This is a genomic window from Rhodococcus sp. AW25M09 (assembly GCF_000333955.1).
In the GTDB taxonomy this organism is placed as follows: domain Bacteria; phylum Actinomycetota; class Actinomycetes; order Mycobacteriales; family Mycobacteriaceae; genus Rhodococcoides.
Genome location: NZ_CAPS01000030.1, coordinates 1 through 49,213, shown reverse-complemented (window position 1 = coordinate 49,213; position 49,213 = coordinate 1). Strand labels below are relative to the sequence as shown.

General features: G+C 64.6%; 33 protein-coding genes and 2 pseudogenes. 17 read left to right on the top strand and 18 right to left on the bottom strand.

What is annotated here, in order from left to right; genetic code table 11:
• Positions 1-8 precede the first annotated feature (8 nt).
• Positions 9-526: pseudogene (locus RHODMAR_RS05440) on the bottom strand (GtrA family protein).
• Between the two features lie 139 nt (positions 527-665).
• Between RHODMAR_RS05440 and RHODMAR_RS05435 the strand changes: the two are divergent.
• The 9 genes from RHODMAR_RS05435 (at position 666) to RHODMAR_RS05395 (ending at position 15,763) form a co-directional block, all read left to right on the top strand.
• Entirely contained in the window at positions 666-1,142 is a 477-nt protein-coding gene (locus RHODMAR_RS05435; RefSeq protein ID WP_008712134.1) for a hypothetical protein, read from the top strand.
• Positions 1,133-1,843: a hypothetical protein gene (locus tag RHODMAR_RS05430; RefSeq protein WP_008712131.1), complete on the top strand. Its 711-nt coding sequence runs from the start codon at positions 1,133-1,135 to the stop codon at positions 1,841-1,843. Before RHODMAR_RS05435 ends, RHODMAR_RS05430 begins: the two co-directional genes overlap by 10 nt.
• Positions 1,844-1,883: 40 nt before the next feature.
• Positions 1,884-3,335 carry an FAD-binding oxidoreductase gene (locus RHODMAR_RS05425; RefSeq protein ID WP_008712129.1) on the top strand — a complete coding sequence of 484 codons (1,452 nt, stop codon included), beginning with the start codon at positions 1,884-1,886 and terminating at the stop codon, positions 3,333-3,335.
• Positions 3,332-4,096, top strand: coding sequence for a decaprenylphospho-beta-D-erythro-pentofuranosid-2-ulose 2-reductase (locus RHODMAR_RS05420; protein WP_008712128.1), 765 nt, complete (start codon positions 3,332-3,334; stop codon positions 4,094-4,096). Before RHODMAR_RS05425 ends, RHODMAR_RS05420 begins: the two co-directional genes overlap by 4 nt.
• Positions 4,097-4,100: 4 nt before the next feature.
• Positions 4,101-6,095, top strand: coding sequence for a galactan 5-O-arabinofuranosyltransferase (locus RHODMAR_RS05415; protein WP_008712125.1), 1,995 nt, complete (start codon positions 4,101-4,103; stop codon positions 6,093-6,095).
• 59 nt (positions 6,096-6,154) lie between these two features.
• Entirely contained in the window at positions 6,155-7,924 is a 1,770-nt protein-coding gene (locus tag RHODMAR_RS05410) for a hypothetical protein (RefSeq protein ID WP_008712123.1), read from the top strand.
• A gap of 1 nt (position 7,925) precedes the next feature.
• Complete coding sequence (locus tag RHODMAR_RS05405) at positions 7,926-11,147, top strand: arabinosyltransferase domain-containing protein (RefSeq protein WP_008712121.1); 3,222 nt, start codon at positions 7,926-7,928, stop codon at positions 11,145-11,147.
• An 87-nt stretch (positions 11,148-11,234) separates the two neighbouring features.
• Positions 11,235-14,552 carry an arabinosyltransferase domain-containing protein gene (locus RHODMAR_RS05400; protein ID WP_042938104.1) on the top strand — a complete coding sequence of 1,106 codons (3,318 nt, stop codon included), beginning with the start codon at positions 11,235-11,237 and terminating at the stop codon, positions 14,550-14,552.
• A gap of 260 nt (positions 14,553-14,812) precedes the next feature.
• Complete coding sequence (locus RHODMAR_RS05395) at positions 14,813-15,763, top strand: hypothetical protein (RefSeq protein ID WP_008712118.1); 951 nt, start codon at positions 14,813-14,815, stop codon at positions 15,761-15,763.
• A gap of 193 nt (positions 15,764-15,956) precedes the next feature.
• On the opposite strand, the gene RHODMAR_RS05390 is transcribed toward RHODMAR_RS05395, so the two are convergent.
• The 8 genes from RHODMAR_RS05390 to RHODMAR_RS05355 form a co-directional block, all read right to left on the bottom strand.
• Positions 15,957-17,501 (bottom strand): acyl-CoA carboxylase subunit beta, encoded by a 1,545-nt coding sequence (locus RHODMAR_RS05390; protein ID WP_008712116.1) that lies wholly within the window; start codon positions 17,499-17,501, stop codon positions 15,957-15,959.
• A gap of 3 nt (positions 17,502-17,504) precedes the next feature.
• Positions 17,505-22,520, bottom strand: coding sequence for a polyketide synthase Pks13 (gene pks13, locus RHODMAR_RS05385; RefSeq protein WP_008712114.1), 5,016 nt, complete (start codon positions 22,518-22,520; stop codon positions 17,505-17,507).
• Between the two features lie 44 nt (positions 22,521-22,564).
• The gene (gene fadD32 / locus RHODMAR_RS05380) at positions 22,565-24,463 is read right to left on the bottom strand and encodes a long-chain-fatty-acid--AMP ligase FadD32 (protein WP_008712113.1); all 1,899 of its coding nucleotides are present in this window, start codon (positions 24,461-24,463) and stop codon (positions 22,565-22,567) included.
• Positions 24,464-24,643: 180 nt separating this feature from the next.
• Positions 24,644-25,642 (bottom strand): LLM class F420-dependent oxidoreductase, encoded by a 999-nt coding sequence (locus tag RHODMAR_RS05375; RefSeq protein WP_008712112.1) that lies wholly within the window; start codon positions 25,640-25,642, stop codon positions 24,644-24,646.
• A 238-nt stretch (positions 25,643-25,880) separates the two neighbouring features.
• On the bottom strand, positions 25,881-26,831 hold the full coding sequence (locus RHODMAR_RS05370; protein ID WP_008712110.1) for a cutinase family protein: 951 nt from the start codon (positions 26,829-26,831) through the stop codon (positions 25,881-25,883).
• Positions 26,832-26,841: 10 nt separating this feature from the next.
• The gene (locus tag RHODMAR_RS05365) at positions 26,842-27,396 is read right to left on the bottom strand and encodes a DUF732 domain-containing protein (protein WP_042938121.1); all 555 of its coding nucleotides are present in this window, start codon (positions 27,394-27,396) and stop codon (positions 26,842-26,844) included.
• A 93-nt stretch (positions 27,397-27,489) separates the two neighbouring features.
• Positions 27,490-29,373, bottom strand: coding sequence for an alpha/beta hydrolase-fold protein (locus RHODMAR_RS05360; RefSeq protein WP_081605908.1), 1,884 nt, complete (start codon positions 29,371-29,373; stop codon positions 27,490-27,492).
• A 221-nt stretch (positions 29,374-29,594) separates the two neighbouring features.
• Positions 29,595-30,608: an alpha/beta hydrolase gene (locus RHODMAR_RS05355; protein ID WP_008712104.1), complete on the bottom strand. Its 1,014-nt coding sequence runs from the start codon at positions 30,606-30,608 to the stop codon at positions 29,595-29,597.
• A gap of 90 nt (positions 30,609-30,698) precedes the next feature.
• Here RHODMAR_RS05355 and RHODMAR_RS05350 point away from each other — a divergent pair, with 90 nt between their 5' ends.
• The gene (locus RHODMAR_RS05350; protein WP_157225994.1) at positions 30,699-30,884 is read left to right on the top strand and encodes a hypothetical protein; all 186 of its coding nucleotides are present in this window, start codon (positions 30,699-30,701) and stop codon (positions 30,882-30,884) included.
• Between the two features lie 55 nt (positions 30,885-30,939).
• Here the strand turns inward: RHODMAR_RS05350 and RHODMAR_RS05345 are convergent, their stop codons facing one another.
• The 8 genes from RHODMAR_RS05345 to cobM form a co-directional block, all read right to left on the bottom strand.
• Entirely contained in the window at positions 30,940-31,965 is a 1,026-nt protein-coding gene (locus RHODMAR_RS05345) for an alpha/beta hydrolase (protein WP_008712102.1), read from the bottom strand.
• A 219-nt stretch (positions 31,966-32,184) separates the two neighbouring features.
• Positions 32,185-34,050, bottom strand: coding sequence for a flagellar motor control protein ZomB (gene zomB, locus RHODMAR_RS05335; RefSeq protein ID WP_042938097.1), 1,866 nt, complete (start codon positions 34,048-34,050; stop codon positions 32,185-32,187).
• Positions 34,028-34,933, bottom strand: a complete 906-nt coding sequence (locus RHODMAR_RS05330) for a decaprenyl-phosphate phosphoribosyltransferase (protein WP_008712098.1) — start codon at positions 34,931-34,933, stop codon at positions 34,028-34,030. The genes zomB and RHODMAR_RS05330 overlap by 23 nt, the downstream gene beginning before the upstream one ends.
• A complete protein-coding gene (locus tag RHODMAR_RS05325; protein WP_008712096.1) occupies positions 34,930-35,466 on the bottom strand; it encodes a phosphatase PAP2 family protein in 537 nt (178 codons plus the stop codon). The genes RHODMAR_RS05330 and RHODMAR_RS05325 overlap by 4 nt, the downstream gene beginning before the upstream one ends.
• Entirely contained in the window at positions 35,444-37,351 is a 1,908-nt protein-coding gene (locus RHODMAR_RS05320; RefSeq protein ID WP_008712093.1) for a glycosyltransferase, read from the bottom strand. The genes RHODMAR_RS05325 and RHODMAR_RS05320 overlap by 23 nt, the downstream gene beginning before the upstream one ends.
• A complete protein-coding gene (gene glf / locus RHODMAR_RS05315) occupies positions 37,348-38,577 on the bottom strand; it encodes a UDP-galactopyranose mutase (RefSeq protein ID WP_008712091.1) in 1,230 nt (409 codons plus the stop codon). Before glf ends, RHODMAR_RS05320 begins: the two co-directional genes overlap by 4 nt.
• A 48-nt stretch (positions 38,578-38,625) precedes the next feature.
• The gene (cobF, locus tag RHODMAR_RS05310) at positions 38,626-39,375 is read right to left on the bottom strand and encodes a precorrin-6A synthase (deacetylating) (protein WP_042938111.1); all 750 of its coding nucleotides are present in this window, start codon (positions 39,373-39,375) and stop codon (positions 38,626-38,628) included.
• Positions 39,372-40,115: a precorrin-4 C(11)-methyltransferase gene (gene cobM / locus RHODMAR_RS05305; protein ID WP_008712087.1), complete on the bottom strand. Its 744-nt coding sequence runs from the start codon at positions 40,113-40,115 to the stop codon at positions 39,372-39,374. The genes cobF and cobM overlap by 4 nt, the downstream gene beginning before the upstream one ends.
• A 279-nt stretch (positions 40,116-40,394) precedes the next feature.
• Between cobM and RHODMAR_RS05300 the strand changes: the two genes are divergently transcribed.
• Positions 40,395-42,614 carry an N-acetylmuramoyl-L-alanine amidase gene (locus tag RHODMAR_RS05300; protein WP_008712084.1) on the top strand — a complete coding sequence of 740 codons (2,220 nt, stop codon included), beginning with the start codon at positions 40,395-40,397 and terminating at the stop codon, positions 42,612-42,614.
• 74 nt (positions 42,615-42,688) lie between these two features.
• Here RHODMAR_RS05300 and RHODMAR_RS05295 read toward each other — a convergent pair whose 3' ends face one another.
• Positions 42,689-43,525 (bottom strand): Cof-type HAD-IIB family hydrolase, encoded by an 837-nt coding sequence (locus tag RHODMAR_RS05295; protein WP_008712081.1) that lies wholly within the window; start codon positions 43,523-43,525, stop codon positions 42,689-42,691.
• Positions 43,526-43,600: 75 nt separating this feature from the next.
• Between RHODMAR_RS05295 and RHODMAR_RS05290 the strand changes: the two genes are divergently transcribed.
• From RHODMAR_RS05290 to RHODMAR_RS05265, 6 genes and pseudogenes are all read left to right on the top strand, one after another.
• A complete protein-coding gene (locus tag RHODMAR_RS05290) occupies positions 43,601-44,632 on the top strand; it encodes an NADP-dependent oxidoreductase (RefSeq protein WP_008712078.1) in 1,032 nt (343 codons plus the stop codon).
• 73 nt (positions 44,633-44,705) lie between these two features.
• Entirely contained in the window at positions 44,706-45,218 is a 513-nt protein-coding gene (gene msrA, locus RHODMAR_RS05285) for a peptide-methionine (S)-S-oxide reductase MsrA (RefSeq protein WP_008712077.1), read from the top strand.
• Between the two features lie 150 nt (positions 45,219-45,368).
• The gene (locus RHODMAR_RS05280) at positions 45,369-46,640 is read left to right on the top strand and encodes a YhgE/Pip domain-containing protein (RefSeq protein ID WP_008712075.1); all 1,272 of its coding nucleotides are present in this window, start codon (positions 45,369-45,371) and stop codon (positions 46,638-46,640) included.
• A gap of 19 nt (positions 46,641-46,659) precedes the next feature.
• Entirely contained in the window at positions 46,660-47,403 is a 744-nt protein-coding gene (locus tag RHODMAR_RS05275) for a CPBP family intramembrane glutamic endopeptidase (protein ID WP_008712072.1), read from the top strand.
• Between the two features lie 14 nt (positions 47,404-47,417).
• Positions 47,418-48,001, top strand: a pseudogene (locus RHODMAR_RS05270) (DinB family protein).
• A gap of 333 nt (positions 48,002-48,334) precedes the next feature.
• On the top strand, positions 48,335-49,213 hold an 879-nt coding region (locus RHODMAR_RS05265), incomplete at its 3' end, for a DUF222 domain-containing protein (RefSeq protein WP_008712067.1).

Sequence of the window (49,213 nt, the reverse complement as noted above, 5' to 3'; positions counted from 1 at the left end):
GACGGTAGCTAGCGGATCTTGAAGATCACGAACGCTGAACCAGGAAGTTGATGACCGTCGCCGTGCCCTGGGCAAAGACGAAGGCCACGTTGGCGTACCAGAAGCCGTCGGGAAGGGCCTGGTAGAGCCAGGTGTAGATCCCGACCTGGACGGCGAAGGTCACTCCGTACAGCGCGACGACAGCGATGAACCGGGCCCGCGACGGTGCAGCGTTGAACGTCCAACGCCGGTTGATCAGGTAGGCCGTGGTGGTGCCGAGCACGAAGCCGATGGCCTTCGCCAGCGTCACGCCGACGCCGAACACGAAATGCAGCAGTAGGTTGACGCCCTGGTCGACTATCGCCGACAACACACCCGTGGCCAGGAAGCGCAGCACCTGCGTCTTGAGGTCGAGCGCCTCGTCGGCGATGTTTTCGGTCAGCGGCAGCTCGACGGGCAGTGGGACGTGGTGCTGCAGCTCGTCGTCTTCGGGCGACCAGTCGTCGCCCGTGAAGCCGTCGTCTGTGGAGCGATCGGGGGTGGACACGAGGACTGACACTAGCGGCTCGCCGTCGACAGCGGCCTTTACTCGACACCGCCTCGTTGCAGAAAGTGCATGCAAGTAACTTGTCCGTGTGACGTCGGCGCAGGAAGTTTCGTCCAGTGCTCGAGCTCGGCGCGGACCAATGTTGTTCATCGCCGCTATCGCGGCCGCGCTGTTCGTGCTTCGAGGCCTGCCGCGGATGCGCTCTCCAGCACTGTTCGCCGAAGATGGCCAGATATTTCTCGCGGAGGCCCACAACGACGGTATCGCCGCCATAATCACGCCCTACGCAGGCTATCTGCATGTGATACCGCGCCTTGTCGCCGCACTTCTCGAGCCGCTTCCCGTTACATCTGCCCCGATTGCCTACCTGTGGGCAGCCGTTGTGGTGCACCTGTTGTTCTTGACGCCCGCTCTGTCGACGCGACTGGCGTGGCTCATTCCCTCGCCCGTCCTGCGCGGCGGCTTGTTTGCCTCGTTGTGCCTGATGGCACCGCTATGGGAGCCCTACGGAAATATCGCGAACCTGATCTTCGTGGCGGGTCTGACCCTGCTCTTGTTGATCCTGAGCACTGACCGGCACGGCGGATCGGGCGTGGAGCCGAGTTGGTGGCCGTAGGACTCATCGGACTGAGCGGACCGTTGATCGTGCTGTTTCTGCCATTTTTTGTGTGGCGATGGTGGCGCAACGGCAGAACACGGCACTCTCTTTACGTGGTCGCCGTCGCCGCGGTGGGAGCGGTCATCCAGCTCGCTACATACTTGTCGTCCGAGCGATCGACGCCCGGCGGAGGAACGCTTGTCCTATTGGCCAAAACCGCGGGTGAGAGAGTCGGCGGCAGCTGGCTTTTCGGCGACACCAACGTGCTGGCGGGTACACCACACCCCGCACTTACGGTCGCGGTCTATGCCTGGTTTGCCATCGTCGTCGCCCTCACCGTCGCGTGCTTGCCCAAAGTCGCCTTACCCCTGTGGCTGCTGTGCGTGATCCTGCTGTATTCCGCAGTCAACGCGTACGGACCGTCCATGGTCGCCTCATCCCAGGCATTTCAGCGCCACATACTGATTCCGGTTGCCATCTGCATCGTGCTGCTCTGGGCCGTCATCAGCTCGGGTGGCAAAACGATCCTCAGCGCGGTAGCGGCGACCTGCTTACTGGCTGGAAGTTGGGGGATCATCCATGATTTCAGTCCCGACCCTTACCCTCTCAAACCGGACCTGACTCCATTGCGACAGTGCGTGGAGGCAGGCACCGACAGCTGCCACCAAGACATATTCCTCCCGGGTTGGTCAGTAGATCTCGACGGTAGACAGTCCTAGTGGGCTGGTGACGAGAACTGAGCGGGTACCCTCTTGAGCGATGTCCACGACAGCCGACGACGCACTCTTCCCCCTGGAACCACAGGCCGGGAACACTGCGCCGCTACCCACGCAGACCCGCACACTGACCGGTTGGGGCCGCACCGCGCCCTCCACCGGCGAGGTGCTCTCGACCTCCGACCCCGAGCTCATCGCCAGCGCGGTCAAGCAGGTTGCCGAGCAGAGCGACTCCAAGCCGTCGTACCTACGACGCGGCGTCATCGCCCGTGGCCTCGGCCGCTCGTACGGTGACAACGCGCAGAACTCCGGCGGACTCGTCATCGACATGAATGCCCTCAACGGCATTCACAGCATCGACGCCTCGACGCGGATCGTCGACGTCGACGGTGGCGTCAACCTCGATCAGTTGATGCGCGCCGCGCTGCCGTTCGGACTGTGGGTTCCGGTGCTTCCGGGTACCCGTCAGGTCACCATCGGCGGAGCCATCGGCACGGACATCCACGGCAAGAACCATCACAGCGCGGGCAGCTTCGGCAACCACGTCCGCTCGATGGAACTGCTCACCGCGGACGGTCAGATCCGCCACCTGACGCCGTCGGGCAAGAACGCCAAGCTGTTCTGGGCGACGGTCGGCGGCAACGGCCTGACCGGCATCATCCTGCGCGCGACCATCGAAATGACGCCGACGGAAACGGCCTATTTCATCGCGGACGGCGATGTCACCAGCACGCTCGACGAGACTATCGCCCTGCACAGCGACGGCAGCGAGAACAACTACGACTACTCGAGCGCATGGTTCGACGCGGTTGCCCCGCCCCCCAAGCTCGGTCGCGCGGCCGTGTCACGTGGATCGTTGGCGCGCCTGGACCAGCTTCCGGAAAAGTTGCAGAAGGATCCGCTGCGCTTCAACGCGAAGCCTCTCGTGAAGTTTCCTGACATCTTCCCCAACGGTCTGGCGAACAAGTACACCTTCTCCGCCGTCGGCGAAGTCTGGTACCGCAAGTCGGGCAACTACCGCAACAAGGTGCAGAACCTCACGGCGTTCTACCACCCCCTCGATATGTTCAGCGAGTGGAACCGCGCCTACGGCTCCAAGGGATTTCTGCAGTACCAGTTCGTGGTGCCGCCGGAGGCTGTGGACGAGTTCAAGAAGATCATCGTCGACATCCAGCAGTCCGGGCACTACTCGTTCCTCAACGTGTTCAAGCTGTTCGGGCCCGGCAACAAAGCACCACTGAGCTTTCCGATTCCCGGTTGGAACATCTGCGTGGACTTCCCGATCAAACCCGGCCTCAACGAGTTCGTGCGCGAACTCGACAAGCGGGTGCTCGAATTCGGCGGTCGTCTCTACACCGCGAAGGATTCTCGCACCGACGCCGAAACCTTCCACTCGATGTACCCGCGAATCGACGAATGGATCAAGGTCCGTCGATCCGTTGACCCCACAGGCGTTTTCGCCTCCGATATGGCAAGAAGGTTGGAACTGCTGTGACGATAGATGCCGTCGGCAACCCCCAGACGATTCTGGTTCTGGGTGGCACAAGCGAGATCGGTCTCGCGATCACCGAGGAGTACCTGTCGAAGTCTCCGGCCCGCGTCATCCTCGCTGCGCTGCCGAACGACCCGCTGCGCGAGAGCGCAGTCGCACAGCTGACCGCCAAGGGCGCGAAGTCCGTCGAGATCATCGACTTCGACGCACTCGACACCGCGTCACACCCGAAGGTGATCGACGCGGCCTGGGCCAAGGGTGACGTCGACGTCGCCATCGTCGCCTTCGCCGTCGACTTCGATGCCGAGGAGCTCTGGCAGGACCAGCGCAAGGCCGTCCTCGCCGCGAACATCAACTACACCGCCTCCGTTTCGGTGGGCGTGCTGCTGGGCGAGAAGATGAAGGCGCAGGCCTCCGGCCGCATCATCGTCATGTCCTCGGTGGCAGGCGAGCGGGTACGACGCTCGAACTTCGTCTACGGCTCCACCAAGGCCGGACTCGACGGCTTCTACCTCGGACTCGGAGAAGCATTACGCGAGTTCGGACCTCGCGTCACCGTCGTCCGCCCGGGGATGGTGCGCACCAAGTTCAGCGCGCACGTCAAGGAAGCTCCGATGACTGTCGACAAGGAGGTCATCGCGAAGCTCGCGGTGAACGCGTCACGCAAGGGCACCCCGCTCATCTGGACTCCCGCTCCGTGGCGTCTGGTGATGATGGTGCTGCGGCACGTGCCGCGGCCGATCTTCCGCAAGCTGCCCATCTAACTACATGACAGTCGGGGTTGCACCGGTGCGCAGAACCGCCTCTGCCGTCGGCGAAACAGTTGTCGGTGTGATCGTCGCGGTCGTGGTCGCGACGGTCGGGTTGTATGCCTTCTCTCTGGTTCAGTGGCCGGCGTTCAATTCGTCCAACGTCACGCGGGCACTGACGACGCTCGGGCAGGTGGTCGCCGCAGTACTGTTCGCCGCGTCGATCTACCTGTACCGAATCCACAAGTGGCCGTGGGCGGCTCGACTGACAGCCTGGATCGGACTGTCCGGGTTCGTCACCGTCACCCTCGGGATGCCGCTGGCGGCAACCAAGCTCTATCTGTTCGGCATCTCCGTCGACCAGGAGTTTCGTACCGAATACCTGACGCGACTGACCGATTCCGCGTCGTTGCGCGACATGACCTATATCGACATCCCGCCCTTCTATCCGGCCGGCTGGTTCTGGCTCGGCGGTCGCGTCGGCAATGTTCTGGGCATGGACGGCTGGGAAGTGTTCAAGCCCTACGCAATCGGACTGCTTGCCGTCACCTCGGTGGTGGCATTCGTGTTGTGGAAGGCATTGATTCGCAGCGACTGGGCCGTCGCAGTCAGCGCCGTCACCACCGCGCTGGTCGTGGCTTACGCCTCCCCCGAGGCCTACAGCGCCGTCATCGTGCTGCTGTTCGCTCCGGCGCTGATCCTCGCCTGGGGAGCGCTGCACCGGCCTGCTACTCCTGCCCCGGAAGGGGTTGGAACGGCCACCCCCGACGGGATGAATGTGGCATCCAGTCAGTCAGAGTGCAAGAAAGGGACATTCATCCCGGATGGGGGACGAGCCGGCGGATGGGGCGCGGTGGTCGGCACCGGACTCTTCCTCGGCCTGGCCGCAACGTTCTACACCCTGTATCTCGGCCTGGCCGCGTTCACCGTCGTGCTCATGGCCCTGTTCGCAGCAGTCCTTGCGTATCGCGAACGGAAGTCCTGGCGTGCACTGGTTCCCATCGCCGTCAAAGTTGCCGCGATCGCAGTCATCTCCGGCGTCATCGCAGCTACCGTATGGCTGCCGTACCTGATCGACTTCCTGCGCGGCGCACCGTCCACATCGGGCACGGCCCTGCACTACCTGCCCGAAGCCGGTGCGACACTGCCGTTCCCGATGTTCGAGTTCTCCCTGTCAGGCATCCTCTGCCTGATCGGCACAGTGTGGGTCGCGGTGCGATTCTCCTCCTCGCGCCGGGCCCAGGCACTCGGCGTCGGCGTCGTCTCGATCTACCTGTGGACGCTGCTGTCCATGGCCGCAACAGCGGCGGGCACGACGCTGCTCTCGTTCCGACTCGAAGCGGTACTGATCGTATTACTCGGCAGCGCAGGTGTTTTCGGTTTCCTCGAAGGCAGCCATGCGATCTACCAGGCCATCAACGAGCCGCCGAAGTTCCGTATCGCTGCCGTCGTCGTGGCGACCATCGGTGCCATGGCCTTCGCGCAGAACATCCCGCAGGTACTGCAGACCGAGATCACCGTCGCGTACTCCGATACCGACGGCGACGGCAATCGAGCAGACATGCGTCCGCCGAGCGCAGTGTCGTACTACCGCGAGGTCGACGACACCCTCACCGAACAGACGGGCAGACCGCGCGACGAGACCGTCGTACTGACCGCCGACACCTCATTCCTCAGCTACTACCCGTACTTCGGCTTCCAAGGCCTGACCTCGCACTACGCCAACCCGTTGGCGCAATTCGATCAGCGAGCCGAGGCCATCGAGCGGTGGACCGAGCTCGAGACCCCAGATCAGCTGGTCGACGCGCTGAACAACAGCCAGTGGCGCGCCCCGGACGCCTTCCTGTTCCGACGCGGCGCGGACGGCTACACCCTGCGTCTGGCCGAGGACGTCTACCCCAACGACCCGAACGTGCGTCGCTACACCGTCACCTTCGACGAGTCGCTGTTCGAGGATCCGCGCTTCACCGTCACCGATATCGGCCCCTTCGCGCTGGTGGTGCGCACGTCATGAGATGTGACCCAAGTCCTTCAGGTTTTCGCCTCTTGTGATCCTTCTGTAACCTCGACGCGATGACCACCCACGACCAGAGCGTTCTCGAGCGGCAGCCCACCACGGCAACGCCTCGACACTCCGGCGTCGGACGTGGTGACGCTGTTGCGGCGGTCGGATTTCTCGTCGCCGCGATGTACGTCCTGCAGGGCCAGTGGCGCAATCTGAGTGGCGGCTACCTCTACAACAGCGGCCAGGACCAGACGATGTGGGAATGGTTCTTCTCCGTCGCCGCCCACGCCGTCGCGAATCTGGGCAACCCACTGTCGAGTGACCTGCAGAATTACCCGCTCGGGGTGAATCTGATGGCGAACACCGCGATGTTCGGCATCTCGATCCCGCTGGCCCCGATCACGCTGCTCTTCGGGCCCACCGTCACCTGGGCCATCGCACTCACTGCGGGCTTGGCCGGCACCGCCCTCGCTTGGTACTGGTTGTTCTCTCGTCAGCTCAACGCCTCCAAGGGCGCAGCCGCGGTGGGCGGCGCACTGTGCGGCTTCGCGCCCGGCGCGATCTCCCACGCCAACGGCCACCCCAACTTCGTGGTGCTGTTCCTGCTGCCGATCATCGCGATGCTGGTCATCCGCATCGCACACGGCGGCGGGACGACCAAGAACACCGTCGGGCTCGGCCTGATCATCGCGCTGCAGATCCTGCTCGGCGAAGAGCCGCTGCTGATCTTTGCGATGTCGTTCGCCATCTTCGCCGTCGTCTACTACCTGTCGAGACCGCATTCGCTGTGGCCCGCAATCCGTCTGTCCGTCCCGCGTCTCGCAGTGTCGGCCGGCATCGCGCTGACGCTCGTCGCGCTGCCGCTGTGGTGGCAGTTCTTCGGCCCACAGTCGTACTCGTTCCTCGAACACGGCCCGATGGGCAACGACGCGAAAGCGCTGTTCCAATTCCCTAAGCAATCGCTCGGTGGCGTCGCCGCACCGGGCCAGAACGTCCGCATCAACGCCACCGAGGAAAACGCGTACTTCGGTTGGCCGCTGCTGGTGTTGTGCCTGATCGCATCTGTCTGGATGTGGCGGGTCGCGTGCGCCCGCGCGGCCGCTGCGACGGCAATCGTCATGAGCGTGCTGTCGCTCGGTGCCACGCTGGTCATCGGCGAGGACGACACCGGCATCACGTTGCCGTGGTCGAAGCTGGCCGATTACCCCCTCGTCGAATCCGTCCTCGAGACCCGGTTCGCATTGGGCGCAGTGCCTGCATTGGCGCTGCTGCTCGTGCTGGCCACCGACCGCGCGTTCCGCAACGGACTGCGACCACTGCCTGCGTTCTGGATCGCCGGGCTGGCCCTCGCACTTGTGCCTCTGATCCCGACGCCGTTGGTCGCCGTCGACAAATCTCCGACGCCGCAGTTCTTTTCCGACGGTTCGTGGGAGAACTACGTCGACGACGGTTCCGTGGTCACCGTGCCCCTCCCGCGGCCCGAGGACGCTCGGCCGCTGCGCTGGCAGATGGACGCAGACATGGGCTTCCCGCTCGCCGCCGGATACTTCGTCGGGCCGAGCGATCAAGAAGACAAGGTGGCCAAATACGGTGCCGTCGACCGGCCCACGGCGCTGCTGCTGGGCTCGGTGTACGACAAGGGCACCGTCCCGGAGATCACCGACGGTCAACGTGCGCAGGCACTCGAGGATCTGCGGTTCTGGGAGGCGGACGTCGTAGTGCTTCCCACCAGTAATCGGACCGTCGCGTTGCGCGCGACCGTCAGCGAACTGCTCGGCGTCGAACCGGTCTACACCGGCGGCGTATGGGTGTGGGATGTGCGGGAGCTCGTCCAATAGCATGTCCGGCGTGCCTGCCTCTGCTGTTCCGAAGACCTCCACGACCTCGCGACGCCAGGATTTCAAGACCGTACGGCTGATCGCGATCGTCACCGGAATCATCGGCGCAGTGCTCGCCATCGCGACACCACTTCTTCCGGTGCAGCAGGACGTCGCTTCGCTGTCGTGGCCGCAGAGCTCGTTCGGCAGCGCCAACGCCCCGCTGGTGAGCTACTCACCGCTCAACATCGACGCAACGATTCCCTGCAGCGCAGCCGGCCGACTCGACGGCAACGGCACCCTCGTCTCCACCGCTCCGACAGCCGCTGCGAAGACCGAGCAGAAGGCACTGATCGTGCGGGTCGACGACGGTCGACTGCAAGCGCTGCTGCGCGATCGCGTCCTCGCCGAAGCGCCGCTTTCCGAGTTGAGCACTGACTGCGCACTGACGATCTCGTCCGACGCCGAACGCACGGTGGTCGACCTCGACGGCGATGCGAACACCGTGGAGGGGGACATCCGGCCACAGGTCGTCGGCATCTTCACCGATCTCACCGCGCCGGTCGACGGCCTGAGCGTGCGCGTGGACATCGATTCGCGCTACTCCTCGACTCCGTCGACATTCAAATTGCTCGCGATGATCGTGGGAGCGCTCGCCGTCATCGCCTCCCTGTTCGCATTGCACCGACTCGACAGCCTGGACGGTCGCCGCCACCGCAGATTCCTGCCCTCGCGCTGGAAGTCGATCACCGGCGTCGACGCCGTCGTCGTCGGGGTGCTGGTGCTGTGGCACTTCATCGGCGCGAACACCTCCGACGACGGCTACCTGCTCAACATGGCCCGTGTCTCCGAGAACGCCGGGTACATGGCCAACTACTTCCGCTGGTTCGGCGTGCCCGAAGCGCCGTTCGGCATGCCGTACTACGACATGCTCGCCGCCTTCGCCAAGATCAGCACCGCCAGCATCTGGATGCGGCTGCCCGCCACCATCGCAGCCTTGCTGTGCTGGCTCGTCATCAGCCGCGAGGTCATCCCCCGCCTCGGACGCGCAGTGCTCACCAACCGCGTCGCACTGTGGACCGCCGGCCTGGTATTCCTCGCATTCTGGCTGCCCTACGACAACGGGCTTCGCCCCGAGCCCATCATCGCGCTCGGTGCACTGCTGACCTGGTGCTCGATCGAGCGCGCCATCGCCACCGGACGACTGTTGCCCGCCGCGGTCGGAACCCTGATCGCCGCGTTCTCGCTCGCCGCCGGACCGACCGGACTGATCGCTGTGGCCGCACTGCTCGCGGGACTGCGCCCGCTGGTGATGATCGTGGTCAAACGATCCCGAGAGGTGGGCCTACCCGCAGTTCTCGCCCCGCTGCTGGCGTCGGGAACTGCGGTGCTGATCGCGATCTTCGCCGACCAGACTCTGAGCACCGTGCTCGAGGCGACCCGCGTGCGCGCGGCCATCGGACCGAACGTCCCGTGGTTCGAAGAACGGGTGCGCTGGGACGCACTGATGACCATCTCGCCCGACGGCTCACTGGCCCGACGATTCGGTATGTTCGCGATGCTGCTGTGCATCGTCGTGTGCATCGCGGTGATGCTGCGCAAGAACGGACGCATCCCCGGTACCGCCACCGGGCCGTCGCGTCGAATACTCGGAATCATCCTGGGTGCACTGGCTTTGATGATGTTCACCCCTACCAAGTGGACCCACCACTTCGGTGTCTACGCCGGTCTTGCGGCATCGCTGGCCGCACTGGCGGCGGTGGCCGTCACCGCCGCCACCGTTCGATCTCCGCGTAACAGAACACTGTTCACCGCTGCCGTCCTGTTCCTGACGGCGCTTGCCTTCACCAGCTCCAACGGCTGGTGGTACGTCTCGAGCTACGGCATTCCGTGGTTCGACAAGCCGCCGTCGATCGCCGGGAAGGGCTTTTCGACGATCCTGCTCGGCCTGACGGTGCTGACGCTGCTGTATGCCGCCTACCAACATGTTCGATTGCCTTACCGCAGAAACGAACCGACCACGCGTCGACGCTTCGCCCCGTCGGCACTGACCATCGTCGCCGGCGGTGTCGTCGCCTTCGAGGTGCTCTCGTTCGCCAAAGGTGCTGTGGCGCAATATCCGGCGTACTCCATCGCCCGCTCGAACTTTGCGGCTCTCGCCGGAAACTCGTGTGGGCTAGCCGGTGACGTGCAGGTGGAAACCGACGTCAACGGCTCGGTCCTGCAACCGATCGACCCCGGTGCGGACGCCCTCGGAGCCAGCGGCAACACCGGATTCACCCCCGACGGCGTCGCCCGAGACCTGACCGCAGACTCCGAGGACACCGCCCAGGGCAGCGCCAACTCCATCCGCCCCGACGACTCCGAACAAAGCGCATCGAGCACGTCATCGAACTCCGCGGGCACCTCCGGCGGAACCAACGAGAACGTCGGAATCAACGGCAGCGCAGTGGCTCTGCCGTTCGGCCTCGACCCCTCGACCACTCCCGTGCTGGGCACCTTCGGTGCCACCGAGCCTGCATCACTGACCTCGGGCTGGTACGCACTGCCCGGCAGCGCATCGGACCGCGGCGACCTCATCTCCATCGCCGCCGCCGGCCGCATCCGGTCGGTGGACAAGGACGGCGTCGTCACTCCGGGGCAACGCGTCGAACTGGAATACGGACGGCGTGACGGTTCGGACGTGCTCGCGCTCGGGCGGGTCACCCCACTCGACATCGGCCCGTCGCCGTCGTGGCGCAACCTGCGGGTCCCGATGAACGACCTGCCCGGCGATGCGGACGTCGTACGTATCGTCGCCGAGGACAACGACCTGGCGGGTGATCAGTGGCTCGCCGTCACGCCGCCGCGGGTCCCGAAGACGCAGACGCTGAACTCACTCGTCGGATCGACCGACCCGGTGTTGCTCGACTGGGCCGTCGGATTGGCATTTCCGTGCCAGCGACCGTTCGATCACCGCGATGGCGTCGCCGAGGTACCGCAGTACCGGATTCTGCCCGACCGCACCGGTGCCGAATCAACCAATGCCTGGCAGGACTCGTTCGGCGGCGGACCGCTCGGCTGGACCGAACTGCTTCTCGGGGCACAGACACTGCCGTCGTATCTCGCCGACGACTACGCCCGGGACTGGGGTTCGATCGAGAGATACATGCCACTCGATCCCGCCGCACAGCAGGCCGACATTACCGTCGAGCAGCAGTCGCGGTCCGGATTGGCCAGCGACGGACCGATGAAAACCGACTGATAGCCCGTTTTTTCCGCCGCAAGCGGGAGTAGCACCCGAACCGGTCACATGTGACCTCTTCGTGACGCTCGCATAACATCGACTCTCGTGCCCGACGTCGTGACAGATTCATCAGCTGGCCCACCTGTCCCCGCTCCGCTGCGAGCCACGGACGAACTTCGTGCTCAGGTACGAATCCCTCGGCTGATCGCCATCGTGGCCGGGGTGCTCGGGGTGCTGTTCGCGCTCATCACTCCGTTCGCGCCCGTGACTCAGACCACCGCCACCATCGAATGGCCGCAGAACGGCCTTCTGGAGGACGTGGATGCCCCGTTGGTGTCCCAGGCACCGCTGAGCCTCAGCGCGACGCTGCCGTGCTCTGCCGTCGCAGCATTGCCCGCGTCGGGCGGGTTACTGCTGGCGACCGCACCCCCGCAGGGTGAAGGTGCCGCACTCAACAGTCTGTTCGTGCGCGTCGGCGAGCAGAACGTCGACGTCCTGGACCGTAACGTGGTCGTCGCGACGGCACCGCGCGTCGACGTCGAGAGCACGCGCTGCGCGTCCATCGAGATCACCTCGAACGATCAGTACACCTCCGCGGCGTTCACCGGCCTCACCGGCGACGACGGCCGACCGATCGAGGGCAGACTCGACGGCGATCTACGCCCCCAGGTCGTCGGTATCTTCAGCGACCTCAGCGGTGCCGCACAGGCCGACATGTCCGTCACGGTCGACGTCGACTCCCGCTTCTCGTCGTCGCCGACGCTGCTCAAGCTGCTGATCATGATCCTTGCCATCGCGTGCACGGCGCTGGCCATCGGTGCACTCGGCCGACTCGACGGGACCGACGGCCGTGCACATCGCCGCTTCTTCCCCTCGCATTGGTGGAAGTTCACCGGCGTCGATGTCACCGTTCTCGGTGTGCTGGTGGGTTGGCACTTCGTCGGCGCGAACACCTCCGACGACGGCTATCTGCTCACGATGGCCCGCGCCGCAGACCACTCCGGCTACATGGCCAACTACTTCCGCTGGTTCGGCGTGCCCGAGGCACCGTTCGGCTGGTACTACGACGTGCTCGCCGTGTTCGCCAAGATCTCGACCGCCAGCCCGTGGATGCGGCTCCCCGCCCTCATCGCCGGAGTCCTGTGCTGGATGGTGATCAGCCGCGAGGTGGTGCCGCGTCTCGGCCGAGCCGTCCGCAAATCCAACGTTGCCCTGTGGACCGGCGGACTCGTGTTCCTGGCCTTCTGGCTGCCCTACAACAACGGACTGCGGCCCGAACCGATCGTCGCCCTGGGCGCACTTCTCACCTGGTGCTCGGTGGAGCGCTCGATCGCCACCGGCCGACTGCTACCCGCGGCCGCAGCGTGTCTGATCGGAGCCTTCACTCTCGCAGCAGCTCCCACCGGATTGATGTGTGTGGCCGCACTTCTCGCCGGCGCACGGCCCATCGCTCGTATCGTCGTTCGACGCCACCGCCAGGTCGGCACCCTGGCCTTGCTGGCACCGTTGGCCGCGGCCGGTGTGCTGGTACTCGTCGTGGTGTTCGCCGACCAGACGTACGCGACGGTCATCGAATCCACCCGAGTGCGCACCATCATCGGCCCCAACGAGGCCTGGTACCAGGACTTCCTGCGCTACTACTACCTCTTCGTCCAGACCGTCGACGGCTCCGTTGCCCGCCGCTTCGCGTTCCTGACGATGATCCTGTGCCTGTTCACCACGCTGTTCGTGTTGCTGCGCCGCAGGCGTATTCCCGGCATCGCGAACGGGCCGGCCTGGCGCCTGCTCGGCGTCGTTCTGGGGACCATCTTCTTCATGATGTTCAACCCCACCAAGTGGACTCACCACTTCGGGTCCTACGCGGGAATCGCCGGCGGACTCGCCGCACTGACGGCTGTGGCCGTCTCCGCCAGTGCACTGCGCTCGCGACGAAACCGTTCACTGTTCGCAGCCGGTCTGATGTTCGTACTCGCGCTGTCGTTCTCGGGCATCAACGGCTACTGGTATGTCTCGAGCTACGGCGTGCCGTGGTTCGACAAGACGGTATCGCTGGGAGGCAACGAATCCGGCACCCTGTTCCTCATCCTGTTCGGACTCGTCCTCGCCGTCGCCGCGTTCCAGTACCTGCGCGAGGGATACGCTCCGCCGCAACCGAAACCGTCGTCGACGCGTGGTAGGCGCATCCGCAAGTTCGCGGCCGCTCCGCTGACCGTCATCGCCGGAATCATGGTGCTGTTCGAGATACTTTCCCTCGTCAAGGGAGCCGTCTCCCAGTACCCGGCCTACTCACTGGCACGATCGAATGTGCAATCGGTGCTGGGCAATTCGTGTGGACTCGCCAACGATGTGCTCGTCGAGTCGGACCCCAACGCGGGGATACTGAACCCACTTCCGGGCGATTTCGATCCCGCCGCCGGCCCCCTCGGCGGCTCGAGTTCGACCCTGAGTAACTTCACCGCCAACGGTGTCCCCAGCGACCTCAGCGCCGACGCAGTGGAAGTCAAACCAGGACAAGGCAATACCGACCAACAGGCCGTCGGGCCCGCCTTCGAGGAAGGCCAGAGCTCGGGAACCGCAGGCGGCACCGGCGCGGTGGGCGTCAACGGCTCGACCGCGGCCCTCCCCTTCGGCCTCGACCCCGCCACCACCCCCGTACTCGGCTCATACCAGGAGGGTATCCAAGAGCCCGCGAAGGCCACCTCGAGCTGGTACCAACTGCCCGCTCGCAGCGACGATGCACCTCTGATCGTCTTCTCCGCAGCCGGACGCATCTGGTCGTACGACGACACCGGAGCCCTCACCTACGGACAGTCGCTGCTGCTCGAATACGGCACACGACAGCCCGACGGCACCGTCCAGGCCCAGGGCACCTACCTGCCCCGAGACATCGGACCCGCACCCTCGTGGCGCAACCTCCGAATCCCGTTGGCAGACATCGCGCCCGACGCCGATGCCGTCCGCATCGTCGCCAACGACCCCAACCTCACCGGCGACCAATGGCTCGCGTTCACCCCACCGCGAGTGCCCGTGATGGAAAACCTCAACACTGTGATCGGCAGCGACCAGCCCGTGCTGCTCGACTGGGCCGTCGGACTGCAGTTCCCGTGCCAGCGCCCCTTCGACCACCGATACGGCATCGCCGAGGTCCCCGGATACCGCATCCTCCCCGACCGCCCACTTGCCGTCAGCTCCACCGACACCTGGCAATCCGGCGAGAACGGCGGCCCACTGGGCTGGTCCGAACTGCTCGCCAAGCCCACCGCCATCCCGACGTATCTCGACAACGACTGGGGCAGAGACTGGGGATCACTCGAACGCTACGAGCAGTACTACCCCAACGCCGTGCCCGCCGAGGTGAACACCGCTGACGTCACCCGATTGGGTTGGTACAAGGACGGCCAGTTGCGCGTATTCGAGGACTGATCGCTCGCCCCCAGTCTCCGCCGCTCCCTTGGGGATCAATGTCCCTTTGTTGCACTCTGACTGACTGAATCCCGCATTCATTCAGAAGGGGTGGGTGCGTTGTCGGCCGACCGGGGCCCTAGCACTCACCCCCGACAAATTTCCGGTGCGTACGCCACAAGTCGACGCAGTTGTGCACAACTTCGGCACCCATCCACTGGGAAACCTTGAACGACTGTTTTCCGCGTCGGAGTGTCGGTGTCGCGTTCGACAGTCGAGGCATGAAACGGGGAGCTTGGGCCACAGACCTATCCATACTCGCGGACGTCGCCGATCACGGCGTCGTGACAAGGGCACAGCTGCGGGCCGCTGGTGTCGCGGATGGGACGGTGGCCGGCAGATGCGCTGCCGGCGGACCCTGGCAGCACTTGCTGCCAGGTGTGGTGCTGCTGTACAACGGCTACCCATCTCACCGACAACGGATGGCAGCGGCCCTGGCGTACGGCGGGCCAGGCAGCATCCTCACTGGGAACGCGGCATTGAGTATCCATGGGTTGGGCCCGAATCCACCCTCGAACGAGGTTCACATTCTCGTGCCCAACGAGATGCAGCGAGCATCCGTCAAGTTCGTGCGAGCCGAACGCACCTGGCGGATGCCCGAAGCCGTTTTCAACCACGGTCCGCGCTGTGCTCCGGTATCCCGAAGTGTCGTCGACGCGACCCGTGCACTACGCGGTCGATCTCAATGCACGGCGTTGATTGCGGAGATCATCAGACGGGGTGCGGTATCACTGGAAGAGCTGGCAATCGAGTTGGCGGAGGGGCCAAGACGGTATAGCGCATCGACGCGGTTGGCGATCGGGGATCTGGACGGAAACGCCCACTCCGTCGCCGAGGCGGACGCTCAGCGGCTCTACCGATCGAGCGGGCTCCCACCGATGATTCACAACGCCCGCCTCTTCGCAGCTGACGGTACGTTCCTCGGCAGTCCCGATGGATTCGTGGACGCGATCTGCTTCGGGTGGGAAATCGACTCGCTCGCCCACCACCTGTCACCGATCGACCATGCGAACACGATGGCGCGCCGAGCTCTCATGCAACGTCACGGTGCGATCGTGGTGTCGCATCTGCCGCAGGACATACGGGACGCCCCTCAGCGCGTGCTTGCGGATCTTCGCGCAGGCTATCAACAGGCCCTGGCGAGACCACGCCCCTCGCTGTTCATTCGGTGAGCCGATACAACATCGAATGAATGCCGCTTGCAGGCACTCCAACTGCAACAAAGCCGCATTCATTCGCTTCTGGCTCAAAGAGACAAATGAATGAATGCGACTTCGTTGCAATCTGAGTGACTGAAACCCACATTGATCCCGAACGGGAGCGGAGCGACCCTGGTGTACGAAGGTCCGCCCCACTTAAGTCTGGCTAGATCGGGAGCAACGAGTGCTTACGCGGACTCTTGATCACTTCTTTGTCTCTGAGGATGTGCAGGGCCTTACGGATTTCGAGGCGCGTGCTCGACGGTTCGATGACGGCGTCGATGTAGCCACGCTCGGCGGCGATCCAGGGGGTTGCGACATGCTCGTTGTAGAAGTTGATGAGTTGCTTGCGCAGCGCCGGTGCATTTTCTCCGGCCTCGGCGAGTTGCCTGCGACTCATGATGTTGATGGCACCCTCGGCACCCATGACGGCGATGCGGGCGGTCGGCCAGGCGAGGTTGATGTCCGATCCCAGCTGCTTCGAGCCCATCACCGCGTATCCGCCGCCGTACGACTTGCGGATCACCACCGTCAATTTCGGCACCGTGGCTTCGACGAAGGAGAAGATGAAGCGGCCGCCGCGATGGATTACGCCCAAAGTTTCCTGGTCCACGCCGGGCAGGAAGCCGGGAGTGTCGACGAGGAAGATGATGGGGATGTTGTACGCATCGCTGAGGCGGATGAATCGCGCGGCCTTGTCGGCTGCCTTGGCGTCGAGCGCCCCGGACAGGTGCATAGGCTGATTGCCGACGATTCCGACCGGTCGACCGTCGACTCGCGCGAATCCGGTGATCACGTTCGGTGCGGTCTGGCCCGACAATTCGTGGAACTCACCGTCGTCGAAGATGCGCAGGATTATGTCGTGCATGTCGTAACCGGCGTTGTCGGCGTCGGGCATGAACGAGTCGAGCTTGCGATCGGATTCGGTGATCTCGGGCTCGAGCCCCGGATTGATCACCGGTGACTCTTCCTGACAGCTCGACGGCATGTAGCTCAGATAGTTTCTGATCCAGTCGAACGCGGCCTTCTCGTCTGCCGCGACGTGGTGAACGTTTCCGTTCAAGGCCTGCACACGAGCACTGCCCAGCTCGTCGAGGCTGACGTCCTCACCCGTGACGGACTTGATGATGTCCGGGCCGGTCACGAACATGTACGCCTCTTCGGTGGCGACGACGATGTCGGTGTTGATGGGCGCATACACCGCGCCACCGGCACATTTACCGAGGATCAACGAGATCTGCGGGCACAGGCCGGACAGCGCCTCGTGGCGTCGGCCCAGCTCGGCGTACCAGGCGAGAGAGGTGACGGCGTCCTGTACTCGAGCTCCACCGGAGTCGTTGATTCCGACGACCGGGCAGCCCATCTTGATCGCGAAGTCCATGATGCCGGCGACTTTGCGGCCGAACATCTCGCCGACGGTGCCGCCGAAGACGGTCTGATCGTGCGAGAAGACTGCGACCGGGCGGCCGTCGACGGTTCCGTGACCGGTGACGACGCCATCACTGTAGAGAGCGCCCGGATCGTTCGGTGCCTTCACCAGCGCGCCGATCTCGATGAAGCTACCGGGATCGAGCAACGAGTTGACGCGTTCGCGGGCACTGGGAATGCCCTTCTTCGCGCGCTTCGCTATTCCGATCTCACCGGCCGGTTCCTCGGCCAGTTCGAGCCTGGCCCGTAGTTCGGCCAGCTTCTCCGCAGTGGTGCCACTCAAGATCTACGCTCCGGTTCTTGCAGACTCGATGTTCTCGAGCGTCTTCGACAGATGGGCCGCAATTTTTCCAATGTACGGCTCGTCGACGACCGCGAGGTGATCGCCTCCGACGTACACGATCTCGAGGTCCTCGACCACCGGTCCCCAGCCACCGTGCTCTTCACGGGTGGCGTATGCGGGCTCGAGTGCGATCGCATCGTCGTGATACTTGTCGGCCAGGTACAACGTCACGTGCCCGCCGTACTGCTTGAGCTCGGCCGTCTGAATCGCCCGGTTGTCGAGCCACGACGTGCGCTGGTGCTCGATGATCCCGCCGGGGATCTTCGCGCCGCTGAGCTTCACCAGATCGGTGATGATGCGGATCTGTCCCTCGTCGTCCGAGTCGACGAGCTTGTCGTACGGAATCGGGTAGTCGACGTTGTACGTCTTCTTGGCGAACGCGGCGTACCGCTCCCAACGCTTACGGACCTCGTCCTTGGTGTCCGGGATCGCGGTGCCGGGCATGACGGTGTCGAGTAGCCCCACGTAGGCGACCTCGATGCCCTCTTCCTCCATCTGACGCGCCACCTCGTAGGCGAGAATGCCGCCGAGCGACCAGCCGACGAACACGTAGGGCCCTTCGGGCTGGATCGCCTTGATCAGCGGCACGTACTCCGCGGCGCGAACGGCGATGGGTCCCTCGACGCGCTCGAGTCCGTACATCGGCGTGCCCGCAGGCAACTTCCGCAGCAGTGGCTCGTAGGCGACGGTGGAGCTACCGGCCGAGTGGAATGCGAACACCGGTGTGGCTGTGGAACCTTCGGGCCGGGCACGCAGATTGCGCACCACACCGTCGATCTCACCGTCTTCCAGATGCGGGCGCACCTTGTCTGCAAGCTGCTCGATGGTCTCCGAGTCCAGAACGTCGTCGAAGGTGATCTCGCCGCCGGCCCGTTCCGTCAGCCGAGCCGCCATCTTCTCGGCCGTCTCGTCGTCGAGGATCGGCAGGGTGTTGAAGATGCCCTTGGCCGATTCCTTCGTCACGACCGCCCACGTTGCGAACGTCATCCGCTCGGCGTTGTCTCGCGGGGGCACATCGGATCCGGCCGCTTCGGCGAACGCTTCCTTACCGCCCAGGTCGGTCTCTGCTGCAGCGGGAACAGCTGGTGCCGCAACAGCTTCAGGAGCCTGCTCGACAGGAGCAGCTTCGGCTACCGGAGCTACAGCGGCCTGCTCGGCCGCCTTCTCTGCCGCCTGCGTATCGGCCAGCGCCTGCACCTCGTCGCGGTTCTCGATCGCATAGCGCAGGTACTTCTCCACCTCACGCAGGTTCGCGTCGCGGACAGCCTGCAATTGCACTGTGGGAATATCGAATTCGTACTCCACCCGGTTCTTGATTCGGACGGCGCTGAGCGAATCGAGACCCAGTTCGATCAGTGGCACCTCGGGCGGCAGGTCCTCCGGTGAGTAGCCCATGGACTCGGCGACGATGATCGCCAATCGGTCTTCTAGCTTCTGATTGCCGTTCGGATCCCAACGGTCACCGAACGTCTCGACGACCTCCGGCAGCTCCTCCATCGGAGACGAACTGGGCTCCACCGCCACAACAGGTTCCGGACGCGCATCACCCGAGGTGACGACCGCCTCGTGCAGCAGCGTGAACGCCGAACCTTCGCGGCCGTGTACCTGTACCGACGCGCCACCGAGGTGCGAGGTCAACGTCGTGACGATCGTCCCGGCCTTGGGCACTGCCGCGTGGGAAACCGACCCACCCAGTGCCACATCGGAGAACACCTGCGAGGCAGCGGCCGTGACCAGCGCATCGAATCCGGTGACGGCCGAGGCCTGAACTTCCCAGACGTGACGGCCGTCGGGCAGCGCGACGCGTGCGCCGGGCACCCGGGTGTTGCCGCTGGAGCTGACCTGCGAGTTGAGCCAGAACTCCTTGCGTAGGTACGCGGTACGCGGGATAGCTGCGTACGGGCCGGTCTCGAACAGTGTTGCCAACTCCATGGCGTGCCCATGCACGTACAGCTGCGCGAGAGCGGCGAGGAACGTTTCGGCCTCGTCTTCCTTGCGCTTGAGGGTCGGGATCAGCGTCGAGTCGGCAACGCCGGCGGCCCATGCCGTGGCAGCCACCGACATCAGCGCGACTGGATTCGGAGCGAGCTCGATGAACGTCGTATGCCCATCTCCGACAGCAACATTGACAGCCTGGGTGAACCAGACCGGATGACGCATGCCCTTGGTCCAGTAGTCGACACCGTGGATCGCCGCATGCCCGACGCGATAGTGCGCCTCACGATCGACCGACGAGTAGACCCCGCAGCTGAGCTTGCTCGGTTCGATCCCGGCGAGTTCGGCGGCCAGCTCACCGAGCAGCACGTCGACTGCCGCAGTGTGACCGGCTCCCTTGACGTCGAGCAGTCGGGCCATCTTCCCTGCGGCCTCGGCCATCTCGACGAGGGCTTCGACCTCGGCGCGAGGTCCACCGACGGTGGTGTGTGTCGGCGCGGCGTACACGCACGGCTCGACATGGGGGAACTGATCGGTGAGGGTCTTGACCTCGTCCGGGGTGTACTCCACGAGCGCCATGGCACCCTGCGAGGCAGCACCGAGACCCTCCTGCCCCTCGTCCAGCAACCGCGAGCGGGCATAGATGATGCGGACCGCGTCTTCGAGGTTGAGCCCTCCGGCGACGTAGGCGGCCGCGACCTCACCCATCGAGTGTCCGAGGACGGCTGCCGGCTCGGCACCGTGTGCGCGAAGTGTTGCGGCCAAGGCGATCTGGATGACGAAGATGGCGACCTGGGAGTTCTCGAACTCGTAGGTCTGCGCATCGTCGAGGATGATCTCTCTGATGGAGTAACCGGCCTCGTCCACCAGCAGTTCGTCGACCTTGTCCACCTCCGCGGCGAACACTGCGTTGGTTCGGTACAGCCGCGACGCCATCTTGCGATGCTGCGAACCGAATCCGGAGAACACCCACACCGCGCCGTTGGACGCAGGTGAATCGGCGGAGAACACACCCGGACCCGGCTTACCGGCCGCGATGGCACGAAGGCCGGCGATGGCCTCGGCCGTGGTGGATGCGAGAACCACTGCGCGCGAACGCCCGTGGTTGCGTCGAGCCAACGTGCGGCCGACATCGACGAGTGGCGTCGTGCTGCCCTCTTCGGTCTCGAGCCAATCGGCCAACTCGGAGGCGGCGCGCTTACGACGCGACGGCAGCGCCGCAGACACAGCCAGAATCACTGTCTCCAAGGGCTTTTCGGCCTCGGTCACCGGATCGGTCGTCTCCACGTCCGAGACAACGGGCCCAGCGTCGACAACGGGATCGGCCTCGGGGACACCCTCGACCAGGACGGCCTCCGGGTCCACTGCCGAGGCGTCGAATGCGTCGTCCGTCTCACCCGGGACGTACTCGCGCACGACGACGTGTGCGTTGGTACCACCGAAACCGAAGCCGGAGACGCCCGCGACGGCCTTGCCGGTGTAGCGCGGCCAGTCGGTGGCCTCCGGGATGACCTTCAGATGAGCCTTGTCGAAGTCGATGTACGGGTTGGGGCCCACGTAGTTCAACGACGCGGGAAGCTTGTTCTCCTGCATCGCGAGGACAACCTTGATCAAACCTGCTGCGCCTGCGGCAGATTCGAGGTGCCCGAAGTTCGTCTTCGCCGATCCGAGCAGGGCCGGCTTGTCGGCGTCGCGGCCTCGGCCGACGACGCGACCGAGAGCGTCCGCCTCGATGGGATCGCCCAAAATGGTTCCGGTGCCGTGCGCTTCGATGTAATCCACGCCCGACGGGTTGATGCCGGCGTCGCGGTACGCGAATCGCAGTGCGTCGGCCTGCGCATCGGGGTTCGGCGCGAGCAAACCGTTGGAGCGGCCGTCCTGGTTGATCGCGGATCCGGCGATGACAGCGAGAATGTCGTCGCCGTCGCGCTCGGCGTCCTCGAGTCGTTTGAGCACGACGAGTCCGCCGCCTTCGGAGCGGATCATCCCGTTCGCGTCCGAGGAGAACGCCTTGATCCTGCCGTCGGGCGCGAGCACACCCGTCTGGCCGAATCCGACGGTGATCGGCGGCGCGAGCAGCATGTTGACGCCGCCGGCCACGGCCAGGTCGGATTCGCCGGTACGCAGGCTGCGCACGGCCTGGTGCACGGCGACCAGCGAGGACGAGCAGGCGGTGTCGACAGCGATCGACGGCCCGCGGAAATCGTAGAAGTACGACACTCGATTGGCGACGATGGCGGTCGAGGTGCCGGTGAGCGCATACGGGTGCACTGCCGGGTCGCTGACGGCAATGAGCTGGTAGTCGTTGGAGGAGCTACCGATGAAGACGCCGACCTGGCTGCCCTTGATCGAGCTGGCCGGAATGTGGGCGTGCTCGAGTGCTTCCCACGTCAGCTCCAAGGCGAGGCGCTGCTGCGGATCGACGTTGACGACCTCGTTGGGCGACATCGCGAAGAACTCGGCGTCGAAGGTCTTCACGTCGTCGAGGTAACCGCCCTTGGTCACCGTTGCGGCCACGGCCGCGGCGATGACCGGATCGGAGGTGAATTCCTGCCACCGGCCGTCGGGCAGATCGGTGATGCCGTCGCGACCCTCGATCAGCAGCGACCACATCTGTTCCGGAGTCTGTCCGGTGCCGGGGAAGCGTGAAGAGAGGCCGACGATCGCGACGTCGTGAGCGTCGCCCGACTGCCCGCCGCTGGTGTAGAACGCATCGTCGACGGTGCCGACCGGCTCCTCGGGCTCACCCTCGATGATGATCTTCGCGAGCGAGGCGATGGTGGGGTGCTGATAGACCACGGTGGCAGTCAACGTGACTCCCACGAGTTCCTCGATTTCACCGCTCAACGCGACGGCATCGCGAGAGGACAGACCGAATTCCTCCATCGGACGGTCGTCGGAAATGGCCGACGCCGGTTGCCCGGTCGCGTCCGCAACCCAGTTGCGCAGCCAATCACGAAGCTGCGCAACGGTGAGGTCGCCGCCTCCGACCTGCTCGATTTTGTCTGTCTCTAGTTCAGCCATTACTCACCAAGTTGTGTCGGAGGAAAACGGAGGGTGCGCGTTCGTCAGTCGGGCAGTTCGGCGTCGGGGAACGCCGTCTGCTGGTAGCCGCCGCGCAGCGTGCCCTCGATGTAGGCGGCCTTGCAGGCGCGCCGGGCGATCTTGCCGCTGGAGGTGCGTGGGATGGAACCGGCCGGCACGAGAAGGACATCGCGGACCGTGACTCCGTGCCGCGCGGATACGGCGGTACGTACTTCGTCGGCGATCGGCTGCGGGTCCGCCTTGCCGGATCCGGGAGCGCGCTCGGCGACGATGACGAGTTGCTCGGAGCTGTCGTCCGAGTCCTTCGTCAGCGCTGCTCCACTGAACTCGAACACGACGTCGGGGAGCTGGTTCAGCGGAACGGAGAACGCCGCGACGAAACCGGGCCGCAATGCCTTGCTGGCTTCCTGTGCCGAGAACTCGAGGTCCTGCGGGTAGTGATTGCGGCCGTCGACGATGACGAGGTCCTTGACGCGTCCGGTGATGTAGAGCTCGCCGCCGTAGTAGACGCCGAAGTCTCCGGTACGCATCCAGTTGCCGCCCTCGGGAGCCCCTTCGGCATGCGAGCCCTCGGGAATCCGGTGGACGAGCTTGTTGTGGAAGGTCTCGGTGGTCTCGGTCTCGCGGCCCCAGTAACCCTTGCCGATGTTCTCACCGTGCAACCAGATCTCGCCGACGTGGTCGTCTTCGACCTCGGTGGCGGTCTCGGAATCGACGATGGCTGCCCACTGGCTTCGGGCGACCGTTCCGGTGGACACCTGCGGGATGGCACCGGGAGCGTCGGGTGCGACGACGACGAAGTTGCCGGCGTTCAGCTCGACGCGGTCGACGTAGACCACTTTGGCTTCGTCGGAGTGCTTGCTGGTCGAGACGAACAAGGTGGCCTCGGCCATACCGTAGGACGGCTTGATGGCGGACTTCGGCAGACCGTAGGGGCCGAACGCATCGTTGAACTTCTTCATCGACGACGTGGTGACGGGCTCACTGCCGTTGATCAGACCGATGACGTTCGACAGGTCCAGGCTCTCGCCGTTCTTCGGCAGTCCGCGCTGGGCGGCGTGCTCGAAGGCGAAGTTCGGGGCCGCCGCGAACGTACCCGCCCCGTCGGAGACCGCGGCGAGTTCCTTGATCCAGCGCCACGGCCGCTGCACGAAGGCGCGCGGGCTCATGATGGTGATGTACTTGCCGCCGAGTGCAGGCAGGATGACGGTGAGCAGGCCCATGTCGTGGAACATCGGCAGCCAGGTGACACCGCGGGAGTCGTGGTTGATCTCCATGCTGTCGACCATCTGCAGCGCGTTGACGCCCACCGCGCGGTGGGTGATCTCGACGCCGGCCGGGGTCCGCGTCGAACCGGACGTGTACTGCAGGTAAGCGATGTCGTCGAGCCCGGCCTTGGGCTCGACCCACGTCTCGCCGACACTGTCCGGCACCGCGTCGACGGCGATGATGCGGGGACGCTCTGCGGCGGGCAATGCGCGGAAGAACGCGCGTACACCGGCGGCCGAGTTGCTGGCGGTGAGAATGGCGCTCGGCTTGCAGTCGCCGAGGACGGCGTGCAGACGGTCGGTGTGGCCGGGCTCGTCGGGATCGAACAGCGGCACTGCGATCGTCCCCGCGTAGATCGCACCGAAGAACGCCACGACGTACTCGAGGCCCTGCGGAGCCAGGATCGCAACTCGATCACCGGGCTGGGTGACCTGCTGCAGGCGAGCAGCAACGGCCTTGAGGCGAAGTCCGAACTCGGCCCAGGTCAACTCGTGGGCCTCGCCCTCGCGCTCCCGGGAGTAGTCCACGAACCGGTACGCGAGCGTGTCGGCATTCTCTTGTACGTTCACCTCGACGTGGCGGACGAGCGTCTGCCCTTCATCGATGGTGATGTGGCCGTTCTCATCGATGAAATCATCGAACGTGTGGCTCATTACTTCAATCTCCTCAAACACGAATCCGCCGCCATACAGCTTGCGCGACCTGGGCCCGCACGCCCGGCTGCATGAACACAGACACCGAACAGCAATTTATGTTACTGACTAGTAGCTCGACCGGTGTCGGTTTGGCACCTGGCTTCGAGGCCAGCTACATCGTACCGACACACATCTGCGTCACTCGCCTTTCAGCAAGTCGACAACCGGCGCGAATGCTTCCATTTGAGTAGGGAAAACCCCGACATAAGACATCGTCGTCCGCGCCCGAACGTTACGGATCTGATCGGCAATTTCCTCGTAGGTCCCGAATGCGAGATACGGAGACGACAAAATATCCTCGACGGTGAGCTTGACGTCGACGTCCACGTTCGGCGGGTAGCCGTTGTCCAAGGCCGCCAGCGCCATCTCGGCCATCTGCTCGCGGTCGTCGGTCACGACGATGGTGGTGATGGCCCAGTTCAACTCGATGTCGTCGAATCGATCCCCGGCAGCGGCGCGAATGAGTTCGACGCGCTCGAGCGTCTTCTCGATCGTCATACCCGAGAGCAGCAGCTTGCCCTCCTTCGAGGTGCTCGGCACCACGGAGATGATGTCTGCGTGCTTGGCCGCCAACGCCAGCATCTTCGGTCCACCGCCACCGATACAGATCGGTGGACGCGGTCCCTGCCGCGGCCGAGGGCTGCCCTTGAGTCCGGTGATCGTGAAGTGCTTGCCCTCGAAATTGCATTCCTGACCACGCAACAACACGTCGAGAATTTCGAGAGTTTCCTCGAGCTTCTCGATCCGCACGCCCGGCCGGTCGTACGTGATACCCGCCTTGTCGTACTCCTCACGCATCCAGCCCGCACCGAGGCCGAGTTCGAGTCGCCCGCCGGAGAGCACATCGATCGTCGCCGCATCCTTGGCCAGCACTGCGGGATGCCGGAAGCCGTTCGCCAACACCGCCGTGCCGAGCCGGATCTTGTCGGTGGCGACGGCAAGTGCGCCGAGTGCTGCAATGGGACCGACCTGGTTGCCCAGGTGGTCGGGAATCATGAAGCTGTCGTAGCCCAGTTCCTCGGCCTGTTGCGCCAACTTGATGAACTTCCGAGCCCCGCCCTCCTCGGCGTTTCCCTCTCCGCCTGCAGCGAATCGGAATTTGCGCGGCCCAGCGGTCGCGGCCTCGGCGGAACTCATCTGATGGTCTCCTCAGGGATCTGGAGCGTTCGGGATCTAAAGCGTTCGGGGTCTGGAACGGCTGGTCGACGGGAAGCTGAGCAGCCGGCCGGGGCCGATCCGCGCAGGTCCAAGGCGTCACTCTAGCCGCTCGCCGGAACCGATCACACCGGCTGGGGGTTGCTCGGCCAAGGTTTGTGCACCGCAATAGTTCGCGACACGCCGCGTTGTGATGTATCCGTTACCGATCGCTACATCGTCACGAATGCGCGGGTGTCGGCGCGTTCTCGATCAGGTCCGCAGCCCACGCCGCCGTCCATTGAGGAGCCGTCGTGCCGGAGCCGTCGACGACAAAACTGTTGTAGGACGCGTGCACCGGGTTACCCGCAGCACCGATCAAAATCTGGATGCTCTGTGGAATGTTGCGCAGCGACAATCCATCCGACGGTGATGCACAGATCAAGTCGCCGGGAGCGCAGATCTGGTTGGTCCGGTCGTCGAGAGCGCCGAAGCCACCTTCCCGACGCCCCGTCATGGTGATGCCGGGGAGGTCGAGTCCGCCGAGAGCCACCTCGGCACCGACACCGTCGAGCGGGGCCGGCACATCGGTACCGGAGACGCCGTCGCGTCTTCCGTCGGCGATGAGGGTGACACCGAGAACACGATCGGCAGAGATCGGTCCGTTACCCGCGCCGATGTCGGCTGCGATGTCGCCGGAGATGACGGCACCCTGGGAGAAGCCGGAGAGGATGAAGTTGGTCAGCGGGCACCGCGCACTGACATCGCTGATCTTCTGCACCGCAACGGCTTCACCCTCGGTACGGCTGTTGTTGTAGGACTGCTGACCGTCCGGGGGCAGTGCGATCGGATTCGAGAACTGAGCCACGTACGGGACGGTGTAGACATCGGCGCGTGAGCTGGGAAACTGCTCCTGCAACGGACGCGTGACGTTGAGCATCAGCGACAGTGGATTTGCCGACGGGTTGTACGGATCGTCGGTCGATGACGACTCCCAGGTGCCGGGAATGGCAATGACCTGCACGTCGGGGCAGTCCGCCGGTTGCGACGTGGGCTCCTCCGGCCCCGGCGGCGGTCCCTCCGGTCCCTTCGGTAGCCGTCCGGCGAGCAGGTACCACAGGGCGACGATGATCAGTCCGAGGATCACCGCAACGGCGATCACCGGGAGAATTCTGCGCTTACGCTTGGCCATCGGCGTTAATCTACGGCTTGCAGTACGTCGCCTGCGCGGCGTCGATGTAGGTCTGGGCAGCTTGCTGAGCCTGGGTCTCGGTCATCTGAGTTCCGGCTGCGCTGGCCTCGACTCCCACGTTCGCGGTGACGTAGGTGGAGATCTCGTCCGCCGCCACACCCTGGGCCTGGGCGGCACAGATGTAGTTGGCCGTCGACACCGCGATGTCGCCGTTACCCGCAGGAGTGATGCCCTGCTTCTTCAGCTCGTCGAGAAAGCTGCGACCGCGGTCGTCGATCTGACTCGCCGTCGGGCCCGGGAAGTCGTCCGGGACTGGCTGCGGCTGCTCGGGCGGCGCAGTGGCCGCTTCACCCGGACTGGTCGTCGGGGCAGCGGTGGTGGTGGTGGTGGTGTCAGGTGCCGACGTCGTCGAACTCGCCTCGGCCGTCGACTCGGCGGCCGTGGTGGTGCTCGGCGGAGCCCCGGTGGCTGTCGAGTCGTCACTTCCGCAGGCCACCAGCATCGAGGTCGCCGCGACGGCCATGACGCCGAGAGACACAGTTCTGGCCAGGAAATTACGCGTCATCGATCGAAATCCTTCGGTCGTCGGGTTCGCAGGCGACAGTACAGACACGCTCTGAGAGGACTCTGAAGAGTCCTCTCGGAGCTTCGGGCGTGGCTACGGCGCGATCGTGGCCACGCCGTCCTTGACCGTGATGATGCCGAACTGGAAGTTCTGTTGCTTCCCGCCACCGTCGATGTCGAACTGGTCGCTGGTGGGATAGCCCAGACGGCCGCCCTCGTAGCCGACCGATCCCCATGCATCGAAGATCGGGCCGTACGGGGTGGACCACGCACCGCTCAGCGGGCTCCAGTAGATGTTGCCCGTCTCGAACTGGTTGAACCGTCCGCCGTCCCGGATCGGGCCGATCTCGTTGGACTTCGGGAACCCGAGAGGCCCGCTCTCCCAACCTAATTCGCCGTACTTGCCGAGAATCATGCCCTGCACCGAGTGCACTCCCGCCTCGGGCGAGCTGTAGATGGCACCGATCTCGAAGCCCTGGACAGAACCGGGCTTGTTCGGTGTCTCGACCTCGTCGAGTACCGGGTACCCGAGCGGCCCGCCCTCGTAGCCCTGAGCGGCCCACTCGTCGAGCACAGCACCCTGGACCACGTGCGCACCGGTCTGCGGCGTGAAGTAGACCATGCCGTTCTGGAAGGCGTTGAACCGTCCACGGCCGTCGGGGGTACCGATCTCGCTTGTCGTGGGGAAGCCGAGTCGGCCCTCGGGGCCCTTGCTGCCCTGGTAGATGCCGCCGATTGCACCGGCCACGACCTGCGCACCGGTGTCGGGGGTGAAGAAGACCCGGCCGAAGGTGAAGTCCTGAGCGCGTCCCCCTGCGACGTTGTACTCCTGGGTCAGGCACGGGCCGAGCCACGAATTGGCACCGCTCGCATTGCCGATCAGTCCCGCGACCTGGCACGCGGGCTTGTCGACCTCGACCCCGAGTGCGGTGGCGAGCTGCGGCCACAGCTGATGGAGCTCGAACTGCCAGTACGGCCACGAGTGCGTCCCCGACGGCCGGTAGTTGACCTGAGCGGGAATGCCGAGCTGGTTGAGCTTGGTGGCGAACGTCTGCGAGGTCAATCGCGACAGAATCTCGAGTCCCATACCGGCGTAGTTGGTGCTCACCCCCGGAATGCCCGACGGCTGATCATAGGGCCCGGTCGACCCGTTGCCGCTGGAGATGTAGAGGCTGACGCCCTTCAACTTGTCCGCGAGCAGGTACGGATCATGCTGCGCCCACAAGGAATTCGACGGCGCGCCCCACATGGCTTTGGAGCTGTAACCACCGGCGTCGGTCATCGCGTACTGGATGGCCTGCGGCATACCCAGCGAGGTGGTGGTCAGAATGCCCGAGAGCGAACCGGCGAACGTGAAGAAACCGGGGTTTCGTGCGGCCAGGAACATCGCCGACGTACCGCCCATGGACAACCCGACGACTCCGCGGGTGTCGGTGCTTCGCCAATCCTTGGCCAGAATGGGCGGGAGTTCCTTGGTGAGGAAGGTTTCCCACTGGTAGTTCTTGCCGTTGTCCTGGTCGACCCAGTCGGAGTAGAAGCTGGACTGGCCGCCGATGGGGAGGACGACGTTGACGTTCTTGTCGGCGAAGTACGACTCGGCATCGGTCTCGGCCGTCCAGCCGTTCTCCTGATCGGTCGCGCGAAGGCCGTCGAGCATGTACACCTGCGGGAACGTTGCCTGCGGGTTGATGTTCCAGTCACGCGCGAGCAGCAGCTGAACCTGGATGGGTGTTCCCATCGACGGAGACTCGATCCACAGCGCGACACGGCGATCGGAGAGCCAGTCCACCGAGGTCACCGTCGCACCGGACGTCTGGGTGTAGGCGGGCCCGGCCTGGGCGATGGGTGCCGCAGCAGCCACGGTCGTCGTAGCGAAGGGGACCATCAGCGCGGACGCAACGGTCAGTGCGGCTGCCGCTCGCCGAGCCCGTGTGCCGGCCGAGGTAGTCCGACCGAAGCGAACAAGCCCAGTACGCATGATGGTGACTCTCTTTCGATGTGACTCTTCGAAGGTCTCGTATCGAGACATGCTTCGTATGTCTTTCTACACGTGCGCGGTGCCGACGAACAGCAGACGCGCTGTGACTGGTGGTGCAATTGTGAACGAAATTGCGGGACGCGATGGCCCCACATCGAAAAATGCCGCCCCGCGTACTTCACGCAGGGCGGCACTTTCCGAACATCGACAGACGATCGCTGTCAGGCGTTGAGCGCGTCCAGGATCTGAACGCGAGCCTTCCACAGCTCGGCTCCCCAGTACGGCCAGGCGTGAATGCCGTTGGACGGGAAACTGTAGGTCGCCGGGATACCGAGGGCGGACATACGAATCTGGAAGGCCCGAGTGTTGGCGAGCGAGAGCGCTTCGAGCGCCATCCCGTTGGCGGTGTTGTAGAAGTCGATGGGCGCGGCCGGGTGGTCGTACTCGCCGGGCAGGCCACTGGCTGCCGAGATGTACAGCGACAGTCCCTGCAGCTTCGGTGCGAAGACGAACGGGTCGTTGCGCAGCCACGCCGGGTTCCAGGGCGGTCCCCACATGGAGTCGACGTTGAAGCGGCCCGCGTCGAGCATCGCGATACGGATGGCCTCACGCATGCCCGGCGCGGAGATGTTCAAGTATCCCGAGAGCGAGCCGGCGAACTTGAACTGATCGCGGTGGTACGCGGCCAGGGTCAGCGCGGCCGAACCGCCCATGGACAGTCCGAGGACTCCGTTGTTGCTCCGCGAGACACCGTAGTTCTCGAGGAATGCCGGCAGCTCCTCGGTCAGGAACGTCTCCCACTTGTAGGTGACTTCCTGGCCGTTGAAGTTCGACGAGGTGTACCAGTCGCTGTAGAAGCTGGACTGACCGCCGACGGGCATGACCAGCGTCACGTCGTCGTTGGCGAACTGATCCTGTGCGTTGGTCTCGAACGTCCAGGCGTTGCGGTCGTCGCGAGCACGCAGGCCGTCGAGCAAGTAGAGAGCGGCGTTTCCGCCGCGAGCGGCCCACTGGACCTGAACCTTGATGGGGCCCATCTCGGACGGAACGATGAGGTCTTCACGGCCACCGGCCGGGCTCTGGTGCGCGATGGGAGCGGGTGCCGCGACAGCAACGGCTCCGCCGACGACACCGACTGCGACGGGGAGGACGAGCGCTGCAGCTCCCACTTCGAGCAGGCGCTGACGCCAGCGTGATCGGGCCTGCGGGGTCCTGCTGAGGCCGGCAAATCGCATGAATCGTGCTCTCTCTCATCTACGCCGTCTCCGCTTTCGTAGCGGCCCCCGGCAATCGAACAGGGCGAACTGGTGGCCCACGAGGCCGAGGTGAAGCTGCAAATTCTCGAAGAAGCTGTGGTTCTGCTGAGAACAGAGGAACCGCTCGATGGAGGTTATTCCATCGAGCGGTTCCAAGGCAAAACTGTGATCAGCGTCGCAGTTTCATGTCGCCGTTTCCCCGAAACAGGAGACTATCGTGCTCGCCCGCCGGTGAACAGCCCTGAAAAGTCGTGAGTTCTCACTACGGGCCGAGAAACGGGCGAAACGACCGAACTGCGTCGTGACCGGCTCAGCTACCGATATTGGCGCTGAGGTCCGGTGCCATGACCCGGATCTGCTCGCCCCAGTAGCCCCACTGGTGGGTTCCGACGGGCGGGAACGCATAGGTGACGTTGTTGGCACCGATGCTGGCCATGCGGATCTGGAAGGCGCGGCTGTTCGCCAACGCGATCGCCTCGAGGCCCATGCCGTTGGCGGTGTTGTAGTAGTCGACGAAGCTCTGCGGGCGATCGAGTCCGCCGGGCAGGCCGCTGCCTGCGAAGACCCACACGCGAGTGCCGTTGTCACGCAGACGAGGAGCGAAGACGAACGGGTCGTTGCGCAGCCACGCCGGATCCCACGGCGGTCCCCACATGGCGTCGATGTTGTAGCGACCGGAGTCCAGCAGCGCCAGACGCATCGCTTCGCGCATACCCGGAGCGGAGATGTTCAGGTAGCCGGACAGCGAGCCCGCGTAGCTGAACTGATCCGGGTGATATGCGGCGAGCGTGAGTGCAGCCGAGCCGCCCATCGAGATGCCGATGACGCCGTTGCGGTTGGGGTTGAAGCCCCAGTTGTCGCGCAGGTTCTCCCGCAGGTTCTGGGTGAGGAAGGTTTCCCACTTGTAGGTGGTCTTCTGTCCGTTGAAATTCGAGGGTGCGTACCAGTCGGAGTAGAAGCTCGACTGGCCACCGACCGGCTCGACGACGTTGATGTTGTACCCGGCCAACACGGCACCGGCGTCGGTCTCGTGCTCCCAGCCGGAGATGTCGGAGGTGGCCCGCAGCCCGTCCAGGAGGTAGACGACGCGGTTGGTGTTGCCGTCGGCCGCGCGCCAGACGCGGCTCTTGATCGGGCCCATGCTCGAGTCCGTCCAGACGTCGATGGCATTGCCGTCGAAGGCCGCGTTGGCAGTTGCGCCACCGCCCGCCACAGCCAATCCCAGTGGCAGGACCACCGCCATCAGCATGGACGTGGCGGCGCGGCGTCCCCACGACCCCGCTCGCTTGTTCCCTCCACGCTCATCCGCGGACCGGCTCTTCGATCTACCCAGCATGCACTCGACCTCTCAGCTGCTTCGTCTTCACATCGGTTACGCAATCAACGATTGATCTCGCAAGTTCATCATGTCCGTCGCCCGACCACAGAAGTCGGATGCAGACACATCCTCCGCACATATCGCGCGAAATACTCCCCCCGTTACATGATCGAGATAGCTCATCTTGGCGTCGAGACCAATTCGGCGCAACCCGGTGACTCTTTCGTGTCCGGACACCTAATTGTCACCTTTCGGTATCGGAGCCGGAAGATCACATCGTTGTATTTCGTACTCGGGCACTCGGTCGAATCGATATCCGGCATAGAAGAACGAGCGCTTGAAATTTCGGACGAACAATTGCTTCGTCAACGGGTCGCGGTACGAGGCCAACAATTCCTCGGTGTCGGGGCAGGTCAGCGCCACCTCGGCTTCCTTGACCCAGTCCTCGTCCAAGTACCAGGGCAGGAACGGATGGATGTCGACGAGGTCGAGATCGGCCACCACCCAATCCGGATAGAGATTCTTGTCGTGCCCGATCCGGCCGTTCTCGAGCCGCTCGGTGTGCGAGGCCAACGGATACGCCAGACCCATCTGGTCGATGACCCGGACATCGAGGCCGACGTTCATGCTGGTCATTCCGAGGTTGAGGAAGTACACGGTGTGACCGACGCCACCTTCGGGGATGGGCAGCGGCGGCGGAACGACATCCCAGTAAGTGAACTGCGCCGACGGCAACAGCAGCCCACCGTCGGGGGTGTCGTCGATCGCCTCGACCATCGCTCGCATCCGCGGGTAGTCCAGGTAATCCGAGGCCAGGATCGGATGGGCATGCCCGGTATTGAGGGAGTAGAAGGCTCGCTCGTCGACGATGCCGTTCCTGCCGACGATCGTGCCCTGGGGCATCCCCGTCGTATTCGCCGCCGCGACGGCCCAGACGACAATGGCACCCCACACGAGTATCTCGGCGAAAAATATTGCTGTGACCCGGTCTGCAGACCACCGTTTCGGCAGCGCAACGGGAAACACCGAAATCGGCAACAACAGGGTGAACAATGCCGGCAGCAAGGTTCGACCGTGCATGAAATCGCCGCCTACGCGAATCGCGTAGACAGCCAGAACGAATCCGCTGATCAATGCGAACAGCACGACGGCAGACGGCGTCCGCAGCGCCGCGAGCCAGCCGCCGAACGTACGGGGCACAGACAACCGAATCCGCGACGCCGACAGCACTGCCCCGACGACGAGAAGCACGAGCGGCAACCACAACAGGTACGGCCCCACCAGGTTGGACAGGTACGCGAATCCCTGAGACCACTTGGCTCCACCCGCATCCTTCGATACCGCGGTGTTGGGGTACGGCAGACCGTAGTAACCCATGCGCCAGATCTGGTAGGCCACCGGAACGGTTCCGGCGAACGCGAACACCCGAAACCTGGACAGCCAGCTCTGCGGAGCCAGAAAGATCATCGCCAGTGCGAGCACGGCCACGATGGACAGTTCCGGACGCACCAGCGGGCCGAGACCGGCGAAGAAGGCCAGCAGCAGCAGCTCGGCGCCACCGCCGCGGCGTTGGCCCCAGCGAACCATCAACAGCCACAGAGTCGCCAGCCAGAAGATGACCAGGCAGGTCTCGAGTCCGGACGTCGCGAAGTCGCGGGCCGGGGGCACCGCGATGTAGACGAGTACGCCGGCCGGGAGGAACAAGGTCCGCGTCGCAGTGCGACCACGAAGCGCGAAGGTGCCGATCATCGCAATGACGACGGCGGCCGTGGACAGGACGAGCGCAATCGTCAGGACCACGTACTCGAGTCGGCCCTCGCTCAGCCAACTGCCCGCGTACACGAGGTAGGTCCAGATGGTGCTGGTGTTGGTCTCCACCCGCTCGCCTGCGTTGAACACCGGGCCGTTGCCGGCCAGCAGGTTACGGACGGTACGCAGCACGATCAGGCCGTCGTCGGCGATCCAGCGGCGTTCCCACGCGCCCCAGAGGAACAACGCTCCGGCGACCACGGTCCCGATCCAGAAGACGGGCCTGGTGATCGATATCCGAGCGGAGTCTTTATCTCGTGTGTCTCGCTGGTCAGGCGAGGTAGACAGCGACACCAACCACTCCGATCCACGCTATGGCGAGTAGCTGCAGAACCCTGTCTCCCAACGCGATCTCTTCGGGTTCGCCTGCCTCGCCGCCGTCGACATCCACTGCGTATCGCAGGATAGCGATGGTGAACGGAATCATCGAGATGGCGAACCAGTTGGCATCCGTTTCGGCGTCCTGCTGGAAGGCCCACAGGCCGTAGCAGATGACGACGGCCGTCGCGGACAGTGTCCAGACGAATCGCAGGTAGGTGGTGGTGTAATTCTCGAGCGACTTGCGGATCTTCGCGCCGGTGCGTTCGGCGAGATGCAGCTCTGCGTACCGCTTGCCTGCCGCCATGAACAGCGATCCGAACGCCATGATCAGCAGGAACCACTGCGAGAGCGGGATGGACGCAGCTACCCCGCCGGCGATCGCACGGAGCAGGAAGCCCGAGGAGACGATGCAGATGTCCAGCACGGCCTGGTGCTTGAGCCCGAAGCAATACGCCAGCTGAACGGCGATATAGACGCCGATGACCAGCGCGAGCTTCCAGTTGGCGATGAACGACAGTCCGATCGCCAGCCCCAGTGAGACCACCGCCATGCCGTACGCGACGTTGACCGGCAGCACACCGGCCGCGATCGGTCGGAACCGCTTGGTGGGATGAGCGCGATCGGCCTCGACGTCGAGCGCGTCGTTGACGAGGTAGATACCCGAGGCCGCGAAGCAGAAGACGACGAAGGCCAACGCCACGGACAGCAGAACATCGGACTCGGTCACCGAGCCCGCGGCCAGCGGCGCGGCGAGCACCAGCACGTTCTTGACCCACTGACGCGGACGAAGCGCCTTCACGATGCCGTCCGCGAGGTTCTTCGGCGGTGCGCCTACGGGTGCGGCATCCTCGCTCATTTGTCTCCTTCGAACTTCACGACGGCCGCAGCCGTCAACGCGCCGAGTGCCGATCCGGCCAACACGTCGGTGGGGTAATGGACTCCGAGCACCAAGCGCGAGAGCAGCATGGGTGGGACGAGGACCGCCGGTAACGGTAGCCCGGTCACCCGGCCGAGGAGAACCGCGGCGGCTGTGGTCGATGTCGCGTGCGAGGACGGGAAGCTCAGCTTGCTCGGCGTCGAGACGTTGATACGCACGGCCGGGTCGTGTGGACGCGGCCGACGCACGACCCGTTTGATGACGATCGACGCGGCGTGTGATCCGACGGCGCCGACAGCCACCGACGCCCACTGACGCCGACGCGGCGCGTCCAGTGCAGCACCGATGCCGGCGATCGCGACCCACCCGAGGGCATGTTCACCGAAGTGGGACATGCCACGTGCGACGGTGATCGCTCCGGGGGCACTGCCGACGGTGCTCTGTACCTTTTCGAGGATCCGAACTTCCGTCGGTACCTCGCTCTGGCCTTTACGCCTGGTAACGAAAGACACGTTCCCACGTTTCCTTACTGGTCAGATGCGGCACCGCGTCACGGTACCGAGCTTTGAGTTCGGGGAATTCGGCTGCCAGCTGCTTGCGCAACGACAGGGCTTCCTTGAGCAACGCCGCGGCCTGCTTGCGGTCCCGCTTGCGGTAGACGACGCCTCGGCCGTCGGCGGTGGTGACGGTGACGCCGTCGACCTGCGAGAGCAGGAACCAGCGGGCGTCGAGGGTCGGGACGTTGAGCTGCGGGCGGTCGTGGTGCTGCGGATGCTCTTGTTTTGCGTTGTGCAGCACACCCTTTGCCAGCCGACGAACCTTGGACAGTGGGTTGGTCGGCTCGCCGACGGCTCCGATTTCCTCCCCGGATGCAAGGGGCAACTCCGTGGAACTACCGACGACGACGGCGTCGGGAAATTCCTTGCGCAGGGCGTGCACCGTCGGAAGAGCGGTGGGCAGAATTTCGAGAATGTGCTCGGGACCGGCCAGGAAGTCGCGGATCGCGAGGTTCTGAATGGCGACCGTCGAGTATTCGAGGCACAGCAAATGCTTGATGGTGGCCTTGACGGTGTCGAGCACCAGGCCTTTGCCGTCACCCGGCATGTGCAGCGAGGCCACCACGAGGCGGTTGCGCAGGTGGAAGTACGCCTGCCAGTCGATGGCGTCGTCCTTGTCGCTCCACGCCATGTGCCAGATCGCCGCGCCGGGCAGCGTCACCGTCGGGTAGCCGGCTTCCCTTGCCCGCAAACCGTATTCGGCGTCGTCCCACTTGATGAACAGGGGCAGCGGCTGCCCGAGCTCCTCGGCGACGACGCGCGGAATCATGCACATCCACCAGCCGTTGTAGTCGACGTCGATGCGCCGGTGCAGGAGCTTGCTGGTGCGCAGTGGGTCCTCGGAGAAATCGTGGTCGTACTCCACGTTCTGCGCACCGGTCCACATGAAGTTGCCGCGATCGATCACTTCACCCATGACGTGCAGGTGACTGCGCGCCTGCAGGTTGAGCATCTGACCGCCCACGAGCGTCGGGACCTTGGCGAACCGAGACATGGCCAGCGCGCGCAGGATCGAGTCGGGCTCGATCTCGATGTCGTCGTCCATGAACAGAATGTGTTGACACGCAGTATTTTCGAGCGCCTCGTACATGATGCGGCTGTACCCACCCGACCCACCGAGGTTGGCTTGATCGTGGATGGCGAGGCGGCCACCGAGGGCCGCTGCGGCCTCGTCGAATCCGGGCTCGTCCTTCGCCTTGCGGGTGCCCTGATCCGGCATGATGACCGCTTTCACGACATCCAGCACCAACGGGTCCGAGCCAAGGGCGACAAGAGCTTTGACGGCGTCCGTCGGACGGTTGAACGTGGGGATGCCGACGGCAACGGTCGCTTCGCCCGGAGCGTCGATCGGCGCGTACCAACCAGCGCTCTCGAGAACCACCTCGGAGTCGGACGTGATGTCGAACCAGATCCAGCCGCCGTCCTCGAACGGGCCCAGATCGATCAGAAACTCTTGCGCCGCATCGCCGTCCACGGCCTCACGGCCCTCGACGTGGATGCGCGAGGCATCGGCCTTGGACCGGTAGACGTCGATTCGGCAGTGCCCGGAGACCTCCACGCGCAGCACCACCGACTTCAGAATGCTGTAACGCCGCCAATAGCTCGCCGGGAACGCATTGAAGTACGTGCAGAACGACACCTCGGACTCGGCACCGACGGTCACCGAGGTCCGCGACAGCGAGTGCGCGCGTTTGGCGTTGGTGAGCGCCTCTTCGAGGTACAGCGTGCGCACGTCGAGCGGCTCACCCGAGCGCGGTAGCAACACTCGCTGCAACAGCGACTTCCCGAGAACCGGCACTGCGTCCGGGGCGCCGTCCTCGAGGAGATGCCTGGCGGTCACTTGTCGCCCGCCAGAGCAGCGCCGGACTCGAAGTGTGGAGCCAAGGTGTTCTCGTACATGTTCAACGCGCTGGCGATGGCCATGTGCATGTCCAGGTACTGGTAGGTCCCGAGTCGCCCACCGAACAGCACGCCGTTGGATGCGGCTTCGGCCTTGGCGCGGGCGCGGTAGGACTCGAGCTTGCTCCGGTCGTCGGGAGTGTTGATCGGGTAGTACGGCTCGTCTCCGCTCTCGGCGAAGCGCGAGAACTCACGCATGATGACCGTCTTGTCGGTCGGGTAGTCACGTTCGGGGTGGAAGTGCCGGAACTCGTGGATCCGGATGAACGGGACGTCGGCGTCGTTGTAGTTCATCACCGGAGTGCCCTGGAAGTCCCCCGTCTGGAGCACCTCGGTCTCGAAGTCGATGGTGCGCCAACCCAATTCACCCTCGGAATAGTCGAAGTAACGATCCAGCGGGCCGGTGTAGACGATCGGGGCGTCCGGGCTCTCGGCGACGATCTGCTCTCGGACGTCGAACCAGTCCGTGTTCAGGCGCACTTCGATCTTCTCGTCGCGCGTCATGTTCTCGAGCCACGCGGTGTAGCCGTCGACGGGCAGGCCCTCGTAGGTGTCGTTGAAGTACCGATTGTCGAACGTGTACCGGACCGGCAGGCGGGTGATGTTGCCTGCGGGCAGTTCCTTCGGATCGGTCTGCCACTGCTTGGCGGTGTAGTCACGGATGAACGCCTCGTAGAGAGGACGGCCGATCAACGAGATCGCCTTCTCCTCGAAGTTCTGTGCATCCTTGGAGTCGAACTCGCTGGACTGCTCCTCGATCAGCGCGCGCGCCTCGGCAGGCGAGAAGAATTTGCCGAAGAACTGCGAGATCAGACCCAAGCCCATCGGGAACTGATAGGACTGGCCGTCGTGCAACGCGAACACGCGGTGCTGATACCCGGTGAAGTCGGTGAACTGATTGACGTAGTCCCAGACCCTCTTGTTCGAGGTGTGAAACAGGTGCGCGCCGTACTTGTGGATCTCGATACCCGTCTCGGGCTCGGCCTCCGAGTACGCGTTACCGCCCAGGTGGTGCCGCCGATCCAGCACCAGCACACGCTTGCCCAGTTGGGACGCCGCCCGTTCTGCGACGGTCAGTCCGAAGAACCCGGATCCGACGACGATCAGGTCGTATCGGCCGGTCGCGGAGGCGTCGGAAGAGGTGGTCTCGGAGCTCACAGCAGTCACGGGCAACCAGGGTATCCGACGACGGTGACGGACCTACCGCGCCAGGCGTCATTCGGTAGAGCGTCGGAGCAGGTAGGTATCCATCACCCAGCCGTGCTGGGACTTGACCTCCTCGCGGGCGCGGCGGATGTCGCCCAGCACGTCGTCGAGTGGACCCGCCACCAGTTTCTCGTCACCGGTGCCCAGGTTCGCTCCCCAATGAATGCCCCATCCCGCGCCGGTCAACGCACTGCAGGCCAGGTTGCCGTCGAGCATCACCACGAGATTGTCGAGACCGGCCGCGACATCCCCGGCCAGGTTCCTTCCGGTGGTGATGACGATCGGACCGCCGATGCGGTTGAGCACGATCCGATGACTCGCCGCCAACATCGACACGCTCGAGATGCCGGGTGTGACATCGAACTCGATGTCGCCGCGCAGCGCCGCGATCCGCTCGACGACGCGGATCGTGCTGTCGTAGAGCGCCGGGTCGCCCCAGACGAGGAACCCCACGACGGTGCCCTCCGCGAGCCCGTCGAGCACCTCTGCGTACGCGTGCGCGCGGGCGTCGTGCCAATCCAGCACTGCGCTCTCGTACTGCCGAGGAGATCGGTCACGCGGCGGGTCGGGTACCTCGATCATCCGGTAGCTGCCGCCGTGGTGACGCTCGAGTACAGCTCGCCGTGCAGCTCCGAGATCACCGACCGACGCACCCTTGTCCGCCACGATGAACACGTCCACGGCCCGCAACGTCTCGACGGCCTGGACGGTGAGCTGATCCGGATGTCCGCCGCCGATGCCGATCAGATGGATCTTCACGAGCGGTCCCGGCACGCGTCGTACAGGTGTGATTCGGCGACGACGCGTCGAGCCAGGGCAGGCCCCACCAGAATCACCGCGGCCTGACGCAGACCCGCGGCCTCGACCCGATCGGCAATGTCGGCCAGAGTGCCGCGCAGAATCAGCTCGTCCGGCTTGCTGGCATGGAAGACGACGATGGCCGGGCAATCCGGGCCGTAGTACTCGGCGAGTTCGTCGGCCAGGATGCGGGTGCGGGTGATGGCCAGGTGCAACGCCAGTGTGGCGCGGGTGGCGGCGAAGTTCGCCAGCGCCTCGGTGTTCGGCATCGCCGTCGAGCGGGCCTGCGCGCGCGTGAGCACCACCGACTGCGTCACCTCGGGCACCGTCAGCTCGACGCCGAGCGAGGCGGCAGCGGCCGCGTACGCCGGCACACCGGGGGTGACGTCCCAGGGCACGTCTGCGGCGTCGAGCCGAGCGGACTGTTCGGCGAGCGCGGAGTAGAGGGACGGGTCGCCCGAGCACAGGCGCGCAACATCCTCACCGCGCTGGTGGGCGGCGACGAGTTCGGCGGTGATGGCGTCGAGGTCGAGCTTCGCGGTGTCGACGAGGCGGGTGCCGGCCGAGCAGTGCTCGAGGATCGCGTCGTCGATGTAGGTGCCGGCGTAGACGCAGACCGGGCTCGATCGCAAGAACTCGACGGCTCGCAGCGTGAGCAGGTCGGCTGCGCCTGGTCCGGCGCCGATGAAGTGCACAGTCACAGCTGGAAAGCCTAGGTGGGCAGGAGTGGAGCCTGCGAAATGACCCAGAAAAACGGAGTGGAGCCTGCGAAATGACCCAGAAAAACGGAGTGGAGCCTGCGGAACGACCTGGAGTGCAAACCCCGACGCGCCGCGTCTTCGGAGCTCCCGCCGATAGCTAACTGTCAAGCTAAGGTTTAGCCTTGTGTCTGATGGGACTCATGTTGCTGATGTTATTCATGTTGCTCAGCAATCGCGATTCCAACGACGCATACCTACCAACAACCAGGGAGTACCGCCTTGCCGAACCGTCGAACGAAGCCGTCGATCGTTCTCGGTGCTGTCGCACTGCTCGCCGTAGCGACCCCCTTTGCGGTCACAGGCCTCACCGACAGCACGACAACCGGAGTTCGACCGGCCAACGAGACAACCCCGGTCACCGTGCCGACCACGATCGTCGAGACCGCGCTGAGCTCTGCCCCGGACATCGTCATTCCGCTGCAGCAGCTCACCGGACTACCGTTGCCCGATCTGCGGCTCTCCGATCTGAAGTACCTGCCGTTGCCGGATTCCATCGTCATCCCGCCGATCGAGATCCCCGACATCCCGGGCCTCACCACCCCTGCTCCCGGGAACGCAACCGCGCAGGCACCGGTGCCCAGGGTGGACGCGTCCGCGCCGGTCAACCCCGAAGCGGCAGATCCCACCGGACCGCCGCTCGGTGCAGCCGTCAAGGAAATCAGGCAGGACAACCCGTTCAGCATGGTGGCGTTGACCTCCGAGCAGTTGAACGGTGCGTCCGCGCAGGTTCGTCGTCAGCTCGAAGACGGCTCCTGGGGTCCGTGGCTCCAGACCGCACCGGTCGACAGCACGGCCGACGACTCCGCGCCTGCACCGAGAACTCAGGGCACCGAACCGATCTTCGTGGGACTGACCAAGGCCGTGCAGGTGCTGCTGACGCCACTGACGAGCAGCGCAGCGCCCGAAAGCTTTGCCGGTGCGCAGGTTCCCGAGGTTCCCGTCGTCGAACTGCCTGCCGCCGATGCACCTGTTGCGGAAGCACCGGCAGTAGAGGCACCAGCCGTCGCCACCGACCAGCCGCTGGGTTACACCCCGGCGTCGTCGAGCAAGCCTCTGCGCCAACAGGATCCGGCACCACTCGATCCGGCCGCAATGGATCCGGCAGCAGCCGAGCCTGCACCGGCAGACCCGGCAGCGGATCCCAACCAGGCGAGTTCCGCAGAGCAGCTGGCTGCGGCCGTCAGCGACATCAGTGCCGTGCTCATCACTCCCGGCACGTCCCCGGCCGACTCGGCGCTCAGTGAGATCGCCACTCCCGTCGCCGGTAACGCAGGCCCCAACGTCATCACTCGCGCCCAGTGGGGTGCCGACGAGTCGATCCGTTGCGACACACCGACGTACGACGACTTCATCGGTGGTGCCACCGTGCACCACACCGCGGGCAGCAACGACTACTCCAAGTCGGAATCTGCCGAAATCGTTCGCGCCATCTACGCCTACCACGCGCAGACGCTCGGCTGGTGCGACATCGGTTACAACGCCCTCGTCGACAAGTACGGCCAGATCTTCGAGGGCCGTGCCGGTGGCCTGGACAAGCCGGTTCAGGGCGCACACGCGGGCGGATTCAACGAGAACACCGTCGGCGTCGCCATGATGGGCGACTACTCCACCGAGGATCCCTCGCAGGAAACCGTCGACTCCGTCGGCAAGTTCCTCGGATGGCGACTCGGCAATGCCGGTCTCGACCCCAAGGGCACCACCACGATGACCTCCGAGGGAACGGACTTCACGTTCGTCGGCAAGGGCAAGAGCATCGACCTGCCGGTGATCTTCGGGCACCGCGACGTCGGCAACACAGAATGCCCCGGAAACGCCGGATATGCCCGCCTCGGCGAGATCCGTGAGATCGCAGCGGCCAATCTGGGTGGCGGAGAGGCCCCGGTGGAAACACCGGACACGACCGACACGGCTCCGGATACCGCAGTGACCGACGCGGCACCGTCACGTCCGGGTACCGAAGCCAGTTCCACTCCGGGCGAGAACATCCCGGCGCTGGTCGCAGAATTGCAGCGATTGGCAGCGACCAGTCCCGTCGCGCAGAAGTGGTTGTCCTCGGGCGGTGAGACCGGTGCACTCGGTGTACCGGTGAGCGGTCTGGTGCAGGTGAGCGGTGGCCGCGAGAAGGCTCAGTTCGCCAACGGTGAGATCATCACGAACATGGCCGGTCAGGCTGTAGCCGTTATCGGCAAGATCTTCCAGCAGTACCTTCAGCAGGGCGGCGTCGACGGTGTCCTCGGCCTACCGATCACCGACGAGTTCCGGGTGCAGGAGGGCTTCCGGACGGACTTCGAGAACGGTTCGTTGATCTTCAACGAGCTCACCGGAATCGTCACCACGGTGATCAAGACGTACAACGACACCTACAGCGCGCAAATGCAGAACCCGGTGGCGGCACCGGTGGCTCCGGCACCGGTGCCGGAGCCTGCACCCGCAGGCTGAGAGTCGTCAGCGAAAGGGCCGAGTCACTACGGTGACTCGGCCCTTTCGTGTTGTGCTGGGTAGTGGTCGGGACGTCACCACCAGCGTTCGAGAACCCGCGCCACTCCGTCTTCGGCGTTGGTGACGGTGACTTCGTTCGCCGCCGCGACGGCGGCGGGATGTGCGTTGCCCATTGCGACGCCGAGTCCGACCATCGACAGCATCGGCACATCGTTGGGCATGTCGCCGAAGGCCACGATGTCCGAGACGTCCACCGACAGCGACTCGGCGACCTTGGCCAGGCCCGATGCCTTGGTTATCCCTGGAGCCGACAGCTCGATGAGTCCGTTGTCGGTGGAAAACGTCAGGTCAGCGCGGCCGGCGATCAATGGGGACAGCACATCGGCCATGTGTCCGCTGGTGGTGCCGGTCAACCGGATCAGTAGCTTGACCGCGGGGACGTCGACCACGTCGTCTTCGGTCATCTCGATGTTGTCGGGATTGAGCCAGGCGTGCTCGTATCCCGGCGAGCTGACGAACTGTGCGGTGGCGGAGTCGTGTGCGGTACGGCCGACCCGCTCGGCGGCCAGACCGCACCCGGGCAACGCGCGGTAAGCGACGTCGGCCAACCACTGGAGCGTCTCGACCGACAGGGTTTCGGCATTGAGCACTCGATCGGCAGCGGCGTCGTAGATCACCGCACCGTTGGCGCACACCGACATCGGCGCGTATCCCAGCTGCTCTACGACGGGGTGGATCCATCGTGGCGGCCGGCCGGTGCACAGCACGAACGGCACTCCGTCGGCCACGACGGCCGAGACGGCACGTCGGGTGCGTTCGGAGACACGTTCGTGCTGGTCGAGCAAAGTGCCGTCGACGTCGCTTGCGACGAGTCGGGGGGCGAGGCGGGTGGTGTTCGGCGCGTTGGTCATCGTGACGTCATTCTGCCCTAGTGTCGAAGTGCCCTGTTTTCGACATGCACGTCTTCGATGTGGAAGGAACGGTAGATGACAACTGCGAACCGTCAGATCCGATTGGCGCAGCGTCCGGTGGGGCGTCCCGACGAATCGACGTGGAACCTCACCGAGGAACCGATACCCACTCCGGGCGACGGCGAGTTCGTCGTCACCGTCGACTACGTCTCTCTCGACCCGGCGATGCGGGGCTGGCTCAACGACGCACGCTCGTACGTACCACCCGTCGGCATCGGTGAGGTCATGCGCGCCCATGCAGTGGGCCGGGTGCTCGAATCTCACCATCCCGATTACGCAGTCGGAGAGATAGTTTCGGGCTCGTTCGGCGTCACCGAGCATGCCCTGTCGGATGGCACCGGGGTACAGAAGGTCGACGAATCCGTCGCCCCGGCGCCCACGTGGCTCGGTGCCCTCGGCTTCCCCGGCCTGACCGCGTACTTCGGACTGATGGACGTCGGCAAGCTCACCGAGGGCGACACCGTGGTGATCTCCGGTGCCGCTGGAGCCGTCGGTAGCATCGCGGGGCAGATTGCGAAAGCCAAGGGCTGCACTGTGATCGGCATTGCCGGCGGAGCCGAGAAATGTGCCTGGCTCACCGAGGAACTCGGCTTCGACGCGGCGATCGACTACAAGAACGAGTCGGTCTACCAGGGGCTCAAGGCCGCGGCACCGAAGGGCATCGACGTGTACTTCGACAACGTCGGCGGCGAGATTCTCGACGCGGCGTTGTCTCGCCTGCGTAAAGGCGCACGAGTGGTGTTGTGCGGGGCCATCTCCGGCTACAACGCCACCGACCCTCAGCCCGGTCCCGCGCACTACCTGTCCCTGCTGATCAATCGAGCATCGATGACCGGATTCATCATCTTCGACTACCTCGATCGGTTCCGGGAGGGCATCGAAGCGCTGTCCGACATGCTCACCAATGGCACGATGACCGCACGCGAGCAGATCGAGATCGGTGGAATCACCGCCTTCGGATCGACGCTGAACATGCTGTTCGACGGCGCGAACACCGGCAAACTGGTTCTCGAGGTCGGCGAGCGCACCCACGACTCGGAATTATGAGGCCCGCTCGTTCGTTGAACCTCACGTACCGGCCGATAGAGCGCTAGTTCGATAGGACGCTAGGAGAGCAACGATGTCTACAGCAACCGAAACCGCCATTCTCGCCGGAGGGTGCTTCTGGGGAGCCGAAGAGCTCGTCCGCAGGCTTCCGGGAGTGGTCTCCACCCGCGTCGGATACACCGGCGGCGAGGTGCCCAACGCGACGTACCGCAACCACGGCAACCACGCCGAGGGCCTCGAAGTGGTCTACGACCCATCCAAGACGTCGTACCGGGACCTGCTGGAGTTCTTCTTCCAGATCCACGATCCGAGCACGAAGAACCGTCAGGGCAACGACATCGGAGCCAGCTATCGCTCCGCGATCTTCTACCTCGACGACGAGCAGAAGCGCGTTGCCGAGGACACGATCGCCGATGTCGACGCGTCGGGACTGTGGCCGGGCAAGGTCGTCACCGAGGTGTCCCCGGCAGGCGATTTCTGGGAAGCCGAGCCCGAGCACCAAGATTACCTGCAGAAGTACCCCGAGGGCTACACGTGCCACTGGGTCCGACCCGACTGGAAGCTGCCGCGTCGGGCAACTGCGTAATCTGTTTCGTTTTCTGCTCCACTCCTCGCTTTTGTCAGCGGAATTCCGCCGGTCGAAGTGTCGAGTGGAGCAGAAAGTGCTTTACGGCCCCGCGAGTTCACCAGATTTTGCGACACTGATCCGGTGAACTCCGACAGAACCCCGCGATCGATGGCCGACGTCTTTCGTTCGCCGCGTTTCTGGCTCGCCCCCATTCTGGTGGTATCGGCGTTGATGTCGTTTTTGGCCGCGCTGTATCTCGGCGGCGTTCTCGACCCCCGAGGCAATCTGCACGACTTGCCGATCGCCATCGTCAACCAGGATCAGGGCGACACGCTTGCGGGCGAGCAACGCAACATCGGCAACGACATCGTCGACGGGCTGCTGCAGAACGTCGATCCCGAGAAGGTCGCTTTCCGAGAAGTCGGACCGGCCCAGGCCGAATCGCTGCTGTCGACGGCCGAGGTCTACGGCTCCATCGTCATCCCCAGTGATTTCACCAAGAGAATGGGAATCCTGGCGCAGGCGAGTGTGATTCCCGGCGACGTCGAGAAGCCGATCATCACCGTCTACACCAATCCGCGCGCGGGCAGTTTCGGAATGTCGCTCGTAACAGGAGTTGCCACACCCGCATTCGAATCGGTCAATCAGACTGTGGGCCAACAGATCACCGATCAGGTGCGGCAGCAGCTCGGCGACACCGAGCTGGCGGGAGCGAGCGCACTCGCGTTGGCGCAGCCGATAAATGTCATTGTTGCCCAGCATGATCCACTGCCCGACGGCACCGGCGGTGGACTTTCTGCGTTCTACTACGCACTGCTGCTCGTACTGGCCGGTTTCACCGGTGCGACCATCGTCAGCACACTCGTCGACGGCCTACTCGGGTTCACTCCCACCGAAATCGGTCCCAAGTACATCCACCGCGGGCCGACCAGAATCACCCGTTTCCAGACGCTGCTCGTCAAGTGGCTCGTGATGTTCGTTCTCGCGCTGCTCGTGTCCGGCCTGTATCTGCTGATCAGTCATCTGCTCGGAATGCCCATCACGCACGCGTGGACCCTGTGGATGTACGGCGCTCTCGCGATCATCGCCGTCGGCTTCACTGCGTTGGCGGTGATGTCCGCATTCGGCAGCGCGGGATTGCTGATCAACCTGATCGTCTTCATCATCCTGGCGCTACCGTCATCGGGAGGCACGATCCCGCTCGAGGCCAGCCCGCCGATCTTCACCTGGCTTGCCCAGTTCGAGCCCATGCACCAGATCTTCCTCGGCACCCGATCCATCCTGTACTTCAACGCCTCACTCGACGCCGGCCTGCTGCATTCGGTGTGGATGACGTTGCTCGGACTTCTCATCGGGCTCGTGTTCGGCCTGGTGTTCACCCTTGTCTACGACAGAAAGGGTCTCGACAGGAGCCTCGATTCACCGGGCGCTCTCAGCTGACGCCAGTACACTCGGCCCAATGCTTGCTGTGAATCCGGCCGGGAGCGTGGTACCCCGCCGTGCCTTCCACGCGTACCTCGACGTCGCCATCGTCGTCCTCGTGCTCGTGGGCACCAACCTCATCGCGCACTTCACCACGGCCTGGGCCAGTATCGCGACGGTTCCCATCGCCGCTGTTCTGTTGGTCGTCCTCTCGAACCGACGAGGTCTGGGGTGGGCCGAGCTGGGTCTGTCTCCGAAACAGTGGAAGACGGGTTCGCTGTATGCACTGGGTGCCGTCGGCATCGTCCTGACTGTGGTCGCGATCGGCGCACTGCTGCCGCTCACCCGGCCGTTCTTCATGGCCGATAGGTACGCCACCGTCTCCGCCGCTCTGATCGCGTCGATGATCGTGATTCCGCTGCAGACCGTCATCCCCGAGGAACTCGCGTTCCGCGGGGTCCTCCACGGCACGCTGGGTCGCATCACCGGGGCTCGCGGCGTCTTCGCCGCAGGATCCCTGCTGTTCGGCCTGTGGCACATCGCGTCCTCGCTGGGGCTGACGGCGGGCAACGTGGGGCTCAGCGGATTCCTCGGCGGCGGAGTCTTCGGGCAAATAGTGGGCATCGGTCTGGCCGTAGTAGCAACCGCCGCGGCCGGAGTGGTGTTCACGTGGCTGCGTAGCCGCAGCGGCAGCTTGATTGCCCCCATCGCGCTGCACTGGTCCCTCAACGGCCTCGGGGCCCTGGCTGCTGCGCTCGTGTGGCACGCGTCGATGAGCTGATCCCGGTGAAGGACATGCTGTGGCAGTACCTTCAGCTCGCCCGCCAGAACATGCTGTGGAAACTGGACGGATTGAGCGAGTACCAGAAGCGCCGGCCGCTCACTCCGACCGGAACGAACCTGCTCGGCTTGATCAAACATCTGGCGCTCGTCGAATACGGCTATTTCGGGCTCACCTTCGGTCGCCAGTTTCCGGCGCGCTTCGCCGAACTCGATACATCAGCTGCGGCCCGGCTCAATTCCGACATGTGGGCCACTGCCGACGAGTGTCCGAGTACATCGTTGCCCTCTACGGTGACGCGTGGGTACATTCCGACGCCACCATCGCCGCACTGGAGCTGAACTCACCCGGCGTCGTGCCGCACTGGCCCGCCGACAAGCAGAACGTCGATCTGCACCGGATACTCGTGCACCTCGTCGCCGAGACGAACCGACATTCCGGTCATGCAGACATCCTGCGCGAGCTCATCGACGGATCCGTCGGGCTGCGACTCGGCAACGAAAACATGGCCGACGGCGACGCAGCATGGTGGGCGTCGTACCGATCCGAGCTGGAAACCATTGCACGAGAGGCCGCTCCGATCCATCCGACGGACTGACAGCCGGGCGTAGCAGTTCGTTGGAGACAGCGCGTCCCATGGCTTTCCGTCGTATCGAGGAGTCCATCCGCTTACGGATGGGTGGTGTGTGACGCGTCGATCGTCGAGATCTCCAGCAGACCCTTCGATGACGCGGGCGATGTGCCACCGGAAGGGCGTCTGGTTAAGCCGCAACGGAGGTCGTTCGTATGTGTACGACCTCATCCGCAGCCACTGAGTGGGCCATTACCACGAGCCACCGACACGTTGCGATTCACGAATAGTTAAGCACGGCAATAGTTTTCGTTTCGATTATCATTGTGTCTCGAACACACGTTCGATACACTTCATGGTATGACCACAGCGATCTGGCAACTGAGCGAGGACCAACTCCTCGCCGCCGCCGCTGACGTCTCCCATCAGATTCAACTGTTGGAAGCCCGCCGTATCGCCCTCGTCGCCGAAATCGACACCCGCGTCGGCAAAGACAAACTCGGCTTCCCCGGCCCCGCCGGCTGGCTCACCTCCACCACCCTGCTCTCGGCGGGAAAAGCCAACAAGATCCTCGCCCTCGCCCGCGGGTTGAAGAACTTCCCCGATATCGCCGACGCGGTCAACACCGGCGTGATGTCCCTCGACCATGCCGCCCTGATCCTCGACTTCGCCGAAACCCCACCCAAGGACCTCCCCCAAGAGGGCTGCGATATGGCCCGGGCAGCGCTGATCAAAGCCGCGACCGGACCCGACGCCCGCACCGGCCCACTGCGCGCAGCGATCACCCGCTTGAACGACCTCTACGGCGGCAACAAGCCACCCGCCGAGGACACCGACCGCAACGAACTCTTCGCCTCCAAAACCCTGAACGGACGCCTGGCACTCAAAGGCGACTTCGACGCCGTCACCGGCGAAAAACTGCTCACCGCCCTCTCACCCCTCACCGAACCCCGCCCCGCCGCCGACGGCACCCAAGACGAACGCAGCCCCGCCAAACGCAGAGCGGATGCGTTCGGGCAGATCCTCGACCACTACCTCGCCTCCAGTGACCGCCCCACCGAAGGCGGCGACAGACCCCACGTCAACCTGCACATCAACCTCCGCGACCTCACCGACCTCCGCGGCACGGCGGACGGAACCGAACGTGCCAGCACCGATGATCTTTCCGCGGACCGCGGCGCGTATAGGGACATGTTCGGTGACGGCAGTTCTGTCGGCTGGCTGCCCTGGATGGGACCG

What these genes read in the sequence shown, in the direction of transcription:
- RHODMAR_RS05280 (WP_008712075.1), top strand. Translation starts at nt 45,369, where the DNA reads ATGGCCGACGTCTTTCGTTCGCCGCGTTTCTGGCTCGCCCCCATTCTG.
- RHODMAR_RS05345 (WP_008712102.1), bottom strand. Translation starts at nt 31,965, where the DNA reads ATGCTGGGTAGATCGAAGAGCCGGTCCGCGGATGAGCGTGGAGGGAAC.
- RHODMAR_RS05330 (WP_008712098.1), bottom strand. Translation starts at nt 34,933, where the DNA reads ATGAGCGAGGATGCCGCACCCGTAGGCGCACCGCCGAAGAACCTCGCG.
- fadD32 (WP_008712113.1), bottom strand. Translation starts at nt 24,463, where the DNA reads ATGAGCCACACGTTCGATGATTTCATCGATGAGAACGGCCACATCACC.
- RHODMAR_RS05365 (WP_042938121.1), bottom strand. Translation starts at nt 27,396, where the DNA reads ATGACGCGTAATTTCCTGGCCAGAACTGTGTCTCTCGGCGTCATGGCC.
- RHODMAR_RS05415 (WP_008712125.1), top strand. Translation starts at nt 4,101, where the DNA reads ATGACAGTCGGGGTTGCACCGGTGCGCAGAACCGCCTCTGCCGTCGGC.
- RHODMAR_RS05355 (WP_008712104.1), bottom strand. Translation starts at nt 30,608, where the DNA reads ATGCGATTTGCCGGCCTCAGCAGGACCCCGCAGGCCCGATCACGCTGG.
- RHODMAR_RS05410 (WP_008712123.1), top strand. Translation starts at nt 6,155, where the DNA reads ATGACCACCCACGACCAGAGCGTTCTCGAGCGGCAGCCCACCACGGCA.
- RHODMAR_RS05395 (WP_008712118.1), top strand. Translation starts at nt 14,813, where the DNA reads ATGAAACGGGGAGCTTGGGCCACAGACCTATCCATACTCGCGGACGTC.
- RHODMAR_RS05370 (WP_008712110.1), bottom strand. Translation starts at nt 26,831, where the DNA reads ATGGCCAAGCGTAAGCGCAGAATTCTCCCGGTGATCGCCGTTGCGGTG.
- RHODMAR_RS05275 (WP_008712072.1), top strand. Translation starts at nt 46,660, where the DNA reads ATGCTTGCTGTGAATCCGGCCGGGAGCGTGGTACCCCGCCGTGCCTTC.
- RHODMAR_RS05290 (WP_008712078.1), top strand. Translation starts at nt 43,601, where the DNA reads ATGACAACTGCGAACCGTCAGATCCGATTGGCGCAGCGTCCGGTGGGG.
- RHODMAR_RS05425 (WP_008712129.1), top strand. Translation starts at nt 1,884, where the DNA reads ATGTCCACGACAGCCGACGACGCACTCTTCCCCCTGGAACCACAGGCC.
- pks13 (WP_008712114.1), bottom strand. Translation starts at nt 22,520, where the DNA reads ATGGCTGAACTAGAGACAGACAAAATCGAGCAGGTCGGAGGCGGCGAC.
- RHODMAR_RS05405 (WP_008712121.1), top strand. Translation starts at nt 7,926, where the DNA reads ATGTCCGGCGTGCCTGCCTCTGCTGTTCCGAAGACCTCCACGACCTCG.
- RHODMAR_RS05360 (WP_081605908.1), bottom strand. Translation starts at nt 29,373, where the DNA reads ATGCGTACTGGGCTTGTTCGCTTCGGTCGGACTACCTCGGCCGGCACA.
- RHODMAR_RS05375 (WP_008712112.1), bottom strand. Translation starts at nt 25,642, where the DNA reads ATGAGTTCCGCCGAGGCCGCGACCGCTGGGCCGCGCAAATTCCGATTC.
- RHODMAR_RS05435 (WP_008712134.1), top strand. Translation starts at nt 666, where the DNA reads ATGTTGTTCATCGCCGCTATCGCGGCCGCGCTGTTCGTGCTTCGAGGC.
- RHODMAR_RS05295 (WP_008712081.1), bottom strand. Translation starts at nt 43,525, where the DNA reads ATGACCAACGCGCCGAACACCACCCGCCTCGCCCCCCGACTCGTCGCA.
- msrA (WP_008712077.1), top strand. Translation starts at nt 44,706, where the DNA reads ATGTCTACAGCAACCGAAACCGCCATTCTCGCCGGAGGGTGCTTCTGG.